General features: G+C 36.2%; 58 protein-coding genes and 1 tRNA gene (1 of these 59 running past the window's edge). 34 read left to right on the top strand and 25 right to left on the bottom strand.

Annotated elements, in window-relative coordinates; translation table 11 throughout:
- The 5 genes from BMW64_RS11895 to mce form a co-directional block, all read right to left on the bottom strand.
- A protein-coding gene (locus BMW64_RS11895) for a primase-helicase family protein (RefSeq protein ID WP_090000186.1) crosses the window boundary here: on the bottom strand, nt 1-409 show its 5' portion. It extends 830 nt beyond the left edge of the window; 409 of the gene's 1239 nt are visible here — the first part of the coding sequence; it begins with the start codon at nt 407-409; the stop codon falls past the left edge of the window.
- A 37-nt stretch (nt 410-446) separates the two neighbouring features.
- On the bottom strand, nt 447-776 hold the full coding sequence (locus tag BMW64_RS11890; protein WP_177175281.1) for a helix-turn-helix domain-containing protein: 330 nt from the start codon (nt 774-776) through the stop codon (nt 447-449).
- 203 nt (nt 777-979) lie between these two features.
- Nucleotides 980-1858 (bottom strand): hypothetical protein, encoded by an 879-nt coding sequence (locus tag BMW64_RS11885; RefSeq protein WP_090000184.1) that lies wholly within the window; start codon nt 1856-1858, stop codon nt 980-982.
- Between the two features lie 139 nt (nt 1859-1997).
- Nucleotides 1998-2071: transfer RNA gene (locus BMW64_RS11880), tRNA-Ile, on the bottom strand.
- 61 nt (nt 2072-2132) lie between these two features.
- Nucleotides 2133-2531 carry a methylmalonyl-CoA epimerase gene (gene mce, locus BMW64_RS11875; protein ID WP_090000183.1) on the bottom strand — a complete coding sequence of 133 codons (399 nt, stop codon included), beginning with the start codon at nt 2529-2531 and terminating at the stop codon, nt 2133-2135.
- A gap of 90 nt (nt 2532-2621) precedes the next feature.
- Between mce and rbfA the strand changes: the two genes are divergently transcribed.
- The 8 genes from rbfA to BMW64_RS11840 all read left to right on the top strand — a co-directional run bounded on the left by rbfA (nt 2622) and on the right by BMW64_RS11840 (nt 10848).
- The gene (rbfA, locus tag BMW64_RS11870) at nt 2622-2981 is read left to right on the top strand and encodes a 30S ribosome-binding factor RbfA (protein WP_090000182.1); all 360 of its coding nucleotides are present in this window, start codon (nt 2622-2624) and stop codon (nt 2979-2981) included.
- A gap of 3 nt (nt 2982-2984) precedes the next feature.
- On the top strand, nt 2985-4190 hold the full coding sequence (locus BMW64_RS11865) for an ABC transporter permease (protein WP_090000181.1): 1206 nt from the start codon (nt 2985-2987) through the stop codon (nt 4188-4190).
- Between the two features lie 50 nt (nt 4191-4240).
- Complete coding sequence (locus BMW64_RS11860; RefSeq protein WP_090000180.1) at nt 4241-6034, top strand: endonuclease; 1794 nt, start codon at nt 4241-4243, stop codon at nt 6032-6034.
- 61 nt (nt 6035-6095) lie between these two features.
- Nucleotides 6096-6833 carry a shikimate dehydrogenase family protein gene (locus tag BMW64_RS11855; protein WP_090000179.1) on the top strand — a complete coding sequence of 246 codons (738 nt, stop codon included), beginning with the start codon at nt 6096-6098 and terminating at the stop codon, nt 6831-6833.
- 75 nt (nt 6834-6908) lie between these two features.
- Nucleotides 6909-8714 (top strand): DUF349 domain-containing protein, encoded by a 1806-nt coding sequence (locus tag BMW64_RS11850; protein ID WP_090000178.1) that lies wholly within the window; start codon nt 6909-6911, stop codon nt 8712-8714.
- A gap of 60 nt (nt 8715-8774) precedes the next feature.
- The gene (gene ribD / locus BMW64_RS11845; RefSeq protein WP_090000177.1) at nt 8775-9797 is read left to right on the top strand and encodes a bifunctional diaminohydroxyphosphoribosylaminopyrimidine deaminase/5-amino-6-(5-phosphoribosylamino)uracil reductase RibD; all 1023 of its coding nucleotides are present in this window, start codon (nt 8775-8777) and stop codon (nt 9795-9797) included.
- A 106-nt stretch (nt 9798-9903) separates the two neighbouring features.
- Nucleotides 9904-10089, top strand: a complete 186-nt coding sequence (locus tag BMW64_RS21155) for a bacteriocin-like protein (RefSeq protein ID WP_449390423.1) — start codon at nt 9904-9906, stop codon at nt 10087-10089.
- A 156-nt stretch (nt 10090-10245) separates the two neighbouring features.
- The gene (locus BMW64_RS11840; RefSeq protein ID WP_090000176.1) at nt 10246-10848 is read left to right on the top strand and encodes an IMPACT family protein; all 603 of its coding nucleotides are present in this window, start codon (nt 10246-10248) and stop codon (nt 10846-10848) included.
- On the opposite strand, the gene BMW64_RS11835 is transcribed toward BMW64_RS11840, so the two are convergent.
- Nucleotides 10845-11555, bottom strand: coding sequence for a zinc metallopeptidase (locus tag BMW64_RS11835; protein WP_090000175.1), 711 nt, complete (start codon nt 11553-11555; stop codon nt 10845-10847). The two genes, BMW64_RS11840 and BMW64_RS11835, sit on opposite strands and share 4 nt — an antisense overlap.
- Before the next feature lie 105 nt (nt 11556-11660).
- Between BMW64_RS11835 and BMW64_RS11830 the strand changes: the two genes are divergently transcribed.
- From BMW64_RS11830 to BMW64_RS11750, 18 genes are all read left to right on the top strand, one after another.
- Entirely contained in the window at nt 11661-12788 is a 1128-nt protein-coding gene (locus BMW64_RS11830; RefSeq protein WP_090000174.1) for a GNAT family N-acetyltransferase, read from the top strand.
- Nucleotides 12789-12830: 42 nt separating this feature from the next.
- Nucleotides 12831-13007, top strand: coding sequence for a hypothetical protein (locus BMW64_RS20695; protein WP_177175280.1), 177 nt, complete (start codon nt 12831-12833; stop codon nt 13005-13007).
- Nucleotides 13008-13127: 120 nt separating this feature from the next.
- Nucleotides 13128-13499: an NADH-quinone oxidoreductase subunit A gene (locus BMW64_RS11825; RefSeq protein WP_027380112.1), complete on the top strand. Its 372-nt coding sequence runs from the start codon at nt 13128-13130 to the stop codon at nt 13497-13499.
- Nucleotides 13500-13605: 106 nt separating this feature from the next.
- Nucleotides 13606-14166: an NADH-quinone oxidoreductase subunit B gene (locus BMW64_RS11820; RefSeq protein ID WP_047397471.1), complete on the top strand. Its 561-nt coding sequence runs from the start codon at nt 13606-13608 to the stop codon at nt 14164-14166.
- 5 nt (nt 14167-14171) lie between these two features.
- Nucleotides 14172-14666 (top strand): NADH-quinone oxidoreductase subunit C, encoded by a 495-nt coding sequence (locus tag BMW64_RS11815; protein WP_090000436.1) that lies wholly within the window; start codon nt 14172-14174, stop codon nt 14664-14666.
- 67 nt (nt 14667-14733) lie between these two features.
- A complete protein-coding gene (gene nuoD / locus BMW64_RS11810) occupies nt 14734-15957 on the top strand; it encodes an NADH dehydrogenase (quinone) subunit D (protein ID WP_090000173.1) in 1224 nt (407 codons plus the stop codon).
- Nucleotides 15958-16064: 107 nt separating this feature from the next.
- Nucleotides 16065-16574 carry an NADH-quinone oxidoreductase subunit NuoE family protein gene (locus BMW64_RS11805; RefSeq protein ID WP_090000172.1) on the top strand — a complete coding sequence of 170 codons (510 nt, stop codon included), beginning with the start codon at nt 16065-16067 and terminating at the stop codon, nt 16572-16574.
- A 68-nt stretch (nt 16575-16642) separates the two neighbouring features.
- Nucleotides 16643-18001, top strand: coding sequence for an NADH-quinone oxidoreductase subunit NuoF (nuoF, locus tag BMW64_RS11800; protein WP_090000171.1), 1359 nt, complete (start codon nt 16643-16645; stop codon nt 17999-18001).
- Nucleotide 18002: 1 nt separating this feature from the next.
- Nucleotides 18003-18884 (top strand): hypothetical protein, encoded by an 882-nt coding sequence (locus BMW64_RS11795; protein WP_090000435.1) that lies wholly within the window; start codon nt 18003-18005, stop codon nt 18882-18884.
- A gap of 43 nt (nt 18885-18927) precedes the next feature.
- The gene (locus tag BMW64_RS11790; RefSeq protein WP_042723046.1) at nt 18928-19926 is read left to right on the top strand and encodes an NADH-quinone oxidoreductase subunit G; all 999 of its coding nucleotides are present in this window, start codon (nt 18928-18930) and stop codon (nt 19924-19926) included.
- A 168-nt stretch (nt 19927-20094) separates the two neighbouring features.
- Entirely contained in the window at nt 20095-21159 is a 1065-nt protein-coding gene (gene nuoH, locus BMW64_RS11785) for an NADH-quinone oxidoreductase subunit NuoH (protein WP_090000170.1), read from the top strand.
- A 91-nt stretch (nt 21160-21250) separates the two neighbouring features.
- Nucleotides 21251-21808, top strand: a complete 558-nt coding sequence (locus tag BMW64_RS11780; RefSeq protein ID WP_029298761.1) for a NuoI/complex I 23 kDa subunit family protein — start codon at nt 21251-21253, stop codon at nt 21806-21808.
- A complete protein-coding gene (locus BMW64_RS11775) occupies nt 21808-22305 on the top strand; it encodes an NADH-quinone oxidoreductase subunit J family protein (RefSeq protein ID WP_090000169.1) in 498 nt (165 codons plus the stop codon). Before BMW64_RS11780 ends, BMW64_RS11775 begins: the two co-directional genes overlap by 1 nt.
- 4 nt (nt 22306-22309) lie before the next feature.
- Nucleotides 22310-22639, top strand: coding sequence for an NADH-quinone oxidoreductase subunit NuoK (gene nuoK, locus BMW64_RS11770; protein ID WP_027380123.1), 330 nt, complete (start codon nt 22310-22312; stop codon nt 22637-22639).
- A gap of 2 nt (nt 22640-22641) precedes the next feature.
- The gene (gene nuoL, locus BMW64_RS11765) at nt 22642-24555 is read left to right on the top strand and encodes an NADH-quinone oxidoreductase subunit L (RefSeq protein ID WP_090000168.1); all 1914 of its coding nucleotides are present in this window, start codon (nt 22642-22644) and stop codon (nt 24553-24555) included.
- Nucleotides 24555-26048: a complex I subunit 4 family protein gene (locus tag BMW64_RS11760; RefSeq protein ID WP_090000167.1), complete on the top strand. Its 1494-nt coding sequence runs from the start codon at nt 24555-24557 to the stop codon at nt 26046-26048. The genes nuoL and BMW64_RS11760 overlap by 1 nt, the downstream gene beginning before the upstream one ends.
- Before the next feature lie 92 nt (nt 26049-26140).
- Nucleotides 26141-27526: an NADH-quinone oxidoreductase subunit N gene (locus BMW64_RS11755; RefSeq protein WP_090000166.1), complete on the top strand. Its 1386-nt coding sequence runs from the start codon at nt 26141-26143 to the stop codon at nt 27524-27526.
- Nucleotides 27527-27599: 73 nt separating this feature from the next.
- On the top strand, nt 27600-29903 hold the full coding sequence (locus BMW64_RS11750; RefSeq protein ID WP_090000165.1) for a GAF domain-containing protein: 2304 nt from the start codon (nt 27600-27602) through the stop codon (nt 29901-29903).
- 47 nt (nt 29904-29950) lie between these two features.
- Here BMW64_RS11750 and BMW64_RS11745 read toward each other — a convergent pair whose 3' ends face one another.
- Nucleotides 29951-31123 carry a Pycsar system effector family protein gene (locus BMW64_RS11745; RefSeq protein ID WP_090000164.1) on the bottom strand — a complete coding sequence of 391 codons (1173 nt, stop codon included), beginning with the start codon at nt 31121-31123 and terminating at the stop codon, nt 29951-29953.
- 38 nt (nt 31124-31161) lie between these two features.
- Between BMW64_RS11745 and BMW64_RS11740 the strand changes: the two genes are divergently transcribed.
- A complete protein-coding gene (locus BMW64_RS11740; RefSeq protein WP_228400917.1) occupies nt 31162-34866 on the top strand; it encodes a metallophosphoesterase in 3705 nt (1234 codons plus the stop codon).
- Between the two features lie 859 nt (nt 34867-35725).
- Here BMW64_RS11740 and BMW64_RS11735 read toward each other — a convergent pair.
- The 4 genes from BMW64_RS11735 to BMW64_RS11720 form a co-directional block, all read right to left on the bottom strand.
- Complete coding sequence (locus tag BMW64_RS11735; protein ID WP_090000162.1) at nt 35726-36598, bottom strand: SMP-30/gluconolactonase/LRE family protein; 873 nt, start codon at nt 36596-36598, stop codon at nt 35726-35728.
- Between the two features lie 2 nt (nt 36599-36600).
- Nucleotides 36601-37680: an FUSC family protein gene (locus BMW64_RS11730; RefSeq protein ID WP_177175279.1), complete on the bottom strand. Its 1080-nt coding sequence runs from the start codon at nt 37678-37680 to the stop codon at nt 36601-36603.
- Nucleotide 37681: 1 nt separating this feature from the next.
- On the bottom strand, nt 37682-38449 hold the full coding sequence (gene mazG, locus BMW64_RS11725) for a nucleoside triphosphate pyrophosphohydrolase (RefSeq protein WP_090000160.1): 768 nt from the start codon (nt 38447-38449) through the stop codon (nt 37682-37684).
- A gap of 575 nt (nt 38450-39024) precedes the next feature.
- On the bottom strand, nt 39025-39474 hold the full coding sequence (locus BMW64_RS11720; protein ID WP_143052689.1) for a hypothetical protein: 450 nt from the start codon (nt 39472-39474) through the stop codon (nt 39025-39027).
- A gap of 1020 nt (nt 39475-40494) precedes the next feature.
- Between BMW64_RS11720 and BMW64_RS11715 the strand changes: the two genes are divergently transcribed.
- Nucleotides 40495-40842 (top strand): helix-turn-helix domain-containing protein, encoded by a 348-nt coding sequence (locus BMW64_RS11715; protein WP_090000158.1) that lies wholly within the window; start codon nt 40495-40497, stop codon nt 40840-40842.
- A gap of 98 nt (nt 40843-40940) precedes the next feature.
- Here BMW64_RS11715 and BMW64_RS11710 read toward each other — a convergent pair whose 3' ends face one another.
- The 7 genes from BMW64_RS11710 to ruvX all read right to left on the bottom strand — a co-directional run bounded on the left by BMW64_RS11710 (nt 40941) and on the right by ruvX (nt 45789).
- Nucleotides 40941-41639 (bottom strand): hypothetical protein, encoded by a 699-nt coding sequence (locus tag BMW64_RS11710; protein ID WP_143052688.1) that lies wholly within the window; start codon nt 41637-41639, stop codon nt 40941-40943.
- Between the two features lie 46 nt (nt 41640-41685).
- Nucleotides 41686-42540 (bottom strand): putative phage abortive infection protein, encoded by an 855-nt coding sequence (locus BMW64_RS11705; RefSeq protein ID WP_090000156.1) that lies wholly within the window; start codon nt 42538-42540, stop codon nt 41686-41688.
- 148 nt (nt 42541-42688) lie between these two features.
- On the bottom strand, nt 42689-43570 hold the full coding sequence (locus tag BMW64_RS11700; protein WP_090000155.1) for a hypothetical protein: 882 nt from the start codon (nt 43568-43570) through the stop codon (nt 42689-42691).
- 8 nt (nt 43571-43578) lie between these two features.
- Nucleotides 43579-43854 carry a hypothetical protein gene (locus BMW64_RS11695; RefSeq protein WP_090000154.1) on the bottom strand — a complete coding sequence of 92 codons (276 nt, stop codon included), beginning with the start codon at nt 43852-43854 and terminating at the stop codon, nt 43579-43581.
- 290 nt (nt 43855-44144) lie between these two features.
- Nucleotides 44145-44708, bottom strand: a complete 564-nt coding sequence (locus BMW64_RS11690; protein ID WP_090000434.1) for a DUF5606 family protein — start codon at nt 44706-44708, stop codon at nt 44145-44147.
- A 95-nt stretch (nt 44709-44803) separates the two neighbouring features.
- Nucleotides 44804-45376: a peptide deformylase gene (def, locus tag BMW64_RS11685; protein WP_090000153.1), complete on the bottom strand. Its 573-nt coding sequence runs from the start codon at nt 45374-45376 to the stop codon at nt 44804-44806.
- A complete protein-coding gene (gene ruvX / locus BMW64_RS11680) occupies nt 45373-45789 on the bottom strand; it encodes a Holliday junction resolvase RuvX (RefSeq protein WP_090000152.1) in 417 nt (138 codons plus the stop codon). Before ruvX ends, def begins: the two co-directional genes overlap by 4 nt.
- Nucleotides 45790-45902: 113 nt before the next feature.
- Between ruvX and BMW64_RS11675 the strand changes: the two genes are divergently transcribed.
- The gene (locus BMW64_RS11675; RefSeq protein ID WP_090000151.1) at nt 45903-46382 is read left to right on the top strand and encodes a SixA phosphatase family protein; all 480 of its coding nucleotides are present in this window, start codon (nt 45903-45905) and stop codon (nt 46380-46382) included.
- Nucleotides 46383-46670: 288 nt separating this feature from the next.
- Here BMW64_RS11675 and BMW64_RS11670 read toward each other — a convergent pair whose 3' ends face one another.
- Entirely contained in the window at nt 46671-48215 is a 1545-nt protein-coding gene (locus tag BMW64_RS11670; protein WP_090000150.1) for a serine hydrolase, read from the bottom strand.
- Between the two features lie 87 nt (nt 48216-48302).
- Between BMW64_RS11670 and BMW64_RS11665 the strand changes: the two genes are divergently transcribed.
- From BMW64_RS11665 to BMW64_RS11650, 4 genes are all read left to right on the top strand, one after another.
- Nucleotides 48303-48800, top strand: a complete 498-nt coding sequence (locus BMW64_RS11665) for a metallophosphoesterase family protein (protein ID WP_090000149.1) — start codon at nt 48303-48305, stop codon at nt 48798-48800.
- A 94-nt stretch (nt 48801-48894) separates the two neighbouring features.
- Nucleotides 48895-49389 (top strand): Smr/MutS family protein, encoded by a 495-nt coding sequence (locus BMW64_RS11660; RefSeq protein ID WP_090000148.1) that lies wholly within the window; start codon nt 48895-48897, stop codon nt 49387-49389.
- An 18-nt stretch (nt 49390-49407) separates the two neighbouring features.
- Nucleotides 49408-50124 carry a DUF3822 family protein gene (locus BMW64_RS11655; protein ID WP_090000147.1) on the top strand — a complete coding sequence of 239 codons (717 nt, stop codon included), beginning with the start codon at nt 49408-49410 and terminating at the stop codon, nt 50122-50124.
- Between the two features lie 68 nt (nt 50125-50192).
- On the top strand, nt 50193-50780 hold the full coding sequence (locus tag BMW64_RS11650) for an RsmD family RNA methyltransferase (protein ID WP_090000146.1): 588 nt from the start codon (nt 50193-50195) through the stop codon (nt 50778-50780).
- Here the strand turns inward: BMW64_RS11650 and BMW64_RS11645 are convergent, their stop codons facing one another.
- Nucleotides 50781-51134, bottom strand: a complete 354-nt coding sequence (locus BMW64_RS11645; protein WP_090000145.1) for a winged helix-turn-helix transcriptional regulator — start codon at nt 51132-51134, stop codon at nt 50781-50783.
- Nucleotides 51135-51217: 83 nt separating this feature from the next.
- Here BMW64_RS11645 and BMW64_RS11640 point away from each other — a divergent pair, with 83 nt between their 5' ends.
- On the top strand, nt 51218-51820 hold the full coding sequence (locus BMW64_RS11640) for a nitroreductase family protein (protein ID WP_090000144.1): 603 nt from the start codon (nt 51218-51220) through the stop codon (nt 51818-51820).
- A gap of 98 nt (nt 51821-51918) precedes the next feature.
- Here the strand turns inward: BMW64_RS11640 and murI are convergent, their stop codons facing one another.
- The 5 genes from murI to BMW64_RS11615 all read right to left on the bottom strand — a co-directional run bounded on the left by murI (nt 51919) and on the right by BMW64_RS11615 (nt 57286).
- Nucleotides 51919-52749: a glutamate racemase gene (murI, locus tag BMW64_RS11635; RefSeq protein ID WP_090000143.1), complete on the bottom strand. Its 831-nt coding sequence runs from the start codon at nt 52747-52749 to the stop codon at nt 51919-51921.
- A gap of 110 nt (nt 52750-52859) precedes the next feature.
- Complete coding sequence (gene hemW / locus BMW64_RS11630) at nt 52860-53969, bottom strand: radical SAM family heme chaperone HemW (protein ID WP_228400920.1); 1110 nt, start codon at nt 53967-53969, stop codon at nt 52860-52862.
- Between the two features lie 65 nt (nt 53970-54034).
- On the bottom strand, nt 54035-54985 hold the full coding sequence (locus BMW64_RS11625) for a PorP/SprF family type IX secretion system membrane protein (protein WP_090000141.1): 951 nt from the start codon (nt 54983-54985) through the stop codon (nt 54035-54037).
- A 51-nt stretch (nt 54986-55036) separates the two neighbouring features.
- Entirely contained in the window at nt 55037-56110 is a 1074-nt protein-coding gene (locus BMW64_RS11620; protein WP_090000140.1) for an RluA family pseudouridine synthase, read from the bottom strand.
- Between the two features lie 72 nt (nt 56111-56182).
- Nucleotides 56183-57286 (bottom strand): PASTA domain-containing protein, encoded by a 1104-nt coding sequence (locus BMW64_RS11615; RefSeq protein WP_090000139.1) that lies wholly within the window; start codon nt 57284-57286, stop codon nt 56183-56185.
- Between the last annotated feature and the right edge of the window lie 385 nt (nt 57287-57671).

Here is a 57671-nt window from a genome sequence, read left to right as displayed (position 1 = left end):
CTAAACACAAAATTGGGAGCATTTGCGTAGGCTTTTCAAACAATATTTTGATATAATCCAATCCCAATTCTATTTGTTCACTGAAGATATGTTCCATAAAGTTCAGGGAGAATGGAATTTTTTCCTTCAAAGCTTCAGTATTTATATATTCCTCAATTGGTTGATAGGGAATTTCATTATACATATTGTAAAATCCGTCAATAATCTGCTCGTAGTTCAAATGGGAAGGAATGCAACAAAAACTGTCATATTTGGGAACTTTGGAGACGTAGATTTTACCGTGGTCGCTAATAATGGTTTCCCGATTCCAGCGAACCAATATGGAAATCTTGTCGCCAGAAATCAATGGTTTTTCTATGGTCTTATAATAGGTAGTACCTACTCGTAAATAAGGAATTTTTTCGGTCATTTCTTTAGAGATTTAATTTGACTGCAAAAAAGCTTTACTACTTTTTCCATTTACTAGTAATTTCTTCTTCAAAATCATCATATCCGGTTTCATCAGAATCGGACAAAACATAATTTTCTAAATCTTCTTTTTTGAAGTAGATTTTCTTTTGACCTTTCTTCTTATATGCCTTTATTTTGTTATGATGTTTAAGCTGATATAAATAATCAGGGTCAAGATTTAAAAAAAGTGCGGCTTCTTCTTTAGAGTAAATATTTTTAACTCCTAAGGAAAGAATCAATAAGGCTTTTGAAGTAAATTCAGTTTGTGTTTTAATTAGAGCTACAATCTGTTCCTCTAACGCATTAATTTTTTCTGTTGGTTCCATAAAATTTCTTTTTATAAAAGTATATGCTTCCAACATTGATTAACTCAGTACAATTTTGTAAAATAAACCTAAATAAGACAAACTAAGTATTGAACGAATTTTGGTATTAGTTTTCTTTATATATAAGAAAAATCATTGCAATAAAAATTGCAATGATTCAGTGATTAGTTAATTGAAAAGTCCTTGTATTACAAATAGGATAATTAAATTTTATCCTTATATCTTGACAAAATATCGGCTGTTAAACTGAAATTTCCTTTATTCAATTCCAAATAGTCGGTTTGAGCGGTTTCAAAACTGCTATACTTATTTATAAATTCAAGAATTGCATTTTGTCCTGTTTTCCAATCTTTCGTATCGTTATCAATTAATTCAAAATTATCTTGAAAGAATCTGAAAATAATCTTTTTGTTTATCTTTCCTGAATACACTTGTGTAAAAATAATTGGTTGTTTGGGAATCCTTCCTTTTATGAGTACTTCTACATCATTTATAGATATTGGATTTATTTTATACTTTTCAATAATTTTTTGGGTACTAACAGTAGATTTCTTAGGAGCGAAAGGAGTTTCAATTACTGAGTAATGTTGTATGAGATTTTCAATTTTTGTGTTTGAAGAAGTTACTGTTGTTTTGATTGTATCAAGTATTTCAAAAGTCTTATCGGCTACATTTATCTTTTTTTCCTGAATTCTTGATAATGGATAATAATCAAAACCTTGATTAAAGAAATTCTTGCAGGTTTGAATAATAGTATATGGCATTTTATTTTCGATGATGAGCATAAGCCCAATCTGTATAATTATGTTAAGAAATAAATTGACAAGGATATTAAACCAATCATTATACTTAATTACTGATACGCCATAAGTTAATGCAATAAATAATGACAATAAAGAATAAAATGTGATAATGATTGCGCTATTACGGTTTAATCCATCATACCATTCAAATTGTTCTTTGCAGGTGAAATGAATTACAACAGGAGTTAATGCAAAATAAGCTCTTGCTAAATTATAAAGTGAAATTCCAACTGTGGAGATAGCCCAAATCCAAACTATTAAATATGCTAACGATTCCATAACTTATGCTTTTTAGAATATAAAAATACAAATAAAATATAAAAAAGATAAAGTATTATAAAGTTTAGCTGTTCGTCAAATGTTCGTCAATAAAATAAAAAAGCTTTTACAAATTAATGTAAAAGCTTGACTATGAGCGTGGTCCCACCTGGGCTCGAACCAGGGACCACCTGATTATGAGTCAGGTGCTCTAACCAACTGAGCTATAGGACCGCAAAATTGGTTGAATTTTGTGACTGCAAAAATAACAAAATTTCTCGCACTACAAAATTTTTTATTGCTTTTCTTGACAAAGTTCTATAAGCACTCCGTTGGTAGATTTGGGGTGAAGAAAGACAATTAATTTATTATCAGCACCTTCTTTAGGCTCTTCAGAAATAAATTCAAATCCTTCTTTTTTTAATCTTTCAATTTCTTTTGTAATATTTTCTACTCCAAAAGCCAGATGATGAATCCCCTCCCCTTTTTTGTCAATAAATTTTGAAACCGGGCTTTCTTCTTTGTTCGCCTCTAAAAGCTCAATTTTACTCTCTCCCGCAGCATAGAACGAAGTCGTGACACCTTCTCTTTCAACTGATTCTTTTTTATATGATTCTTTTCCTAAAAGTTTTGTGAAAAGTTCGTCAGAAATTCCTAAAGATTTCACGGCGATACCGATATGTTCTAATTTCATAAATATTTTATCTAATTAAATTGTAAATTTGATAAAGCTTCAAATTTTCAAAGGATCAATTCAAACAAAAGTACTAAATTTGCACCACTTATGGAGAGTAACAGACAACGAAAAGTAGCACAGATTATACAGGAAGATTTCGCAGAACTTTTCCGCAAGCAGGCTGCAGAAAGCAGACAAAGCATTTTAGTATCGGTTTCCGATGTGAAAGTTACCGCAGATCTTGGTATTGCTAAAATTTATTTAAGCATATTTCCGCAAGAGTTCCGCGCAGCTGTGATGAAAGAGATTGAGGAAAACAAAGCGCAGTACAGAAATTTTATCGGTCAGAAAATGGCAAAGCAAGTACGTGTAATTCCTAACCTTAATTTTTATCTGGATACTACTCTCGATGACGTTGAAAAATTAGACCGCGAGCTAAGAGGTGAAGGTGATAATCCTATTCTGTAAAAATTGAAAAACATTGCATTTTACATAGCTTCGAGATACCTTTTAGCAAAAAAAGGCAGCACTGCCGTTACGTTCATTACATGGCTGGCCGTGGGAGCCATGACGGTTGCCGTCACTGCAATGTTTGTAATCATTTCTGTTTTTTCGGGTTTGGAAGATCTTAATAAAGAACTGATTTCCAACCTCCATGCTGATCTTACTATTAAAAGTTCTTCAGGAAAGACCCTGAAAGATTTTGATAAAATCAATTCGATTCTGAAAAACAATAAAGAAATCAGTAATTTCTCAAGACTCATTGAAGAAAAAGTCTACATTAGTTACAATGGCAAAGGCGACATCGCTTACCTGCGAGGTGTTGATTCTGCCTACACCAAAGTAAACCCCATTGACAAAGATATTTTCTACGGATCTTACCCGGGCTTCAAATATTCTAATGAGGTTTTGATGGAAAATTCGCTGGATAACAGACTTTCTATTCCGGTATCTTCGGATTCTGGCTATGCCACTATTTTCATGCCCAAACCAGGAACAGGAATCATTAATAAAGAAGAAGATATTTATAACAAAAAAGATATTCTGGTAACAGGAATTTTTCCGGGAAAAGATCAGTTGGATAATTACATAATTTCACCCATTGAGCTTACCGAAGAATTATTAAACCTTCCTAAACATTCGGCTTATCAGATTGTTATCAAGCTCAAAAATCCTGACAATTCAAACACAGTAAAGCAACAGCTTCTCTCTTCACTAGGAAAAAATGTTGAAATCAAAACTAAAGAAGAGGAAAATGCCGCTTTCTGGAAAATGATTAATACTGAAAAGCTGTTTATTTATCTAATTTTTGCTCTGGTTATTTTTATAACAACTTTTAATCTGGCAGGTGCAATCATTATCTTACAGATTGATAAAAAGCAACAGGCAAAATCTTTAATATCGCTAGGACTTCCTTTAAGCCATCTGCGACAAATTTATTTTTATACAGGAATTCTCATTGTCGTTCTGGGAATTATTTCAGGATTGATCATCGGGACTGCTCTCTGCTATTTTCAGCAATATACAGAGTTCTTTAAGGCAAATGACGTGTTACCTTTCCCTATTAAAATTGTGGGTAAAAATTACCTGATTGTTTCCTTTACTGCAGCTATTTTCGGCATTGGTATTTCATGGGTATTTTCTAAAATCGGCAAGGACTACATTACCAAAAATTAATATTTTACAAGTACAATTTTTTTTTACTTTTACCGACCAAATTTAAAAAAATGAAACGTACATTATTCTCATTATTAATGAGTTTTGCATTTATTAATGCATTTGCTCAAATCCCTACCGGGTATTACGATGGCACAACCGGTCTTTCAGGAGCCGAATTAAAAACTAAACTCAGTCAAATTATCACAAACGGGCATGTAGATCACGGTTATGGAGGGCTGTGGACAGGCTATGAAACAACGGACCGCGATAATATTGCAGGAATTCCCGGCTATGAAAACGACGGAACAATCCTGGATATGTATTCTGAAAACCCCAACGGATCCGATCCTTATACATTCACTTATTTTACAAATCAGTGCGGAACTTACGGTGTAGAGGGCGACTGCTACAACAGGGAACACATTGTTCCACAAAGTCTTTTCAACAGTACGCCACCCATGGTTTCAGATATTCACTTCATCAGACCGACCGACGGAAAAGTAAATGGGATGAGATCAAACTACCCATTCGGAGTTGTGGGAAATTCAACGTTCACGTCTCAGAATGGGTCAAAAGTAGGAAATTCTGTTTCGCCAGGATATTCAGGAATTGTTTTCGAGCCTATTGATGCTTTTAAAGGAGATGTGGCAAGAATGATTTTTTATTTTATAACAAGATATGAATCGCAGCTTTCAGGATTTTCCACTGGGAATATGCTGGGTGGCTCTGCTTTCCCCGGATTACAGACATGGGAGCTTAATCAACTCCTGATCTGGAACACTTTAGATCCGGTTTCACAGACAGAAACTGCCAGAAACAATGCATCTTACGCCTACCAGGGAAACAGGAATCCATATATTGATCACCCCGAATATGCTAATGAAATCTGGGGAAGTCCCGTTATAGACACGGAAGCACCAACAGCACCCACCAATTTGGCAGCAAATAACCCTACAGCAAATTCAATTTCTCTAAGCTGGACAGCTTCTACAGACAATCTGGGTGTTGCTGCTTATGATGTTTATAAGGATGGTGTTTTAAACACAACAGTGACAGGAACTACCACCACAGTGTATGGGTTGATGCCTTCAACAACTTACAGTTTTTATGTAATTGCTAAAGATACAAGTGGGAACCCTTCAGCACAAAGTAACGCAGTTACAGAAACAACCCTTTCAAGTGGTCAGACAGGAACGGTTTGTGGAACAGAAAATTTCACCAACATTCCTGCAAGCGCAAATAATTACACAACCAGAACATGGACTAGCAACGGTATTACCTGGAATGCGACTGATGCAAGAACAGACCAGACTATTAACGGAAAAGCCATTACCATCAGAGAAGGATATTTATTGAGTTCAGTAATTTCCACTGGAGTTCAAAGTCTGACGGTTACCACTCAGCTAAAATTCTCAGGATCTGCAAGCTCATTAAATGTAGAAGTAAACGGAATTCAGGTGGGAACCATCCCTTACAGTTCAACGGTAGGAACATTCACCATCAATAATATTAATGTAGCAGGAAATGCAACCATTAAACTCATCAATCCTGTTTCTTCAAACAGAGTAGCCATTGATGATGTAAGCTGGACTTGCGCCGGAGTACTTGGAACTGCTGAAAATTCTAAAAATACAGACACCTTTTCCATCTATCCTAATCCCGTAAAAAACAATGAGCTATTTGTAAAAGGTGAAAATCTTAATAAAATTTCAAAAGCACAGATTTATGATTTTTCAGGAAAAGTAGTCGAAACCATTGAAAATCCTTTTAAAAATTCAAATAAAATAAATCTTAAAGGACTTTCGAAAGGAAATTATATCCTTACAGCAGATTCATATTCAGCTAAATTCATTATCGATTAAAACTTAAAATATTTTTTGATTAAGACCGGTTTTTGTCCGGTCTTTTTTTTACTTTTATAGTATGGATTCCAACAAAAAATTAGGCCTGATCGGAAGAAACATATCGTATTCTTTCTCTAAGAAATTCTTTGAGGATAAATTTCAGAAACTGATGCTGAAAGGCTATTCATATAATATTTTTGATTTAAATGAAATTGAGGAAGTGAATAACCTATTTTCCGTTCCGGAGCTTTTAGGATTTAATGTGACTATTCCCTATAAAGAAAAAATTATTGATTATCTGGATGACCTCAGTGATGAAGCCAAGATAATTGGTGCAGTAAACTGCGTTTTAATTGAAAACGGAAAGAAAACAGGTTACAACACAGACGCTTTCGGGTTTGAAAAAACTTTACTTCTTCATAAAAAGCCTTATCAGAATTCAGCAATAATTTTAGGAAATGGCGGAGCTGCAAAAGCTATAAAATATATTCTGGATAAAAATAATATTCCTTCAATTACTGTTTCCAGAAAAACAGAAATCAGTTATGAAAATCTGGATGAGAAAACTGTTGAAGATCACAAAATAATCATTCAGTGTACTCCTGTAGGAACATTTCCTAATGTGGATGATTGCCTTGAGTTTCCTTTCGAGGGTATTACGAAAGAGCATTTGATCATTGATTTAATTTATAATCCGAATTATACCCAATTTATCATCAAAGCTTCAGCAAAAGGAGCCAAAACTGTGAACGGATATTATATGCTGGAACAGCAGGCAGAAAAAGCCTGGGAAATTTGGAACTTTCAAAAAAAATAACATAAATTAGTGCTATATTAGCTTTTTGCTATATATTTAGAGGATATTAATGCCACTCACAATAAACGATTTGCTATGATTACAGAAAACAATCTTTCTGAAAACGAGGAAAACAAAAATTCTAATCCTAAATCTTTGGAGGAAACTTCAGAAAACGTTGTACCTCAGGATGATCACGTTCAAAATGAAGAAAATGAACATGATGAAGAACACGAAGAAGTAGACATCTCTCTGGCTGATGCTTTGAAGGAAATGGAAAAAATCATCAACGCTCCCAATGCTGGTGAAGATTTCAAAAAATTCAATCAGCTCAAAGAAAAAGCAAGTCATTATATCCACGATGAAGTAGAAGATAAAAAGCACGAATATACAGATGCTGGAAATGCCCCTGAAAATTTCAGTTATGAGCATCCGTCTCAGGCAAAACTTTCGGCTTTGGTAAACATTTTCAGAGAAAAGCATGATGCTTACCAGAAAAGCCAGGAAGAAGAACAGAAAAAGAATCTTGAGCATCGTCAAAATATTATTGAAAGACTTAAAAATCTTTACACGAACTCCGAACCGGGAACCAATCTTTTCAAATCAATCAGAGAAATTAAAGAAGACTGGTCCAATGCCGGTCAGGTTGCAAAATCTGAGTTTAAAATTCTCAACAATAATTATTTCCATCATCTGAACCAATTTTACCAGATGCTGGATCTCAACAAAGAATTTCTAGAACAGGAATACAGCCACAATCTTGAAAAAAGACAACATATCATAGAACGTGCCAAGCAGCTTGAACATGAGCCTGTTATTCAGAAAGCGCTTAACGAGCTGCAGTATCTTCACAAACTCTGGAAAGAGGAAGCAGAGCCGGTAGCAGAAGAATTCCGTGAAAAGACATGGGAGGAATTCAAGGAAATTTCCAATAAGATTCATGAAAGAAAATCTGAGCTTTCCGCAGCAATCGAAACAGAGCAAAATGAAAATCTTGAGAAGAAAAATCAGATTATCGCTGAAATAAAAAAGCTTTCCGAACCATCCGAAAATCCCAACCACAATTATTGGCAGAATGCCATCAAAAGGGTTGAAGAGCTTCGATCAGAATTCCTGAAAACAGGTAGCGTTCCAAGAAAACTATCTAATCAGAACTGGAATGATTTTAAAACTACATTAAGAGCTTTCAACACAACAAAGAATTCTTATTATAAATCCTTAAAAGGATCTCAACAGGCTAATCTTGAGGAAAAATTAAAACTGATCCAGACGGCTAAAGACAATCAGAACAATGAAGAATGGGATATTGCTGTTCCTTTATTTAAAAAGCTACAGGAAGACTGGAAGAAGATCGGGCACGTTCCGAAAAGTATGACCAATAAAATCTGGGACGAATTCCGTGATGCCTGCAACGCATTCTTTAATAATTACAGAGAAAAAAGCAACGCTTCTACCGATAACTGGAAAGAAAATTATAAGAATAAAAAAGTTCTGCTTGACGAGTTGAAAACGGTTACCAATGAAGAAGGAAGCATCGAAAAAATTGAAGCTATAAAAACAGCCTGGAATAATATCGGAAAGGTTCCGAGAGATAAGATTTCAATTAATACGGAATTCAACAAAACATTAAGAGAAAAGCTTAAATTAAACAAAATCAATGAGCTGGAGCTTAAAGAAGAAGGCTTGTCTGAAAATCAACTAACAGATAAAGCAAGAAAGATGAAAAGCCAGATCTCTGATCTTGAAGCGGAAATCGTAAAATTAGAAAATAACCTTTCTTTCTTTAAAAATCCGTCCAGAGAAAATCCTTTACTGAAGGAAACATTTGACTCAATTGATGAGAAAAAGGCTCATTTAGAAACTTTAAGACAAAATCTTCACAGCATTATTGCCGGAGAATAATATAAATTAAAAATTAATAAAGCGGAGCAAAGCAATTTGTCTTCGCTTTTTTCATTCAATATGCAAGACGAATTTTATATTAAAAGATGTATTGAGCTTGCCAGTAAGGCGATAGGGAAAACATATCCAAATCCACTGGTAGGAAGTGTAATTGTACATCATGATAAAATTATCGGTGAAGGCTATCATCATAAAGCCGGTGAAAATCATGCGGAGATTAATGCTATTAATTCCGTTGAAGACAAATCTCTCATTCCGGAATCCACAATCTACGTTTCTTTGGAACCCTGCGCGCATTATGGAAAAACCCCACCGTGCGCTTTGAAAATAAAAGAACTGGGATTCAAAAGAGTCGTTATCGGAGCGATGGATTCTCATGACAAAGTAAACGGAAAGGGCAAAAAAATCATTCAGGACGCAGGAATAGAAGTGATTTCAGGAGTTCTTGAAAAAGAATGTATAACGCTTAACAAAAGATTTTTTACCTTCCATGAAAAGAAAAGACCTTATATTATTCTGAAGTGGGCGCAGTCTGGTGATGGCTTTATAGATAAGGATTTCAAACCGTTTTCAATTTCAAATTCTTTGGTTAATCAGTTTGTTCATCAGTTGAGAGCCGATGAACAAGCCATTCTTGTAGGAACACAAACAGCACTGAATGACAATCCCAGCCTTACGGTAAGAAATGTAGAAGGGACAAATCCGGTAAGAATATTACTCGATTTCGATCTAAAAGTCCCTGCGGACTTTAATATTTATAATAATGAGGCAAAGACAATTGTCATTAATGCTACAAAAGAAGAGATCCAGGATCATATTCATTTCATTAAAATTAATAAAGAAAATTTTGTTCAGGAGCTGATGAATGTTTTGTATAAAGAGCAGATTCAATCGTTGATCATTGAGGGAGGCAAATTTACCCTGCAACAGTTCATTAATGCCAATTTATGGGATGAGGCCATTATTATTAAAAATGAAAATTTTAAGCTTATTAACGGTACGGAAGCCCCATTCTTTACAGATCGAAAGTCGTTCAAGAAAGAAGAATTAAGAGACAACATTATTGAATTTTACAAAAATTAAAAGATAATATTTTAACAATCAACATGTAACATAGTAATTTTCCTGAAAATATCACTATACTTTGAAATTAATTACGTAACTTCATGATCAACTTAAAACCTATATCATGAAAAATTTAAGAAAACTTTCAAAGAGAGAATTGAAATCAGTAAACGGAGGCATTCCAAGCTGTTACTTTGACATCGTACTCAATCAAATGGTTTGTCCATGCAACCCACATCTTTATTACGACTGCTTTGGAACATGTATTCCGCTTGATCAAGCATGTGCACGTCCCGGAATTGAACTATAATGTTTGCTGAAATTAAACAGCAGAATAAAATTAATTATGAAACAAATTACAGAGAACTGAAACGGTTCTCTTTTTTTATCCTTATATATTTCTCCTAAAAAATTTTATCTTTGAGGAATAATTCAATAATACCACGTAGAATCATTCCCTAGATTAATGTTCAATTTTAAAACAATAGAATCTCCGGTCGAAAATACTTTATTAAAAGAAAAAGGAAGCAAGTTCATTGGTTTTGCTTTTCCGGTGAAGAATGAAGACGAACTGAAGAATGCATTGGAAAAAATACGTGCTGAACATCCGAAAGCCACCCATCATTGTTATGCCTTCAGAATGGGACTGAATGGAGAAAACTACCGTGCTAATGACGATGGCGAACCTTCAGGAAGTGCGGGATTACCCATTTACAATCAGTTACTTGCTCATGAAATCACAAATGTTCTTGTAATTTCCGTACGATATTATGGCGGAACAAAACTCGGCGTTTCAGGATTGGTAAAAGCTTACAAAGAATCTGCAAAGATCACCCTCGAGGAAGCCAATATTATTACTAAGGAACTGGAAACTGTCGTTGAAATCCAGTTTAACTTTAATCAGCAGAACCTCATTTTTACACTCCTCTCAAAATATGAAGCAAAAGTTATTAATTTTGATGCTAATGAACAATGTGTTGTCACAGCATCTTTAAAACTGTCACAAAAAGAAAACATCTCAGACAAATTGTCCGAGATGCAGTATATTACTTTTAATTTTAAAAATTAATCTCTTCTGCCTCCCATGAGCAGTGATAACCAGTACAAAAGCTGAGCAAGAGAGCCTATTGCAGCGACTACATATGTTCTGGCCGCCCACTTCAAGCTATCTTTTACGCCTACATATTCTTCAGTTGTTACAGTTCCTGTATCTCTAAGCCATTTCATTGCCCTGTTGCTGGCATCGTACTCTACCGGAAGTGTTATAAATGCAAACAATGTTGTAAACGCAAACATGATCACTCCTATTGCCAAAACCAAACGATTTCCTGTTGGATTTTCAATAGACTGGGTAGCAGCCATAATCATAATTCCTGCAATAAGCACAAACTGCATAAGGTTTGAGCTGATCTGTACCACAGGAACCAGTTTTGAGCGAAGTTGCAGCATGGAATAACCCACTTTATGTTGTACAGCATGCCCGCACTCATGGGCTGCGACCGCTGCCGCTGCTGCATTTCTCTGCATATAAACGGCTTCCGAAAGATTTACTGTTTTATTTTCAGGGTTGTAATGGTCTGTCAATTGTCCCGGAACTGAAATAACCTGAACGTCGTTTATTCCATTATCTCTTAGCATTTTTTCCGCTACTTCCTTTCCGGAAAGTCCGTTTCTGAGGTGGACTTTGGAATAAAATTCAAATTTTGATTTCAATTTCCATGAGACATACCAGCTCACAGCCATTGAAACAATAATAATCAGATAATACCCATTCATCTTAAATAACTTTACAATATATTTTCATGCAATAAGATGTAAAAACTGTGCCAAAGTATAACATTTAATTGGCTATATTTGCTTATTAATTTGCCCTTTAAAACTATGTCTAAAGTTTCAGTAATTGAAGTAAAAACAACGGAGGAGTTGAAGCTATTCGTAAGATTTCCAATGGATCTATACAAAGACAATCCGTACTATGTGCCATCATTTATCAATGATGAGTTCAACATTTGGAATCCGAAGGAAAATCCGGCATTGCAATACTCTGAAGCGAAACAATTTCTGGCATATAAAGATCATAAAATTGTCGGCCGAATTGCGGTAATGATCAATCATAAAGAGGAGCGAGAACTTGGAATAAAAAAAGTACGTTTTGGATGGATTGATTTCATCGACGATCACGAAGTATCAAAAGCATTGATCGATACGGCAGTAGCATATGCGAAAGAAAAGCACATCGACAAAATAGAAGGGCCAATGGGCTTCACCAATCTGGACAAAGCAGGAATGTTGACACTAGGTTTTGACAAACTTGCAACGATGATCGGAATTTACAACCATGAATACTACCCGAAACATCTTGAAAATTTAGGTCTGACAAAGGAAAAAGAGTGGGTAGAATTTGAGCTTCAATTCCCTGAAATACTTCCCGATAAAATTCACAAATTCAACGAATTAATATCGCAAAAATACAAGCTTAAAGTTTTAAAATTCAAATCAAAAGAAGAAATTATTGAATATGTTGATCCCATGTTTGACCTTTTGGATGAAACCTATAAGCATCTATCTACATACACTCCTATTTCCGATGAACAGCGCAAAACGTATAAGGAAAAATATTTTAAGTTAATTGATAAGGATTATATTGTGTGTGTGGCAGATGACGCAGATCAGCTCGTGGCTTTTGCTATTACGATGCCTTCTTATTCAATAGCTTTACAAAAATCAGGAGGAAAACTTTTACCTTTCGGATGGTGGCATTTTTTGAAAGCGGGAAAGAAAAACGACCGGGCTAATTTTTATTTAATAGGAATCCATCCTGATTATCAGCGAAGAGGGGTTACATCCATTATTTTTAAGGAAATCTGGAAGCTTTTCAGAAAAAAAGGAGTAAAATACCTGGAAACCAATCCGGAATTAGAAGAAAATAAAAGTGTTCAGCTTTTGTGGCAGGATTACAATCCGGTCAACCATAAAAGAAGGCGCACTTACTCTTTAAATATCAAATAATTTCTTCAAATCAAAAAAAGTAGACTTATCAGTATTTAATTTATGAAAATCCATCTTATTATTTTTGGAGTTTTAATCGCAGGATTTATCATTTTTAATATTTTTCTGCAGTCAGGTGATGACAGAACGGATACTGCCATCAATATTATTTATGCAAGTGTATTGTTTGCCTATATTTCGTTTATGGCTTTTTCTCTTCTTAAAAAAATGAAGAAATAACACTATTTTTATTCATTCTAAATTATCGGTTTTCTTCATTTTGAAGCGACTTTTAACCCGATAAATTTCATGCTTTCTTGTTTATTCGCTAAATTTGCAAATTGAGATAATAATGCAAAAATGAATTTACCTGAAAGTTATATTCCAATCCTTATACAAGCAGGTGTTGCGATAGGGTTCGTAGCCATTTCTTTGCTTGGAGCGCATTTTTTAGGTCCGAAACAGAAAAAAGGAAATTCTGTAAAAAACCAAAGCTGGGAGTGTGGAGTCCCGGTAGAAGGAAATGCAAGAACACCGTTTTCCATTAAATATTTTTTGACTGCGGTATTATTTGTACTATTCGATATTGAAATCGTATTTTTTTATCCTTATGCAGTAAACTTCAGAGAATTCGGAATGGAAGGATTCCTGGCAGTACTCACATTCGTGGCGATTTTCTTCATGGCATTTTTTTATGTCTGGAAACGTGGCGCTCTGGACTGGGATAAATAAAGGAAATTATAAATTTTAAATTACAAATTTTAGATGGTGATTTTTAATTAAAGTTAACATTAACAATAATTTAGAATCTAAAATTTAAAATCTAAAATCTACAAAAATGTCAGATAACAAACCAGTAATAAGAACAGATGCACCTGCTCCCGAAGGATTTGAAGGAGAAGGGTTTTTCGCAACGAAACTGAGCAGTGTAATCGGGATGGCAAGAAAGTTTTCTCTTTGGCCGTTACCTTTTGCAACCTCTTGTTGTGGTATCGAGTTTATGGCGACCTTAAACCCAACGTATGATGCTTCAAGATTTGGTATGGAAAGAAACTCTTTCTCACCAAGACAGGCAGATATGCTAATGGTTTGCGGAACTATATCTAAAAAATTAGGACCTGTCCTAAAAGAAGTTTACACTCAGATGGCAGAGCCGAAATGGGTGGTAGCAGTTGGAGCCTGTGCTTCCAGCGGTGGTATTTTTGATACCTATTCTGTATTGCAGGGCATCGATAAAATTATCCCTGTAGACGTTTATGTCCCTGGTTGCCCTCCGAGACCAGAACAAATCATAGAAGGTGTAATGCAGGTTCAGGCCTTGGCTGAAAGCGAAAGCATCAGAAGGAGAGACATGCCTGAATACCAGAAATTATTAGATTCTTACAACATTAGTAATTAATGGAAATGACAAACGAATTTGTATTAGAAGCAATCACAAGAGAATTTCCGGAATCTGTAATCTCTAGTTCAGAGCCTTACGGAATGTTGACAATCGAAGTAAAGAAGGAAGATCTGAAGAAAATCGTTCATTACCTCAAAGATTCATCATTAGAAATCAATTTCCTTACTGATGTCTGTGGGATCCATTATCCTGAGTTTCCTGAAAAAGAAATCGGAGTAGTTTATCATCTTCACAATATGATGACCAATTTCAGATTGCGTCTGAAAATCTTTATGTCCAGAGAAAATATCGAAGTTGATTCTTTAGTAGAATTATACGCCGGAGCCAACTGGATGGAAAGAGAAACCTATGATTTCTTCGGAATTAAATTTAAGGGACATCCTGATCTGAGACCTATCTTAAATATGGAAGACCTTGGATACCATCCCATGTTGAAGGAATATCGTCTGGAAGACGGAACCAGAACCGATAAGGACGATGCAATGTTCGGAAGATAAAAATATAAATGATTAATGATGATTGATTAATGATCAATTATCGCTTATCAATTATCAATTATATATTATGAAAGATAACTCATTATCTAATATACTAAACCAGTACGACAGTAAGGAGCAAATTGACGGACAGTTATACACCCTCAATTTAGGGCCTACTCACCCTGCAACGCACGGGATTTTCCAGAATATCTTAACGATGGACGGAGAAAGAATCCTTCACGCCGAGCAAACCGTGGGATACATCCACAGAGCATTTGAGAAAATTTCCGAGAGAAGAAACTACGCTCAGATCACGACCCTTACCGACCGTATGAATTATTGTTCTGCACCCATCAACAATTTAGGTTGGCACATGACTGTGGAGAAGCTAATCGGCGTTGAAGTTCCAAAGCGTGTAGATTATATGCGTGTCATTTTAATGGAATTAGCAAGAATCGGTGACCACCTGATCTGCAACGGGGTAACGGGAATGGACTCGGGAGCAATTACTGGTCTTACTTATATGTTCATCGAAAGAGAACGTATTTATGATATGTACGAGCAGATCTGTGGTGCAAGAATGACAACCAATATGGGAAGAATCGGAGGTTTTGAAAGAGATTTCACACCAAAATTCCATGAGTTGATTAAGGATTTCCTTAAAACGTTCCCGCCAAGATTTAAAGAATTCTGTACTTTATTGGAAAGGAACAGAATTTTCATGGACAGAACTATCGGAGCAGGAGCTATTTCTGCAGAAAGAGCATTAAGCTATGGTTTTACAGGTCCGAACCTACGTGCAACAGGTGTAGATTATGATGTGAGAGTTGCACAGCCTTATTCTTCTTACCAAGATTTCGACTTCATTATTCCTGTGGGAACATCAGGAGATACTTACGACCGTTTCATGGTTCGTCAACAGGAAATTTGGGAATCAATTAAAATCATCAAACAAGCATACGAAAATCTTCCTGAAGGGCCATTCCATGCAGATGTTCCTGATTTTTATCTTCCTGAAAAGGCTGATGTATATCAAAAAATGGAAGCCTTGATTTACCATTTTAAGATCGTAATGGGAGAAACGGATGTGCCGAAAGGTGAAGTTTACCATGCTGTAGAAGGTGGAAACGGAGAATTAGGATTCTATCTGGTGAGCGATGGTGGAAGAAGCCCTTACAGGCTTCACTTCAGAAGACCATGTTTTATCTACTATCAGGCATATCCTGAAATGATTACAGGTTCTGTAATTTCTGATGCGATCGTGACCATGTGTAGTATGAATATTATTGCGGGAGAATTAGACGCATAAAATAATTATAAATTTTGGATTATGAATTTTAGATTAATCCAAACTACATAAAAATTGAAATTTTTTAGAATTTAAAGTCTAAAATTCAAAATTTAAAATTTAAAAAAGTGAGCGAAACAATAGCTTTTAAACCGGAAAGTTTAGCACAGGTGCACAAAATGATCGCAAGATATCCTGAAGGCAGACAAAAATCTGCTCTTATTCCTGTACTGCATTTGGCACAAAAAGAATTCGGAGGATGGTTAGACGTTCCTGTGATGGATTATGTCGCAGAATTATTGAGTATTAAGCCAATTGAAGTATATGAAGTGGCAACTTTCTATACAATGTTCAATATGAAGCCGGTAGGTAAATATGTTTTGGAAGTATGCAGAACGGGACCTTGCATGGTTTCAGGAAGTGAAAAAATCCTTAACCATATCAGAACCAAACTGAACATTAAGGACGGAGAAACCACAGAAGACGGAATGTTCACCTTAAAGCCTGCTGAATGTTTAGGCGCTTGTGGATATGCTCCGATGATGCAGTTAGGAAAGTTCTTTCATGAAAATTTAACGATAGAAAAAGTAGATGAAATCCTTGATCTTTGCAGAGAGGGGCAGGTTGCTTTGGACTAAATTGAGTTAATTTTTAAAATAATTATAAAGCTAAAAGCCATAAGCCAATAGCTAAAAGCATAATAAAAATGAGTAAAAAACTTTTACTTAAAGACGCACATATAGAAGGAATCCGCTACTTTGAGACCTACCGTAAACAGGGAGGTTACACAGCAGCTGAAAAAGCCTTGAAAATGACACCTGACGAAATTCTTGAAGAAGTAAAAGCTTCTGGGCTTCGTGGACGTGGTGGAGCAGGATTCCCAACCGGAATGAAATGGAGCTTCCTGGCAAAACCGGAAGGCGTTCCGAGACACTTGGTTGTAAATGCCGATGAATCTGAACCTGGAACTTTCAAAGACAGATATCTGATGGAATTTCTTCCTCATTTACTGATTGAAGGAATGCTGATTTCATCTTATTGTTTAGGTTCAAATACTTCTTACATCTACATTCGTGGAGAATATTCATGGATTCCAGACATTCTGGAGGAAGCCATCGAGGAAGCCAAAGCAGCAGGATTTTTAGGTAAAAATATTTTAGGAACCGGCTTTGATTTAGAAATCTATGTTCAGAGAGGTGCTGGAGCCTATATCTGTGGTGAAGAAACTGCTTTACTTGAGTCTCTTGAAGGAAAAAGAGGAAACCCAAGATTAAAACCACCATTCCCGGCTGTAAAAGGACTTTGGGAGAGACCAACGGTAGTTAATAACGTTGAATCTATCGCAGCAATTGTTCCGATCATTGATATTACCGGAGCAGAATATGCTAAAATTGGTGTGGGAAGATCTACAGGTACAAAATTGATTTCGGCTTGTGGAAACATCAACAAACCAGGCGTTTACGAAATCGATATGACAATCACAGTTGAAGAATTCATTTACTCTGACGAATATTGCGGTGGTATCAAGGACGGAAAAAGATTAAAAGCTTGTATCCCTGGAGGAAGCTCTGTTCCGATCGTTCCAGCCAATTTATTACTTAAAACTGTAAACGGAGAACCAAGATACATGAACTACGAATCGTTGGCAGACGGTGGTTTCGCTACCGGTACCATGATGGGTTCAGGAGGCTTCATCGTACTGGATGAAGACCAGTGTGTCGTAGAGCATACCATGACATTAGCGAGATTTTATAATCACGAAAGTTGTGGACAATGTACCCCTTGCCGTGAAGGAACGGGATGGATGTACAAGATTTTAAAGAAAATCGAGAAAGGAGAAGGAAAAATGGAAGATATCGATCTGCTTTGGGATATTCAGAGAAAGATCGAAGGAAATACAATTTGCCCATTGGGTGATGCAGCAGCTTGGCCGGTTGCAGCAGCGATCCGCCATTTCAGGGATGAGTTCGAATGGCACGTTAAAAACCCAGAATTGTGTTTAACACAAAACTACGGATTGGCTCATTACGCAGATCCAATCCCTGCTGTTGAGAATAATGCTTAAAATGAAACAGATATTAGCAATCGGTCTAATAGTGTCTGGTTTTGCTTTTGGACAAGTCAAAAAAGACACAATAGAAAAAGAATACAAATTGGAGGTTACTCCATTTAAAGCTGAAAAGAAAGAAAAACCATTACCACTAAGCAGAAAGGGGCAAGTTTTTGTTTTTTACGGTTGGAACCGCGGGGCTTACAGTAATTCGGATATTCACTTTAGTGGAAACGGTTATGATTTTCAGTTGAATAATGTATCCGCAAGAGATAAGCCTACGAAATTCGGAATCGTTTATTTTGATCCGAGCTGGTTTACGGTAACGCAGTACAATTTCAGACTGGGTTATTTTATTAAAGATAATTTGGCTCTTGTATTAGGCATTGACCATATGAAATATGTTATGAAACAGGAACAGACTGTTGATTTCTCAGGACATATTTCAGATCCGAAATATGCAGCAATGGTACAGAACGGACAAGTAGATTTATCTGATGGGCAGTTCCTTACCTTTGAACATACAGACGGACTTAATTATGAAAATTTAGGTCTTGAAAAATATAAGAATCTTGTTCATAAAAAGAATATAGATCTTGTATGGTCTTACGGAGCCGGACTCGGGTTTATGTTTCCGAAAAGTAATGTGAAACTTTTTGGTAATGACAGAAGCGACCGTTTTCATGTGGCAGGGATGGGAACAGATCTCAGATCAAGCATTAATATGGTTTTCTGGAAAAACTGGATGCTAAGAGCAGAAGCAAAAGCCGGGTATATCAATATGTGGGATATAAAAACAACACTCAATAACAAACCGGATAAAGCCCGTCAGGATTTTGTTTTCGGAGAAGTACTGGCCGGAATAGGATATACATTTAATACAAAGAAGTATAATTAAATATAGCTTAAAGCTTTAACAGCATAAGCGAAAAGCATAGAATATGAGCGAAGAGGTAAAAAAATTCAAAATAACTATAGACGGACAGACTACCGAAGTATTGCCTGGAACTTCTATTTTGGAAGCAGCAAGACAAATCGGTGGAAAATCTGTACCTCCTGCAATGTGCTACTACAGCAAATTGGAAACCAGTGGAGGAAGATGCAGAACTTGCCTGGTAGAAGTATCTAAAGGATCTGAAGCAGATCCGCGTCCTATGCCAAAGTTGGTTGCAAGCTGCAGAACCAATGTAATGGATGGTATGGAAGTAAAAAATCTTACTTCCGAAAAAGCTCAGGAAGGAAGAAAAGCTGTTACTGAGTTTTTATTGGTTAATCACCCATTAGACTGCCCTATTTGTGATCAGGCTGGTGAATGTCACCTCCAGGATTTAGGATATGAGCATGGTGTGGAAAATACAAGAACGGAATTCGAAAGAAATACTTATGATGCTGATGATCTTGGTCCGCACATTAAATTGAACATGAACCGTTGTATTCTGTGTGCAAGATGCGTATTAGCAGCAAATCAGTTAACAGGAGAAAGAGAGCACGGAATCCTTTTCAGAGGAGATCATGCTGAAATTTCTACCTATTTAAATAAAGCTTTGGATAATGATTTCATAGGAAATGTAATTGACGTTTGTCCGGTTGGAGCATTAACCGACAGAACAGCACGTTTTGCCAGCAGAGTTTGGTTTACAAAACCAATGAACGCTTCTTGCAACTGCGATAAATGTTCAGGAAAAGCTGTTGTGTGGATGAAAGGTGACGAAATTGTAAGAGTTACTGCTAGAAAAGACCAATGGGGAGAAGTTGAAGAATTCATCTGCGACACTTGTCGTTTCGAGAGAAAAGAACTTTCTGACTGGAACATCGAAGGTCCAAGACATATCGACAGACATTCTGTTATTTCATTGAACCATTATGAAAAGCCAAAAGATGAGCTAAGAGTTTTAGACAATCCGATGGCTAAGGAAATCAGTGAAAAAGACGAAAAATAAAACAGTCGGATGTGGGAAGCTGAAAGTTTAATTTTAAAACTCAATTAATGCTTTCAACATCAGCCGTTTAAAAATTATAAAAAATTGGTAATGTGATGATGAGTTGATGCAACGATGTACTGAACATCCGGCTTCCAGCTCCCATCTTCAAAACATTTAAATTAAAAAATGGATTTACTTACATTTAAACTTATACTTGTACTGGCACTTTTCCTGCTTTCGTTAACGATTGCAGCCTACTCTACCTGGGCAGAGAGAAAAGTTGCTGCCATTATGCAGGATAGAATCGGACCAAACAGATCAGGGCCTTTCGGATTGCTGCAACCTCTTGCTGACGGTGGAAAGTTTTTCTTTAAAGAAGATTTTACCCCCGCTAATGCAGAAAAGTTCCTTTTCGTATTAGGGCCGGCTTTGGTAATGTTTATTTCATTAATCACAGGAGCAGTTATTCCTTGGGGTAAAAGTTTAAATATTGCAGGTACTTCTTATGATCTACAGGTGGCTAACATTGATGTTGGTGTACTTTTCATCATCGGAATGGCTTCCATCGGCGTTTACGGAATCATGATCGGAGGATGGGCTTCAAACAACAAATATTCATTATTAGGCGCTATCCGTGCTTCTTCTCAGATGATTTCTTACGAATTGGCAATGGGATTGGCTTTACTTTCAATTATTATGATGACAGGAAGCTTAGATTTAAAAGAAATCACCGCAAGCCAGACGAATGGAAAACTTTGGGGAGTTATTCCTTGGGTTTCCGGTCTTAACTGGAATATTTTTTACCAACCGGTTGCTTTCCTGGTATTCATCGTGGCGGCTTTAGCGGAAACCAACAGACACCCTTTCGATTTACCGGAGTGTGAGTCCGAATTGGTAACCGGATATTCAACTGAATATTCTTCCATGAAATTAGGATTGTACATGTTCGGTGAATATGTGAATATGTTTATTTCTAATGCTTTCATGGTAGTTCTTTTCTTCGGAGGTTATAACTATCCGGGAATTGAGTGGGTAACTCAGAACTGGGGTGAAAACACTGCCGGAATTTTGAGTATCGTAGCATTTTTAGCTAAAACGGTAATCGGAATTTTGATCTTTATGTGGATCAGATGGACACTTCCGAGATTCAGATATGACCAGTTAATGCATTTGGGGTGGAAAACTTTGATCCCAATGGCATTGGTAAACTTGCTGATTACAGGAGCTGTAATTTTAGCATTTGGAAATTAATTAATTTGAAAATGAGCTGATGTGAAAATGTGACGATGTTTAAACTTCCATCTTCCAGCTTCCATCTTCTAACATTTAATAATAAAAATAAATGAAACTTACGAACAGATCAAAAGTTGTTTCTAATAAAGAAATGACCCTTGCTGAAAAAATCTACTTGCCTGCAATTTTTACAGGAATGGGGATTACATTTAAGCATGCTGTAAGAACCGTACTGAAAGGTGCTCCTGCCGTATATTCGTATCCGGAAGTACAGAAGCCCAGAGCGGATATCTGGAGAGGTCAGCACGTTTTGAAAAGAGACGAAGAAGGCAGGGAAAGATGTACAGCGTGCGGACTTTGTGCGGTGGCATGTCCTGCAGAAGCAATTACAATGACTGCTGCTGAAAGAACAAAAGAGGAAAAGCATTTATACAGAGAAGAAAAATATGCTTCAGTATATGAAATCAATATGCTGAGATGTATTTTCTGCGGCATGTGTGAAGAGGCTTGTCCGAAATCTGCGATTTACCTTACTGACAGGTTGGTAGACGTAGAAACCAACAGAGGTTCTTTCATTTACGGAAAAGATAAATTGGTTGAAAAAATAAATGAAAGGATTGATATTACAGAAAGACAATCCGAGAAACAAAAAAATGCGGTAAAATAATGGATCAGTTTTTATTTTTCTTGGTGGCGTTTTTAGCAGTGGCAAGTGCGGTGTATTTCGTATTTGCTAGAAATCCTTTATATGCTATTTTGTCATTAATTGTTACGATGTTTTCTATTGCGGGCATGTACATTCTGCTGAATGCACAATTCCTTGCGATTATCCAGATTATTGTATACGCCGGGGCCATCATGGTATTATTCCTTTATATCCTGATGATGCTTAACCTTAATAAACAAGACGAAAGTAAGAAGAACAATACTTTAAAATTTGTTGGAGTTTTTACAGCAGGTCTTTTATTAATTGGGGTTTTAGGCGTATTCAGAGGCGTTCAGCAGAATCAGATTGTAGTTGAAAATGTAGACGGAAGTGTTGGGCTAACCAAAAATCTTGGGAGACTTTTGTTTAATGAATATGTTTTACCGTTTGAGCTTGCGTCCATCCTTATTTTGGCAGGTATTGTAGGTGCGGTATTAATCGGTAAAAAAGATTTATAAAATTATGGGAGAAGTAAATACATTTATACAAAGCATTCCTCTGAATTATTTCATCATTCTTTCGTCAGTATTATTCTGTCTGGGAGTGTTGGGCGTATTGCTGAGAAAAAATGCGATTGTTATTTTGGGTTGTGTAGAGCTTATGCTGAATTCTGTAAACCTTTTATTGGCAGCATTTTCAGCGTATAAAGGAAACGGCGACGGACAACTTTTAGTTTTCTTCATTATGGTGGTGGCTGCTGCGGAAGTAGCGGTAGGTTTGGCAATTATTGCTATGCTGTATAGAAATACCCGTTCTGTTGATGTAAGTATATTTAATAAATTAAGAGGATAAGAATGGAAAATTTAGTGTATGCAATAATACTTTTACCACTTTTAGGTTTTCTTATTAACGGTCTGTTCGGAAAAAATCTTCCAAAAATTGTTGTGGGTAGTTTGGCTACGGCAATGGTTTTTGCATCTTTCTGCATTGCAGTAAGTATTTTTATAAATTTTGATTCTGAAAGCCAGCCTGTCATTGTAAAAGCTTTTGAATGGTTTAGAGTAAATGGAGTTCAGATCAATTTTGGATTCCAGATCGATCAGTTGTCATTAATGATGATCATGATTATCACAGGAATCGGTTCTTTAATTCACCTCTACTCTATCGGATATATGAGCCACGATAAAGGCTTCTATAAGTTTTTCACTTATTTAAATCTATTTATCTTCTCCATGTTGTTATTGGTAATGGGAAGCAACTACCTGATCTTATTCATCGGATGGGAAGGGGTTGGATTGTGTTCTTATTTACTGATCGGATTCTGGTACACCAACGAAGAATATGGTAAAGCGGCAAGAAAAGCTTTCATTATGAATAGAATCGGTGACCTTGCGTTATTAATCGGGATCTTCATGCTGGCTTCTCAAACCAATGCTGTTGATTATCTAACAATCAGAGAAAACGCTGGAAAATTTGAATTAGACGGAAGCGTAATTATCTTTATTACGGCAAGTTTATTTATCGGTGCCACCGGTAAATCAGCTCAGGTTCCATTATATACATGGTTACCAGATGCGATGGCTGGGCCGACTCCTGTTTCTGCGTTAATTCACGCGGCAACGATGGTAACAGCGGGTATCTATTTGGTCGTAAGATCAAACTTCTTATTTACTTTAGCACCAACCGTTCAGGGAGGAATTTTATTCATCGGATTCTTGACAGCTGCTTTAGCTGGCTTCTATGCACTACGTCAGAACGATATCAAAAAAGTATTGGCTTACTCTACTGTTTCACAGCTTGGATTTATGTTCATTGCTTTAGGTCTCGGAGCGTATACAACGGCTATGTTCCACGTAATGACACACGCTTTCTTCAAAGCATTATTGTTCTTAGGGGCAGGTTCTGTGATTCATGCGATGAGCAATGAGCAGGATATGCGTTTCATGGGTGGTCTGAAAAAATATATTCCGCTTACCCACGCTACTTTCCTTATCGGAACACTGGCGATCTCAGGATTTCCTTTACTGTCAGGGATGATTTCTAAAGACGAAATTTTAGTAGCTGCTTTTGCTAAAAATCCGGTATACTGGGTGATCTTATTTATTTTAGCGGCAATTACAGCAACTTATATGTTCAGATTGTATTATCTAACTTTCCATGGAGAGTTCAGGGGTACTGAAGAACAAAAACACCACTTACACGAAAGCCCGACAAATATGACATTACCATTGATCGTATTGGCAATTCTTTCTGTAGTTGGTGGTTTAATCAACCTTCCTCACTTTATCGATCACGGTCATTATGCAAAATTAATGGAATGGCTGAAACCGGTTCTTACTGAGGAGAGCTTTAACCAAATGGAAGCGACTCTTTCCGGAGTTCCGTTTGGTACTGAAATGATACTTTTAGGCGCGACAGTTCTTATGTTCTTTACTGTTTGGTTTATGGTTAAAAACACTTATGTAAATAAGAAAAAACAAGCATTGCCGGAAGAACAGTACACAGGATGGGAAAAACTGTCTGCCAGAAAATTATATGTTGACGAACTTTACAATGCATTGATTGTAAAAACTGTTGAAGGATTAGGACGCGGAGGAAAGATGTTTGATAAAGGTATTCTTGATCGTTTTGTAGACTTCGTAGGCGAAGGTGCTGAAGACAGCGGAAAAGCCATGAAGCGCATCCAGAACGGAAATGTCGAGAACTACATTCTGATCATGTCTTTAGCGGTGGGAATTATACTGATTGTTAACTTTATATTACAATAATGTCTGGTTTATTATTAACATTATTACTATTACCTCTAGTAGGTTCGGGATTAGTTTTTGCATGGAAAAATAAATCCAGCAAATATTTGGCATTGGGAATTGCATTAATACAAATGCTGATTACCTTCTACATTACGGCGGATTTTGATTTTAATCCGACAGTAGACAGCGTATTACAGCACGAGATCAATTACCCATGGTCGCAATTTATTAAGAGCACGCTTCACTTCGGTATCGATGGGATGAGCCTTCTTCTTTTATTGCTGACGAATATTTTAACGCCAATCATTATTTTATCTTCTTTTAATGAAAATGTAAGCTACAGAAACACCTTCTACGGTTTGATTCTGCTAATGCAGTTCGGATTGGTTGGAGTTTTCACTTCGCTTGACGGATTATTGTTCTACATCTTCTGGGAAGTAACGTTGATTCCGATCTGGTTCATTGCCGGACTTTGGGGTCAGGAAAATAAGAGATTTGAATTTACTACGAAATTCTTCGTTTATACCTTTGTTGGATCATTATTCATGTTAGCAGGATTGATTTATGTTTACAATCATTCTGCATCTTTTGCACTGACAGATCTTTATAATGCTCAATTAAACGAAACGCAACAAACGGTGATATTCTGGTTTATTTTCTTTGCTTTTGCAGTGAAATTACCTGTATTCCCTTTCCATACCTGGCAACCGGATACGTATACTTATTCGCCAACTCAAGGATCAATGCTTTTGTCAGGGATCATGCTTAAAATGGCGATTTATGGAGTTATGCGTTATTTATTACCGATCACTCCGCTTCCGATAGCAGGAATTTCAGGACAGATTGTAATTATCTTAGCCATCGTAGGAATTGTTCACGGAGCTTTAATCGCGATCATACAAACGGATATGAAGAGAATTATTGCATATTCTTCTTTTTCTCACGTTGGATTAATGGTTGCAGGGATCTTCGCTTCTGCGGTGATTACTTTAAGAGGGACATTCAATATCGAGGGTGCCGAAGGGGCTTTGGTGCAAACATTTGCGCACGGTATCAACGTGGTGGGTTTATTTTACTGCTGTGATATTTTATACAAAAGATTCAAATCAAGAGACATCAGACAAATGGGAGGTCTTGCAAAAGTAGCTCCTAAATTTGCCGTATTGTTTCTGATCATTATATTAGGTTCTATGGGTGTTCCATTGACCAATGGTTTTATCGGGGAATTTATCCTGTTGAAGTCTGTCTATGATTTTAACGGATTGGCAGCAGTAATTGCGGGTCTTACTGTAATTCTTGCCGCTGTTTATTTACTGAGATTCTATGGAAAAGCAATGTTCGGACAAGGTGATGAGGCAGTTTTAAGTACAGCAAAAGATTTATCTACAGTAGAATTCTCTGTGTTGGCAAGTTTAGCGGTTTTTGTGATTGTATTTGGTATTTTCCCACAGCCGATCATCGAAATGGTGAATAGTTCGTTGAAGTTTATCTACACGGCAATGGCCAGTTAAAAATTAAAAGATTTAAAAATTAAAAAATTAGGAGATCGGAGAAGATTAGAGAAAAGCTAAAGACTTTAAACTTCAAATCTCAACTATAAATTATGAGTGTTTTAATTATTGTTTTCCTAACGGCAGTTGTTGCGTTATTTTCAGGAGTTTTTGAACAAGGAAAATTCGCAAGATACATTGGGATTTTGGGATTGATCATCGCATTATGGGTAAGTTTCATGCCGGAATGTGCATTCTTCGCACAATACCGACACATGTACGATTATACCGAAAATACCGCGTTGTTCACAAAAATATCAATTGTAACCACACTATTATTATTCTTTTTGGGAGGTTTTGCATTCAGTAACCACAGAAGCCACCAGTCAGAATTATATGCATTAATGCTTTTCGCACTATGTGGCGGAATTATCCTTTTCGGATACCAGAATCTAGTAACGCTATTCTTAGGTGTAGAAATCCTTTCTATTCCTTTATATGTAATGGCGGGAGCCAACAAAACGGATTTAAGATCAAATGAAGCTTCCATAAAATATTTCTTAATGGGTGCATTTGCGACAGGATTCCTGTTGTTTGGTATTGCATTTATCTACGGAAGTACCGGAAGTTTTGATTTATATAAGATCCAGGATTTTGGAGTTTCAAATCCTAAAGATGTAATGTTCATCCTGGGTGTATTACTGATTCTTTGTGCATTGGCATTCAAGGTAGCATTGGCACCTTTCCACATGTGGAGTCCTGATGTTTATTATGGTGCACCTTCATTGATTACAGCTTTTATGGCAAGTGTTGTGAAGATCTCCGGGTTTTATGCATTATTCAGATTAATGACCATTGGTTTCGGAGGAGTTACAGAAGAATGGATTAACGTTTTCGGCGTATTCCTGATCATCACTTTATTATTGGCAAACGTTATGGGTCTTGCGCAGACAAATGCAAAGAGAATGCTGGCATATTCTTCAGTTTCCCATGCAGGTTACATCGGTTTGGTATTCTTCGGAATGACAAGTCTTTCAACTTATAATCTGGCATTTTATTTATTTGCATATTCTTTAGCAACAGTGGGGGTTTTCATGTGTCTGATTTATGTTGAGAAACTAAAAAGAGAAACTTCTTTCGGAGCTTTCAGAGGCTTGGCAAAAACAGAACCATTGTTGGCTGTAGTAGCATCAATCTCTATGCTTTCAATGGCAGGAATTCCGTTGACAGCCGGCTTTATGGGGAAATTTGCATTATTCTCTCAGGCAATGAACTCTGACCACGGCGTTTTCCTGGTTTTGGTAGCCGTTTTAGGATCTGCCCTTTCCATTGCTTATTATTTAAGATTAATTATTTCAATGTTTTTCTTTAAAGAAAGTACATTCAAATCTTCAGAGAAAGTAACCTTAACTTATAATATCGTTGCGGTAGTTATAATTGCTTCAATTATTGTTTTGGGAGTTTTCCCTGACCTGTTTGCAAAACAGTTCGGATTATAAAAAAATCGTTTAAAATAACAAACCACAACCGCTAAGTTGTGGTTTTTTTATACCTTTACTTTAAATTTCAGTTTTGGCAAATCTTTACAAAAAAGACGCTCCATTTCAGGTTTATATTTCTTTCAAAAAATATTTGGATGTTCTGGAACATATCCGATACAACGACCGTCTGGATTATCGTGTCAACTATGCCAAATCGTTGATTGATAAGACCAAAAATTTCCGGGAACTGAGAGATGGTTTTCAGGATATTTCCCTGCTGGAAAAACATGATGAGCTTATTAAGCTTTTGCTTTCCGATCTTTTCCCAACAGGACTTACCTATAACGAAATAAAAGCGGCCAGCAGTCCTCTTTCTAATATTACCTTCAACTACACGGAAAGATTTAAAAATATTCTTAAAGATGCCGGAAAAGATTTCGAAATCGAACTTCGGAATATTGATGATGATGAATTTTATGTATTTTGTTGTTGCCTAATTCTACAAACCTACTACAAAAGGGATATCAAAAGCTCGCTTCCATTTTATTATGACATCCCGAACAGGCTGGGAGTCATAAAGCATTACAAAATCACGGTAAATTCTGATTTTACAGAAGTATATCCTAAAGAAGGCACAAAACTTCCTTCGGAAGAAGTGGTGGATGCGCTGCTGGAAAATCTTGACGATTATAAGATGTGGAAAAAATATTTCCCGTCAGAATCTTGGATATTAAAAGGCTTTACGATCATTTCCCTGGTAGACTGCACCTCTGAAGTGGCATTATCTGATCTTAAATCCAGCATGATCAGTATTGATCCCGAAAACCTTTCGCCGGATGAAAATCTTGTTGAAATTTTCAAATCTTATTTTGATGTTGCTGAGCTTAATTTTGGATTAATGCTTTTTAACAAAAAAGACCAGCATCTGGAGAAACTTCCGATTTACGAAAATGTTTTTACCAACCATATTCTTGATTTCTGGATCAATGCTTCTGATGAAGAAACGAGACGAAGTACTTTCACGAATTTAAATCACAATTCCAAGCCTATCGTAGTTTCCAACATCACGAATTTGGATTACGATATACAATCTCTGCCTTCATTTAAAATTTTAAGTGATAACAACATCAACAGCTTCATGGTCATCCCGATCATGAAAGAGAACGAGTTAGTCGCCATCATGGAGTTCACCTCCCCTATTGTCAACAGCTTCAATGGCCTGAAACTAAAAAAACTGGAATTTTTTTCGGATATGATCCTGTTTTCAATAAACAGATTCAGTTTTGAAAAAAACTATCAGATCGAAGCAATTATTCAGCGTGAATATACCTCGATCCATGATAGTGTTGTCTGGAAATTCAGGAATGAAGCTGAAAAATATTTTAATGCTTCTCTTTCTAAAAAAATATATACTTTAAAGCAAATCACCTTTAAAAACCTTACGCCTCTTTTTGGTTTTTCAGATATCCATTCATCTTCTGAAAAACGATATAATTTTATGCTTGAAGACCTCAACCAGCAAATTGAATGCTTACATGAAATTTTCTCTATGCTGGAGTCTGATACTGAGAAATATGTTCTGGCTATTGATATTTTTGAGAATGAGCTGAACAATGAAATAAAAGCGGACAGTGAGCAACGTTTTCAGCGGCTGCTTAGAGATGAGATTCATCCTTTTTTACAGGCTAAGTTGGAGATAAAGTCTTCCAGTGAAGTTAAGGCAAAAATAAAAGATTATTTCAGTCAGGTTTTTACGCAAAATGATTTATTTTACAGTAAACGTAAAAATCTGGATGATTCAATCACATTGGTAAACAGAAAACTTGCGGACGTATTGGATGAAAGCCAAACAAAGGCGCAGCAGATTTTCCCACATTATTACGAAAGGTTTAAATCAGATGGAATTGAACATAATCTGTATATCGGACAAAATATCGCTCCGGAACTTCATTATCATTCAAAAGTTGTTCATAAACTGAGATACTGGCAGCTTAAGACGATATGCAATATGGAACGGGAATTTCAGAATTTTAAGAAAGATCTACCAATTCCACTAGATATTGCCTCATTAATTTTTGTATACAATGAAAAAATTGATATCCGTTTCAGAATGGACGAAAAGCGTTTTGATGTTGACGGAGCATTCAACTCTTATTACGAAATCATTAAAAAGCGTCTTGATAAAGCTCATGTAAAAGATTCTTCCGAGAGAATTACCTGTCCCGGGAAAATAACCATCGTTTACTTCGGCATGGAAAATCAAAGGGAATATCTGGATTATATCAACAAGCTGCAAAAAAAGGAAATCCTTCAGAATGACATAGAGTTTCTCCGTGTGGAAGATCTTCAGGGAATTACAGGACTTTTGGCATTAAGAGTCTCATTTGCAAAATAAAAAACGCATCCCGACAGATGAGTTTTTAATATGGAGTTGGTATTCATTTAAAGACTTAAAAAAGCATATCCGAAAGATAATACAGAGATAACAATTCCCGCCATGAAAATCTGGTATGTGATTGATAAAAGCCTGTATTTCCTATCTAAAACTTTTCCGAGATAATATAAATCTTTTACCATTGAGTCATAAATATAATCGCGGTCTTTGATGAGAATATTCATCGCATCCTGATAATCCTCAAAAATCATACGGTTGAAATTCCCGAAAAATAACAGATTTACCTTTCTATCGGCAACATCTTTTGCTGTAAATCTTGCCTTGGTAACATTTGGCTTTGTAGAAAGAATGGCAAAGATGATCGTTAAAACAGCAGATAATAACAATATAAAACTCGGAATGATAAGGTGAGAATTCTTTGGGGTATCAAGCTTTGGAACCAATACCGAAAGACAGACAGAAATGATAATCGCATTGACCGACAACAGAATATTGGCTTTGCTGTCTGCAATATCACTTAATCTGGTATGGTTGCTCAATGTCACTCTGAACAATGTGTCAACACTGCGGTCTGATTTAGGCTCTTTTTCTTTAGATTTTTTACTTTCAGAGCTGTCTTTTTTATCTTCTTCCTTTTCCAGTTTTTTCTCAATTTTTTTAATATTCTTATCTTTTAAAGGCTGCCAGTTTTGTTTTGCATAATCGGTGTAAAAACGATGCTTGTGTTTTAGCATATCGAGATTTCCGGCGTTCCATTCATCATTGGAAAAACACCGTACGTTGGTAAGTTCCCACTCTTTCCGTAAAGAATCAGAAATATCATTATAGTCGTGGCTGGCAAAATGGCTGCAGTCTGCATCCTTTACAATTTTTTCCAGAAGATTTTGTGGCTCATAAGTGATTTTCGTTGCAAGAATAAGCTTTGCGATATCATCAATGTCATTTTCAGCATAACCTTCTTTCTGGAGAAAATTTTTCATAATTACCGCACCTTTCTCTTCATGGTCTTTGGCACATTCTATGTATCCTGTATCGTGAAACCAAAGAGCAAGCAATACCTTTTCCTGGTCTTTTGTAGATACAGGAGTATTTTTTAAGATTTCCTCAGCTTTGTTTACCGTAAATGTAGTATGAATAAAATTATGATAAAAATATACCGAAGATAGCTTATCTTTGAATAAGGTTTCAACATAATCTTTGGCTTTTTGTAAAATGTCCATCACCGAAATTTTGTTAATGTAAATTTATGAATTTATACTTGAAAACTCATCTAAAAAATACTTCTGTTGCTCTTAGATTCGTATTGTCGGCCGGAGTTCTTTATTCCTGCGCAACATATAACGTAAAAAAAGGCAAAAACTTATCTGAAGTAAACAATTCTGATATAAAATCAAATACCGATTTTAAAATTTTCCTTGTAGGAGATGCAGGAAATGCGGATGAGCCTCAGTCTCAGCATACATTAAATTTACTCAAAAGCCAGCTGGACGCTGCAGACAGCAATTCTATGCTGATTTTCTTAGGGGATAATATTTACCCAAATGGAATGCCTAACAAGTCTGATAAAAATTATGATGTGGCAAAGAAAAAACTGGAAGACCAGCTTTCCATCGTAAAAAACTTTAAAGGAAAGACATTGGTTATTCCCGGAAATCACGATTGGTACAACGGTTTGGATGGAATGAAATCCCAGGAGGATTTTGTGAAAAGCTATTTAAATGATAAAAAAGCTTTTCTCCCTAAAAACTCATGTCCAATTGATGATATCAGTTTAACAAAAGATATAAAATTGATTGTAATTGATTCGGAATGGGCACTGCTAAACTGGGACAAAAATCCGGGAATCAACAAAAACTGTGATATAAAAACCCGTGATGATTTTTTCACTGAATTTAAAGATCTTGTTAATAAAAATCAGGACAAACAAATCATTGTTGCCCTCCATCATCCGGTGATCAGCAGCGGTACCCATGCGGGATTCAGCTCGGCAAAATCTAATCTTTTTCCATTCAAGAGTAAAATTCCGGTACCTGGAGTGGCAAGTCTCATCAATGTGGTGAGAAGTTCATCAGGAGCAAATCCGGAAGATATTAACAATCAACATTATGCTGATCTTGCTAATAGATTAAAAAGCATCGTTCAGGAAAAGGACAATGTTATTTTTGTTTCCGGGCACGATCACAACTTGCAATATCATGAAGCAAGAAACATCCGGCAGATCATCAGTGGTGCCGGCTCTAAGGTAGATCCGGCGTCGATCAAAGAAAAAACAGACTTTTCCTACGGAGGAAGCGGATTTGCCGTATTAAACATTAGAAAAGATAAAAGTGCTGACGTTGAATATTTTTCGACAAAAGATAATTCTTTAGAAAAACTTTCACATATCCAGGTAACAAAAAAACCGACCGATTTTATCAATAATTATCCCGATTCTTTTCCCTCTACCGTAACATCTACAATTTATCCTAAAAAACTAACGGAAAAAGGAAAATTTTACAGATGGCTCTGGGGTGAGCATTACAGAAAATATTATGGAATGCCAATCGAAGCTCCTACCGCTAATATTTCTACGCTTGACGGAGGATATACTCCGTTCAGAGAAGGTGGAGGAAACCAATCAAATAGTCTTCGTCTGAAAGCACAGGACGGACAGGAATTTGTGATGAGAGGTGTTAAAAAAAGTGCCGTACGTTTCCTTAACAACATGGCATTCAGAAAAAGTACTTTTGGAAATGAACTGAACAATACGTTTCCGGATAAATTCCTGCTGGATTTTTATACTGCCAACCATCCTTTTACTCCGTTTGCTGTAGGAAATATGGCTGACAAAATTGATCTTTATCACAGCAATCCAAGATTATATTATATTCCTAAACAAAAAGCGTTGGGAGAATATAATCTGAATTATGGAGATGAAATGTATATGATAGAAGAACGTTTTTCTTCAGATCCTAAAACCCTTGCTTCATTAGATAACGCAAAAGATATTGTTTCAACGGATGATGTGCTTAAAAATTTTAACAAAAATTACAAATATTCGGTAGACCAGGAATTGTATATCAGAGCACGACTTTTTGATATGCTGATCGGCGATTGGGATCGCCATTCAGATCAATGGAAATGGGCAGAATATCAGGAAGGCGATAAAGTAGTTTATAAACCAATACCCCGTGACCGGGATCAGGCGTTCAGCAAATATGATGGCAATGCCTTTAAGATTATCATGAATATTCCGGCAATCCGCCACATGAAAACTTTTAAAGATGATATCAGAAGCGTAAAATGGCTTTCCATGGAACCTTATCCTCTTGATCTTGTTTTCCTTAAGGGTGCAACTCAGGAAGAATGGATCGCACAGGCACAATACATTCAGGAGCATCTCACGGATGAGGATATTGATAATGCTTTTAAAAATTTACCAAAAGAGGTACAGGACGAAACCATTGCAGAAATTCAGAGAAAGCTTAAATCAAGAAAAACAAAATTAGAGACCTACGCGTCTCAATACTATGATGTTTTACAGAAAAAAGTTCCATTAGCGGGAACTGTAAATCCTGATAAATTTGTCATTACAAAAAACGGAAACTCAGTAAATGTTAAACAATATAAACTAGACAAAAAGAAAGAAAATCCTGAATTGGTTTTTGAGAAAACCTATGACGATTCCAAAACAAAGGAACTCTGGATTTACGGACTTGAAGACGATGATATCTATGAAGTTTCAGGCGATGGAAGACCGAAGATTAATATCCGTTTGATCGGAGGTTATAACCATGATACTTATAATGTTGCTGACGGCAGTAAGGTAAAAATTTATGATTTTAAATCCCAAAAAAATACGTACAATACGAAAGGGACGACAAAACATATTTCAGATGATTATGCCATTAACACTTATAATTACAAGCATCCCAGATATAATTTTTTTGCAGGCTATCCGAATGCCAATTTCAATCCGGATGACGGAGTTATTCTGGGCGTTGTAGCCAACTATACGGTAAATAATTTCATCAGGGATCCCTATACTCAAAGACACAGTCTCAGAGCCAATGTATACACTGCTACAGGAGGATTTAATCTTGGCTACAAAGGAATTTTTAAAAAAGTAATCGGAAGCTGGGATGCCGGAATTGATGCATCTTATACTACGCCGTTTTTTGCTAGAACGTTCTTTGGTCTTGGTAATGAAACTGAATATGATAAAGAGACCGTTGAAAGAGATTACAATCGTGTACGGATTTCACAGTTTAAATTTGCGCCGTCATTATCCACAACAAGCTGGCATAATCTTAAACATCAGTTCCAGCTGACCTTTGAGCATGCTAAAGTACAGAGAAATGATGACCGTTTTGTGGCCGTTTCCCCGGATGTCAGTCCCGAAGTTTTCAACGGACAGCAGTTTGCAGGCGCTAATTATACATTTAGTTTTAAAAATTTAGATAATAACGCATTTCCTACTTTAGGAATGGAATTTGCGCTAAACGCCGGCTGGAAAGCCAATATCTCAACCTTCGATCAAAATTTCGCAACCTTTCAGGGAATGTTGAATGTGTTTCACAGAATTGATAAAAGAGGCAGATTTGTATTTGCCAATTCTACCAATGCCATGATTATCAACAATAATAATTTTGAATTTTATCAGGCGGCTGCAATAGGTGGAAATAATGCGATGCGTGCTTACAGGAATGAAAGATTTGCAGGAAAATCTTATTTTGTCAATAATGCCGAAATACGATGGGATTTTGGAAGAATTAAAAACAACATCGCCCCCGCCAATATGGGAGTCCTAATTGGTTATGACCTGGGAAGAGTTTGGATGGACCGGGAATCCTCTGACAAATGGCATCAGGGTGTTGGTGCAGGATTCTGGCTGAATATTCTTGAAATGTTTTCTGCAAGGATAGATTATTTCACCGGTGAAGATGGCGGAAGAATTTCAGGGGGTGTGGGACTTGCGTTTTAGGTTACCGGTAAATTAAGCTAGCTAACACATGAGTCATCAAATTTCGATTAAAAATTTGCACATATTTTAGATCACACAAAAAGAGAATCAAAGATTTTCATGAATATTTTAGAATATGCATATCGTTTGTCATTCCCGCAGGGAATCCAGATCCGAATCGTCCTATGCCAATCTCTAATACGATGTTGAGATTCCCTGCGGGAATGACAACGTTGTGGTGAATTTCTATAGATGCTATTTTATACTCCATTGGTCATAAAGAAGACCATTGGGTAGTTGATTAAGTGACAAAAACTTTTTCTGACACATTAAGAATATAAGATTTTAAGGTAAAAATTGCGCATTTTTAGAGCACAGAAGAAGAGTCCGTCTCACAACTAGTGAAAACGGACTTTTTTTATGATTTTTCTCGACCTCCTATCGGAGAATGATTTTCGTACGTTCGACTCTCAACCCGTATCATTGAGTTGTGAGACTGATATATTTGGGTAATAGAATATGTATCTCACTTTTCATTCCGCAGGGAATCCAGATCCGAATCGTCCTATGCCAATCTCTAATACGATGTTGAGATTCCCTGCGGGAATGACAAACCGGGTGTTGTGTTTCTGTAGATGTTATTTTATACTTCATGTCTGTAAGAAGTGACTATTCAATAGCTGATTAATTGTCTCAAAGCCAAACTTAGTGGTCTCTTATAAGTAGAACGCCTCTGTGAAACTTTTAGCAGCAGATAGGAATATTTTCTCCGTGAATTCTGCGTTCCAAATGGCTAATCCGAGCCGAAGCCACACCATCATCTGTAAAAATCTACTCAAATCTGTGGTTTAACTTTAACACATAAGTCACACTGTACACTTTATTTCAAATTAAACATGTAGACGTTGCCTCCGGTTTTTTTATCCTTTTCATCGGCGATCAGCAATGTTTTATCATCAGCAAAAGCTATGGCTTCTTTCTGAGAATTATGACCCAAGGATATTTTCTGAATCTTGGCGGAATTAAAATCGTTCTCCGTAAAACCGGTGACAATCTGAACATTTTTATGGTTCAGCAAAACAATTTTATCCCCGGTACGGTTGATTGCTGCTGAAGTAATGGCCGCATCACTATATCCTCCATCAAGCTTTAATGTACCAATTAATTTTGCCTCAAAATCTCCTTCTCTGTTAGGCACTTTAAAAACGAGAAAAGTTCCGTCAAAACCCTTGCTTCTGTTTTTGGTAAACAGATAAAAATTTCCTTTTGTCTCTACAAAAGCTTCACAGTCGTAGAGCCATTTTGATTTTTTCGGTGGAAATTCTGCCTGTCCTTCATAATGAAATTTTGTCGTCTGGACTACCTCTGCTGACTTTTGTGAAGCATCTTTAAGATCAACTTTTAAAATAGAAAGATTTTGGCGGTCATTATCGTTATTTCCAAAATCCCCGATATAAAAATTCCCTTCAGAATCTGTTGTGATATCTTCCCAGTCGTTGTTTTCAGCATTATTCACCAGCACGTCAGCAATTTGCTTTCCTTGCCTGTCAAGACCATAAATAACGTTCTTGTTTCCCTGATCTTCGATGGCCCAGATCGTCTGCTTATCTTTAGACAAAGCAATTCCTGAAACTTCTTTAAGCTTTTTAGGCAAAGAAAATTCTACGTCCAGACCTCCGTTATTTGGAGAATCCTGAGCTTTAGGATTGCAGCTCACCAATAAGAATGCTGATAAAACAATAACTCGCAACATATTTATTTTTTTAATTTTTTAAACTGAAAATAGGAAAACCTGATATTCTTCTCTAAGTTATTAATAATCTGCTGATGATGAAGAAAAAATCCTGCTGCCAGACCAATCAGACTTCCGATAATGGTATCGAGCAATCTTGCATGCATCAGATTTTCAACATTATGGTGAACCGTACTTCCTGTTTCTGCCAGAAGAATAGTAAGAGGGGTGATGAACACAACGGCAAGGCCATAATTCCGTACTACCAGTAATTCAATAATGAATTGAAGAACCGTGATAATCACAATCATGACAATCTTTTCAGGATTGAACAAAAGAATAATCCATGCCAAGCCGATTCCGATAAAAGTTCCCAGGATCCTGTGCATATTTCTCTGCCGTACATGCTCAAAATTCCGTCCCTGAACAATGGCAACCGCAGCGATAGAGATCCAATAGGTATTATTAAATTGTAAAAGATGTCCGACGATCAGGGTTAATGCCATAAAAAAGCCAATGATCGTACTTTCCACAAACTTGGTATATCGTCTTTTGTTAAATGTTCTTCTCGGAAGCGCAACGACTTCGCTTTTCTCAATAAAAACAGAGTATAAAAAAGCAAATGAGCACGATAAAATAGCTCCCATTGCCACAAGGCCAACTCTGGTAGGAATCATTTCCAGATCAAATTTATAGGTGCTTGCCATAGCCGCCACCATGATAAAGAAAAAATTTCCGGGCGGTGGAATTTTGTAGTAAGAAGAGATAAAATGAGCCAGAAAGGCAATAATACCCAATGATAACGCTCCCGCATAGGCATTAAATCCGAAAAAAGAACTTACCGAAAATGAGAAAACAATTCCAAATGCACAAACTGCCAGATGAATCATTCGCTGTGTGATCGGGGCAGAAGTAAAATATAATATCGTTAATGCTCCCAAACTGGAAAGCGCTCCATAATTAGGTTTTCCTGAATAATAACCAATAAACAGGCAGCTCCCGATACAAAGTGCCGCAAGAAAAGGGAAATGCCATTTGCGCTCGGTCTGCTTAAATTCCAGCAGATACTGAAAACGGTGATGTATCGGATTCTTTACCTTCATTTTACTGTAACTGTTTAGCCTTTTCCCACAAAACATCCATTTCCTCCAGTGACATTTCTGCTAATTTTAAATTCTGTTCAGCAGCTAAATGTTCCATTTTCTGGAATCTTGAAATAAATTTTAAGTTGGTTCTTTCAAGCGCAGAATCCGGGTTGATCCCTGAAATTCTTGCATAATTGATCAGGGAAAAAAATACATCTCCGAGTTCCTGTTCCTTTTTATCCGGATCTGTTTCAGCATGAAACTCCTGGATTTCTTCATCTACTTTTTTCCATGCATCTTCCGCATCGTGAAATTCAAACCCGATTCCCTTTACCTTATCCTGAATACGATAAGCTTTTACCATGCTCGGCAAACTTTTCGGAACGCCTCCTAAAATGGACTTATTACCTTCTTTAAGCTTTAATTTTTCCCAGTTCTGCTTTACCTCTTCTTCATCTTTTACCTCGGTATCACCATAAATATGAGGATGACGGAAAATCAGCTTTTCATTGAGTGAATTAATGACATCCGCAATGTCGAAGCTTTCTTTCTCGGAACCGATCTTTGCATAAAAAACAAGATGCAGCAGTACATCGCCCAATTCTTTTTTGATTTCCTGTAAATCATTCTGAAGGATCGCATCTGATAGCTCGTAAGTTTCTTCCAGTGTTAAATGGCGAAGTGATTCCAGCGTCTGTTTCTGATCCCAAGGGCATTGTTCACGCAGATCATCCATAATATCCAATAATCTTCCGAAAGCTTCCAGTTTTTCCTGTTTGGTATTCATAATTGAGAATTCAAGTCTTACAAATTTACGGGAAATCTTTTTGATGTGCTTTCGTCTTGAAACAAAAGAATGAAAATTCAAGACTTGGAACCTTCTGCTAAAAATTAAAATTTACCTAAACTCACTTATAAAAACCGTCAAGTTTCAACACCCAGTTTGTCATCCCGTAGGGATCTCGACATAGTATGAGAGATTCGCATGGAAAAATTCGCATCTGGATTCCCTGCGGGAATGACAAACGGATGCCTATTTTGGTACTCCAATGAAAATCTTTGATTTTCTTTCTTCCATGCTCTGAAATGTTTTCAAAGCATTCATCTTAAATCTCATGCTTCTAATGTGTTTAAAAAGCTTTTGCCTCTTTTGTGGTTAAATTCAAACTGCGAATTTTCACAGATAATAATGTGGCTTCGGCTCCGCTCAGCCACCGGACCGGTCAATTACATTTATACAAGACAAATCAAAGATTTTTAAAAACTTATGTGTTCTAAAATACACGCAAAGCTTTATCCTTTAACCTAATATGACTCATGTGTTTAAAGCTTTTGCCACTTTTGTGGTTAAAAATCTACAGTTTATTTTGAATTCCTTTCCACGATCAGCCAAGCGGCATCAAGCATTTTCACGAGCTGGATATACGGAATAACGATCCTATTTTCCTGATCACATCTGGAATTTCCCAGCGAGAAATAAACCATCGTCGACAGAAACTCATCGTATTCTTTCAGGCTGCAGACCTTGAAAGCATTCCGGAAGACCCGCACCGGATTCTGGTATTCTTCCTTTGAAAGGGAATTCGGGATTATAAGAGGAATGTTTTCTGAAGCGCTGAACATTTCTTTCTTAGCTTTTCCCCCGATCAGGCGACCGGCCCGGACCAATGACCGCAATGACTGGTACAGGTGGAAAATTTCCGCAGGCTCTTTTCTGATCCGGACTTTCGGCTGTACTGAACACTGCAACATCATGCTGAGCGTTTCTTTCACTTCGCCCAGATCATTGAATTGGAAGAACGCCTCCAGCAAGCCTATCGCTGAATGCTTACGGGTGCCGGACCAGAACCGGGTTTCGAAATCGGTTTTTTTATTTTTCATCATTTTTAATTATCCGTTATGGAGCATAATACTTTTAACACAATGAGTCGCTAAGATTTTTTTATAGCCACTGTTTTTAAGTTCACAAAGGCGTTTCACTAAGCAAACGATACATGCGCTTCAAGAGATCAACAATTGAATAAGCATTGCTATTATTCGCTGAACATACACTGAAGGTTTACGAATGTAGTTCAGTCTCGGCGACGGTAAACTAACAAATAATAAAACATTGCTTTGCGATCGTAGCGTTAGATATTCAATAGCAATCAGTTATTTAATTAACATCCCACTGATTACGCTGATTAGATGCGATTTATCAAATTAACTTATTTATCGCAACGCAAAACAGTGAAATGTTAACTTTTTGAAATGCTTTTAAGACATACAGGCCACTTTGTCTATTAAGGTTATACAAAAAATTTTCAATCCTTAAGCATACCGGAGCCGGCCTGCCTTTGGCAGACCATTACCGGATGTTCACAACAATCACTACGCTGCTGTATGCAGACCGTTTACTTTTTTTAAATTCCTTTCGGGATGAAAATAATTTGGAAAATTGACAGAAAGCCAGTACTTTTAAGGGTGAGTTTAAGCGTACTTCGGCTTTCCTTTAGGCATAAAGGAATTTCGGAGGGTAGCGGTTTTTGGGTGAGGCTATACCCGCCTTCCTGCACTTGCGGGCAGTTTTGTATAGCGCTGTCATGGGCTAAGTTGCAAGGCCGCAATTATTACGGCGGACCTGTAAGCGACGGGATTAAAATTTTCTTTCTCATCATTTGTGTAGTATGAAATTTTCACCTGAAACCTGCGTAAAGAACACATTGTTGCCGGCGTTGTTGACTCGAAATGCGTCTTTTTAATTGGTCTTCCAGGCTGATTGTTAATTCGCTAATACAAATATAATAATAAATTTCAATACACCAATATATAGGTGTAATATTTTTTAAAAATATGATCAAAACTTTTGTTTTTGAAACAACTCAATTTGATTATGACCTCATCAATCATATCAAAAAGTTAAGAATTGAAAAAGGATTATCTCAAGAAAAATTAAGCTTAGAAATGGGCTTAGCGAGAAGTTTTGTTGGTAATGTTGAAAATATAAAAGAAAATCATAAATATTCCACCCGCCATATTTCATTATTAGCAAAAGCTTTCGGCTACAAAAATATTTCCGAACTGATGGACTTTCCTACTCCGCAATATGACCGAATTAAAGTCACCGTGAAGCAAGTTTATAATGAGAGCGGAACGAAGGTGATGGGAAGTGAGGTGGTGGGGATTGAGGGGATTGAGTGAGAAACTCTTGACGTGATTAGGATTAATAAATGATGTTTAATGCAAATATTAAACTTATCGTTTCAGTTATAGAATTTCTATCGTTTTTTGAGATAAGATTACTTAATGTACTTTTTATAATGTTTTTCAATGTAGATTTCTATTTCTCTTAAAATAAGATGAAACTCATACATAGCATCTGCCATATTTTCAAAGTCCGTATTTTTAAAGATTATTGGGTTAGCTAAAACATCAGCCATTAAATAAAAATTAGATTCATTTAATTTATTCAATAATTTTATAAAATCACTTTCGAGAAAGGGCATATAAACAAAAATATTTTCTATCAATGCCTTCGCATTAATATATGAATTATTGTAAATTAATTGAGAATATGTTGCAGATATTGGACTAGTAACTGTGCCTAACACAATAGTTGGGTGAATTGTTTTTGGATTTGTATTTTTACAAAGTTTTATGTACTCTTCTTTTGTGATTTTCTTTGTTAAATCTTCTGTTAAACAATTATTTGCAGAAGCTAACGTTGTTACTACACTATTCCCTCTTCCTATTAGCTGGCAACTCAAATTATATACTGTTGAAAAAATATTTCTTTTGTCTTTGTTTTCCTGATATTTTACAACAACCAAGTAAAAGATATAACTCGCAATGTACGCCAAACTAAGGTTCGAAAGAATGTTTCCGATTTCATTACTTTTAGGCATTAACTCAGAAATATCGTTAAAAAAAACATTATTACATAATACAATTATTATAGAAATAATTAGAAAAATTATTAAAATTCGTTTTTGGCTCATAGGTTATTATCGTTTTTTTGAGATTGAGATTCTACTTTATTATAACTTAATTTTCTTTTGGATGTATAAAAGCTGTTTCAGCGTAAGCATTTTTGGCCTCTATATTAATTAACAATTCATCATCTAAATTATCAAATAGAGTGTATGTTTCAATTAATGGTTTAAATTTTTCTTTTCCATTTTCATGTAACCCATTATATAAGAACAATATCATATCATGACTTGAAAGTTGTGCTCTAGCATAAGCAATGTATGTCCTTTTTTCTATACCATTTGTATTATGAATAAGTTTTATTATATGATAAAACGTTCTAAAATAGTGAGCCAGAAATTCTTTATATAATTTATAAGAAGAAATATAAAATGAAAGAACTTCGTCTACAGTATAATCTTCCATTATTTTTTTGTAATTTTTACGAAGACCTTCTTTACTTACAGCATTATTTTGAGCATCTAAAGCAATTACCTCAGAGATTTTATTAAATGCTTTTCGTCCGTGATAAGTGTCATTGTCAATTTGAATAGATGTATTATTTACAATTGTGTTAAATAAAGAAATCATTTCAAAAAATGTGTTCTCAAATCTTTGAATTCTTAAATTTTCATTTTGAGTAACAAATTCTTTCCTAGTGTCTGCCATTTCACCTCTGGTTAATTCAAGTTCTTCACGTTGAAGTTTTAATTCCTGACGCTGTAAGAGAATAGCAATAATAACACCAGTAAAAGATAATCCCGTAAACAAAGCATTAGACGCTCCAAACATGTCACCAAAGGTTCCTTGACCCTCCTCTCCAAGGCCTGTTGCATGGTTGTAATTAAACCATAAAGTAACAACCATAAAAATAATTGAAACACCTCCAATTATCCACATTGCCCAATTACTTTTTTTATTATTTTTCATCGCTATTAATTTTATTTTAATTTACAAATGTTGAATTATTGTACTCTTTTGTTAAATTTTCAGGAACTAATTTGTAAATAAAATTGGCTAACATATACTACTTTATAATAATTTTTTGAAATCTTAATCGTTTTTTGGGATTCAGTTTTTATTTTATTTCTTCATCAATCAATTTATTAGCCATATTTAATGCTGATTCTGATCTATTTTTATGAACTTCTTTAAAATTGAAATTATGTGACACTCTAAAAATTTCATCCTTAGTCTCCGAAAGAAAATTTAGAGAACTTTTTAAATGAACGACCCCTTGAGCATTGGTGGCATTCCACGAAAATTTTGGGCTAAGTCTAATTATATTAGCAAGTTTTAGTCTGCTATTTGTATGCTTTGCTTTCTGAGAATGGTTAATATATTGAATCGAAAAATCTTTTTCCATGAATGGTGCAAAATACCATTTAAATTCATCGTAAGTTTCAAAGTCAAGTGGATTTATGAATGGTTGAAATAAAGTGGAAATATTATTGCTAAATTCTTTATCACAAGAATTTAAATCGTGTGGAAACTCCTGATTAATCATTATTCTACAACCTTTTGCAATTCCTTCTAACTTTACGGCATTTGTTACCGCATCTCCTAGTATAAATCGCCCTAACGTGTGATTTTGACTAGTTTCAATTATTTCTCCGTAGGATAATCCTCCCCGACATAATATACCATTTGAAATACACTCAGACATTATATTATTTGCCGAAATAACTACTTCTTTAACGTTTTTAGACCATATGAAAGCACAATCAGATAATTGTGAAATGGTAGTATCTCCAAATTTTTTATTAATTTTTAATAAAATTTCTCTAAACTTTGCCAGGACACTGGCTGCTAGGTTTTGATTTTCATAAGGCAATGAGTATTGGTCTAACCATACCGCAAAATCTTCGTCTTTGAGATTTATTTTTTTTTGTGTCAAAGCACCAAATCCTAGAATATCGACAAAGAATACAGCACCTTGAATTTTATTAATCAATTCCATTTATTATATTATACAGTTGTATTATTGGTATTTGGTTCTGGATTATCATTTTTAAAATTAGCGGCGACAATTTTTATACGATTCTCGTTAATGCTTGACGGCAGAGCTTCTTGATTTTGAGCCATACTTATTGGCACATAAATTCTCCCATTAGATACCTTAACAGTATAATTAAAATTTTCGTTTATAAAATGTTCTTCATAGTATCCTATTTCAGAATTATATTGTTTTGCACGTTCGATGATAGCGATTATACCATACTTATTGTCTGTAGATCTTGTCATATAATAAATTTTCTATAGTTATTTTATCGGCTTTAGTGTAAATATGTGTTGTGTCAAAATTCTTGTTCTTAAAAATATAAATTAAAAGACTTTCTAATATCATAGTTCGATAAGGAAATAATTTTCCTCTATGGATCGATCAATTCATAAATGTAATAATAAGAAATATTTTGTGTTTACGGCAATCCGTATTTATACTGAATTTATAATAGAATATTCTTTACTATTAAAAACAACAAAAAACCCCACCAAATCTGATGAGGTCCATATCTTAAATTAAAATCAAGGATTTATCCCTGTTTTCTGTGCGTGCTTTTCGGAGCGGCTTTGGCTGCGGAAGTGGCTTTTACTTTTGGAGCGGCCTGCTTTTCAGCTTTTGGGGCTGCTTTCTTAGGCGCTTCTTTTTCTACGTTTACTTCTTCAGTCGCCGGTTCGCCATCCAGTGTTTCAGGCTCTGCTTTTACAAAGCTTTCCGGCGTGATGTATCCAGCTTTGTGAAGGATGTTGTACCATTGTGCCAGTTTTTTGATATCGGAAGCGTACACTCTTTCGGTATCGTAGTTCGGAAGAGAAGCGGTCATGAATTCTTTCAGCTCAGCTTCAGTAGCTTTGTGGTGGATGGCTTCTTTGTAATCGTAGTTTTTCGCAATATTTTCAAACACTTCGAACAAAGGAACTTCCTTATCAAAGGTAAACATGGCGATGTTATCCAGCAAGCTTACCTGGCTGGAATTCCCGATGCTCACTTTCTTCTTGGTCGTAACATCTTCAATGATAAAACCGTTTCTTAATTGAGAAACTAATTTGTAAAGTCCTGGTTTTCCAGAGATTGAAATTATTTTTTCTAACAGCATAATTTTATTTTTTATCAATTCTGCAATCGCTTCCGGCACCTCGGCAAGCTCCGTGCGTGGGCTTTTGCGTTATATTTCTTCTTTTTATTATTTACTTATTTGGGGAATCTCATTTTATAACTGATGCTTACGTCACCCTGGGTAATTTTGGTCAGCTTTCCTTTCACGAGCTTCTTTTTCAGGGCGCTCAAATGGTCGGTGAACAGAATTCCTTCGATGTGGTCATACTCATGCTGGATTACGCGGGCTCTAATATCGGAAAAAGTTTCGGTATGTTTTACGAAATTTTCGTCATAGTATTCAATGACGATGGTTTCTTTCCGCTTCACGTCTTCCCGTACATCCGGAATCGAAAGGCATCCTTCATTGAATTTCCACTCTTCACCGGATTCTTCAAGAATTTGCGCATTGATGAACACTTTCTTAAATTCTGCCAGCTCATCCTTGATGTCTTCATAATCTTCATCTTCCGCCAGCGGGCTCACATCGATCACAAACAGACGGATATCCAGTCCGATCTGCGGGGCCGCCAGGCCAATTCCGTTGGCACTGTACATGGTCTCGAACATGTTTTCTATCAGTTCCTGCAGGTCGGGATAATCCTGGTCTATGTCCTTTGCCACTTTTCTTAAAACCGGGTCCCCAAAAGCTCTTATCGGTAAAATCATCTTGTTCTTTGTTCTAAAAAATTCTGCAATATGATGGTTGCACTTACTTTATCTATTAATCCTTTCTCCTGCCGCTGCTTTTTACTTTTTCCGCTTTGGGAAATAAAAAAAGAAGCCATCTTGGATGTAAATCTCTCATCGAAGCGGTTGACTTTAACCGTTGGAAATTCGTTTTTAAAAATATCTATAAATTTCAAAATGTCGGTTTCCACTTCGGAAATATTTCCTTTCAGATCTACAGGAAGGCCTATTACCACTTCATCTACTTTGTTTTCGCTGAAATATTTCTTTAAAAATTCAGTTAAAATCTGCGTAGACACGGTGTCCAGACCGCTTGCAATGATCTGCATATCGTCGGTTACAGCGATGCCGCACCGAGCCTTTCCGTAGTCTATTGCAAGGATTTGTCCCATAGGTTTGCAAATTTAGTAAATTTTAATGATTTTATTCCAAACACATTTTTTTTATAAATCATGTTTTTATTCCGCTATTTTTTTTATAATTTTAATTTTCTAAAAACGAAAATATGAAGAAACTCATTCTCGTAAGACATGCGAAAAGTGACTGGCCCGAAGAAACAGAGGACTTCGACAGACCTTTGGCAGACAAGGGGTTAGAAGAAGCCATGCAGATGTCCAGGTTTATGAAAAATAACAATGTGGCAATCGACTATTTTGTGTCGAGCCCGGCTGTACGTGCATTGAATACATGCAAAATCTTCAATCAGTCTTATGACATCAATATGGTCACGAATGAGAAACTTTATAATCCTTCGGAAAGCAATTTTGAGTCTGTGATCTATGATTTAGATGACAATGTAAATTCCGTAGCATTTTTCTCCCACAATAACGGAATTTCCAATTTTGCCAATTCTATTTCTGAAGACATCTTCCACTTCCCGACCTGCGGCGTGGCGGGTTTTGAGATCGACTGCAATTCGTGGTCTGAATTTGACGGAGCCAAAAAGAGACTGCTGTTCTTCTATGATCCGGGAAAAATAAGATGAAACGATCCAATGGCTTCGAGAGCCTCAGCCACCGGATCTTTTCATCTTACCATGTAAAAAATCAAAGATTTTTTAGAACTTTTGTGTTCTAAAATATGCGCAACGCTTTATCCTTTAATCTAATATGACTTATGTGTTAAAAGCTTTTGTCACTTTTGTGGTTACATAAAAAGTTCAAACAAACTTAACCCATAATTTTCGGCTAAAGCCTTTTTCTCCATTCAAAAACCAAAAGACGGGCTAAGCCCGTCCCTATTGATAAGCATTCCCTGAATGATTTTTTATAAATTATTTCCGTCTCAAATCCAGATCATCAAAATCAAAGCTGAAATCCGTAACATCGGAAATCGGTTTCAATCTGGCAGACTGCGCTTTTCCTGTCTCGTCATAGTCGAAAATAATGTAAGCATCGGCATCGTAGCTTCTGTCATCCCATTTGATAATAAAAGAATTATTGGAAAAAGGCAGTAATTCACCTTTCAATCTTGGAGAATTTTTACAGAAAATCCTGTAAGCATTTCCCTGCTGTGAGATTTCTACATCGCCAAACCATTTGTCGCCATAGGTTCCGACGAATTGTTCTGCTTTTGGCTGAAGATTTTTGTCTTTCCTGAAGGTTTCTAATTTGGCAAAGGCTTCTTTTTTCTGCTTGTCGAACTCCGCTTCCATTTTCTTCATTCGGTCGTCATAGGTTTTCAGCCAGTTGCGGTCTGCGATTCCGAGGTAAGAATCTTTTACGGTATTGGTAACCGTACTGAAAGCCGCTCCGGATTGCTGGTTCGTTAAAACCACAATGCCCAGTTTCATATCGGGGATCAGCGTAAACTGTGTAACCGTTCCGATCAATCCGCCGGTGTGCTGAATTTGTTTATGACCTTTCACATCACTTAAAAACCAGCCCATTCCATATCCGTAGAAACTGGTGTCATAAGGATTTTTCGCCGCCACTGCATCTGGAATCTGTAAGCTCCAAAGCTGATGAACATTTTTATCTGAAACTAATTTTTTACCGTCTTTCGTGGTGAAATTATTCAACAGGAATTCTGCCCATGTTGTCATGTCTTTAATATTGCTCAAGATTCCTCCCGCAGCATTGCCTGTTTCGTTCCAGTCGTGGGGAACTGCGATGGCTTTTCCGTCAACCGGCGCATGCGCATCGATTTTATTGGCAACAGCTTTTGCCCTGTTGTAGCTTCCGAAACTTGAAGTCATTCCTACAGGTTTCATAATCCGCTGTTCGATAAATTCTGCCCAGCTTAATCCTGAAACTCTGTGAATGACTTCACCGGCAACGATGAACATAATATTATTGTAATCTAATGTCGTTCTGAAAGGATTTTCAGGCTTTAGGTACCTTACGTTGTGAACAATGTCATTTACCGTTAGATTTCCACCTTCCGGAAAGAACATCAAATCTCCTTGTCCCAGTCCTAATCCGGCCCTGTGCGTCACCAAATCTTTAATGGTAACATTTTGAGAAACATACGGATCATACATCTGAAATTCAGGAATATATTTGGAAACTTTATCGTCCCAATCCAGCTTTCCCTCATCGGCTAAAATAGCCAAAGCCGTACACGTAAAACCTTTTGAATTGGAGGCGATTCCAACAAGTGTATTTTCATCCATCGGTTGTTTGGTCGTCAGAGAGCGTACGCCAAATCCTTTTGAATAAATTACTTTGCCATCTTTGATAATTCCCACCGACATTCCCGGCACATCGAATGTTTTCAGGGTATTTTGTACAAGTTCATCAAGTTTTTTCTCTTCCACCTGTGCGTTCGCAATACCGACAGCAAGTAAAAGAAAGAAAAAAGAAAGTTTCTGCTTCATTTTTTAATTTTTTCAAATTTAATTAAATATTAGATGATGCTGATATAAAAAGTAAAACTTCATAACTTTGCAGGATAAAACCAGTCAATGACCAAAATCCTGCTCCTTTCCGATTCCCATTCATACATTGATGACCGTATTTTAGAATATGCCGGGCAGGCAGATGAAATATGGCATGGTGGTGATTTCGGGAGCATGGAAGTGATTGAGCAGCTGGAAAAAATCAAACCGCTAAAAGGCGTTTACGGAAATATCGACAATGCAAAAATCCGTTCGGAATTCCCTGAAGTGAATCGTTTCTTTTGCGAAGGTGTGGAAGTTCTGATGATCCACATCGGCGGTTATCCGGGAAAATATACGCCACTGGCAAAACAGGAAATTGCGGGAAAAGCTCCAAAGCTATTTATTTCAGGCCATTCGCATATTTTGAAAGTGATGTTTGATAAGAAAAACAACCTGCTTCATCTCAATCCGGGAGCATGTGGAAAGCAGGGATGGCACAAAATGAGGACGATGATGCGTTTTGTAATCGACGGAGCGGAAATCAAGGATCTGGAAGTGATTGAATTGGGACCTAAATTTTAAACACGGATCTCACTAATGTTTCACGAATATCACTAATTTAATTTGTGGAAATTTGTGAAATTATTTGTGCTTTTTGTGGTTTACAAAAACAGTTATGAAAATAGGAGATAAAGTTTCGGTGGTAGATGAAGATTTGAGCGGGGTTGTCACTTCGGTCAACGGAAATATTGTTGTTTTTAAAGATGAATATGGTTTTACGCATCAGTATCCGAAAGAAAAACTGGTTCCGAAAAATTCAGATCTGTACGAAAATATTAAAGTTGTAAAAAAAGCAGAGCCTAAAAAAAACATTTCTAAAAAACATCAGAAAAATGCTTTGGTTCTTGACCTTCATTTTCATAATCTTGTTAAAAACCCTAATGATTATGACAGTTTTGAAAGACTTTTCATTCAGAAGGAAAGATTACTCGAAACGTTGAATTTCTGCAGGAAAAACCATCTTAAAAGATTAGAGATCGTACACGGAATCGGTGACGGCACTCTTCAGAGAATGGTTTGGGATGTCCTGGAAAGCCAGACTGGGCTCGATTTTTACAACAAGGAAATACTTCATCATCAATCGGGTGCTGTAATGGTAGAATTTCACTAAATTTGCAGGAATTGAAATATGAATATACTTAATTTACTTTTCACCAAAGACGGATTGACTTACCAGATTGCCCGGAATAAAAGCATTGTGGAAGAAAAATCGTATTTCGTAAATGAAGAATCTCCGGAAAATCTTATTTCAGATAAACTGGACGAAGTACTGATCAAACAAAGGTTTGATGAAATTCATGTTATTTCGGCACTGAATCATTTTACGCTGATGCCGGAAGGATTTTCGCAGCATGAAACAGGATTTGATCTGATCGCATTCAACGCCCCTGTTGATAAGGAAAAAGAAGAGCTGATGCTGTCGATCAATGAGAAGTTCAAAGTTCAGTTTTATTACACATTCCCGAAGGATTTTTACAGAAAAATCAAAGATTTGGCTTTACCTGTGAATTTTAATTTTTCGGGCGAGAAATTTCTGAATTCCATCCATAATAAAAATAATAAGGAAATTCACATTAATCTTTATCACAATCAATGTGAATTTTTTGCCATAGACAACAAGAAAATTATTTTATATAATAATCTGGATGTTAATTCTGAGGTTGATTTTCTTTATTTCATCATGTTTACCTTAAGCAAGATCGGTTTTGGGATTAATGAAACGAATTTCTTTGCTTACGGAGAAACTACTGAAAATGAGACCTTTATTTCCGAACTTCAGAAATTTGTGAAAAATTTAAAAATCATATTCGATAATATTCCGAATAAAAATTTTATACTAAATTAGGTTACAGGAAGCAGTGACCAGGTTTAAGTCATCCGCATGCTTTATCTACAATCTAAAACTTAACAATTATGTACAGAATCATTTCAGGCAAATGGAAAGCCAAAAAAATAGCTGCTCCAAAGAATTTTGATGTAAGACCAACAACAGATTTTGCTAAGGAAGCGCTTTTCAGTATTTTGGAAAATACATATGATATGCAGTCGGTTTCCGTGCTTGATCTTTTTGCAGGCATTGGCTCCATCACGCTGGAATTTGCTTCCAGAGGATGTCAGGATATAACTTCTGTAGAAATGAACCCGAAACACACGGCTTTCATTAATTCTACCGCTGCTGATTTGGATATGGCTTTGCAGGTGAATGTGCAGCGTGGTGATGTTTTCGACTGGCTTAAAAAATTCAGAAACAAAAAATCTTTTGAAATTGTTTTTTCTGATGCTCCATTTGAAATGGAAGAGAAAAAGTACCAGGAAATCATTTCCCTGGTCTTAAACAATAAATATTTAAAGGAAAACGGAATTTTAGTCGTTGAACATCAAAGCAGAATGAAACTGAATCATCCGAATTTAATAGATACCAGAAAATACGGAAATGTGAGCTTCAGTTTTTTTGAGCCGAATAAAGATGAAGAGACAACAGCTATAGATACAGCACAATAATCAGGAAGTTTTCCTGATTATTTTTTTTGAGTTTTCCACAGCTTCAATTCCCCATTTTCTAATCGCCTGAATCACCGGAAAAAGGGTGTTTCCGAAATCCGTTAAGGCATATTCTACCATGAGTGGCGGCTTTTGGGTATAGACTTTTCTCTCAATCACACCGTCTTCTTCCAGCTGCTTTAACTGCAGGCTTAAAGTTCTTTCTGTGATGGTAGGAATAAGTTTCCTGATTTCATTATATCGTTTTGGGCCGCTAGTAAGGTGAACGAGTATGACCGCCTTCCATTTTCCTCCTATAAATTTCATCGTCACACTGGTACAGCAGGGATACATCTTATCGTCTATGGTGTACATTTTATACTATCATTTTTTACCGTTATTGCAAATGTATAAAACTTACAATAGTTTTGCAACTATAAAAAATATAGTATAAAATTATGAGCTTTTTAGAAAAAATGAAATCAAGATATACCGTAAAAAAGTATAACTCAAATGGAACGATCAATGAAGAAACTGTTCAGCAGTTGAAAGATATTTTACATCTTAGTCCATCGTCGATCAACAGCCAGCCCTGGAATTTCGTTTTCGTTAATGATTCTTCTGAATACAAACAGCAACTGGCCGAAGCTTCTTACTGGAATAAGGATAAAGTGGTTAACAGTAATTTATTGGTTGTATTTCAGGTACTTCGTAATCCAGAGGATTTTGAAAAGCAGATCGAAGGGCATCTGCCGGAAGGATCTATCAATTATTACAGAACTTTTGTGAAGCCGAAAGGAGAAGCTGCTGTGAAATCATGGATGGCCCACCAGGTGTACCTTTCATTAGGTGTTTTGCTTTCAGCCTGTGCAGAAATGGGACTTGATTCTACGCCCATGGAAGGTATCGAAAACGATAAATATGACGCCATAATTAACAATGGAAAATACGAAACACTTTTTGCAGTGACCATTGGTACAAAATCGGAAGAAGACACTAACCAGCCGATTCACACCCCGAAAAAGAGACTGGACAAAAAAGAGGTAATTTTAGAAATTTAATTGATTTAAATGCAAAAGATTAAATGCTACATTTTGCAAATGCATCTTTGCTTTAAATATTAATACAAAAAGCTGTTCAACGAGGAACAGCTTTTATTTTATAATACTTTTAATTCTAAATCGATGGATCTTCCGAAGAATTTCTTGGAGATTTTTTCAAAATTTTTCGTTAAATCCGATAGATAAAAATGGTAGCTCGGATTAGGATTCTGATCATTGAGCAAATTGTATTTATCTAAAATAATCTTCAAATGATTGGCCACAATATTAGGAGAATCGATCACCCGGACACGGTTACCATAATATTGTTTGATTTCATCGATTAATAAAGGATAATGCGTACAGCCTAAAATCAGGGTTTCAATATTCTTCAGCTTACTGTTGCTCAGGTAATTATAAATAATTGCATGGGTAATCGGATGATTTTTAAAGCCTTCTTCAATAGCCGGAACCAATAAAGGCGTCGCCAGTTCATCAACCTTGATCCATTTATTATGTTTTCTGATGCTTTTTTTATACAAGCCGGAATTTACCGTAGCTTTAGTCGCAATAACCCCAACATTATTATGAATTTCATAAGAAACTTTTTCTGCAACAGGATTAATAACGTCAATCACAGGAACTTTTCCGGCCACAGAAAGCATCACTTCATTTAGTGCATTCGCCGTCGCCGTATTGCAGGCAATAACAATAGCTTTACAGTTTTGCTCCAGCAAAAAGTTGGTGATTTTCGTAGAATATTCAATGATGGCTTCTCTCGATTTTTCACCGTAAGGAAGGTGTTTGGTGTCTCCGAAATAAATAAGGTCTTCATGAGGAAGCAGCCGCTTAATTTCTTTAGCTACCGTTAATCCACCTACACCACTATCGAAAATCCCGATAGGCTGTTTCGGTGAAAGATGCGAGTAATCTTGCTTTTTAGTTTTCAAAATGAGTCTGAAATTTTATACAAAAATAGTGAAATTGTTGGATGCCCGAAGCTGGATGCCGCAAGTTTTTCGCAAACGATTCTTGTAGCTTCCGGCTTTAAACTTCCAACTTAAATTATAAATAAATCAGAAGCAATTCCATCTGCCATAAACCAATGCTTTTCCGGAATTTTCAGATGGTTGTTTTCAATAATTAATATTTCTCCATTAATTTTTGACTGAATCTCTTTCTGGAAATGTTCTATTATTTCACCATTGAATTTTTCTTTTAAACGATTTAAATCAACTCCCCAAATTGTCCTTAAACCAATCATAATCATTTCATTAAACTGATCTTTAAGTGAAAGAATCTCTTCTTCTTTAGCCAGTATATTTGAATTGAGCTTTTTGATATATTGCTGATTATTGGCAATATTCCAGCTTCTGACATCAAATCCATTATAAGAATGTGCAGACGGCCCAATGCCCAGATATTCTTTGTATTTCCAATATGAAGAATTGTGCTTTGAATAAAAGCCGGGTTTTGCAAAATTGGAAACTTCATAATGTTCAAATCCGTTATCCTTCAGTAAATCTGATAAATAACAGAATTCTCTGTTCTGCTCTTCTTCTTTTGGACTTTTTATTTTTCCTTTTGAAATCCAGTTTTCCAAGGCAGTTTTTGGTTCAACTGTCAACGCATATGAAGAAATATGCGGAACCTGAAGTGCAATGGTTTTATTTAAATTTTCCTTCCAGATTTCAAGATTGGAAGTGGGCGAACCGTAAATGAGATCAATGCTGAGATTTTCAAATCCGAAATCCTGAGCCCTTTTGATGGAGTCTTCAGCTTCTGACGCAGTATGAGCGCGATTCATTAATTTTAAATCTGCTTCAAAAAAACTTTGAGTTCCGATAGATAAACGATTTATCGGAGAATCGGCTAAACCTTTAAGGAAGGTTTTGTCCAGATCATCCGGATTGGCCTCTAAAGTAATTTCAATATCATGATCAAAAGTGAAATATTTCAAAACCTCATCAATCAGAGATTTTATTTCATCTGATGAAAGGATGGACGGTGTGCCACCGCCAAAGTAAAGGGACTGTAAATTTTTGTTTTGCAATTCATCTTTTCGCAGAAAAATCTCCTTTTTCATGGCAGCCAGCATTTCATCTTTAAAATTTAAAAATGTTGAAAAATGAAAGTTGCAGTAGCTGCATTTCTGTTTGCAAAAAGGAATGTGAATATAGATCATAAAAAAAGCCCTGAAAAATTCAGAGCTCAAATTTATTTAAATTAAATCAATTAATATCTATAACCTCTGTGGTTAATGAAGTTGTCGAAGTTATATCCTACTCCTAACATGAAGCTGTTCCCTCCATATTCCTGAATATCAGACAATCCGATGTTGTAAGTAGCACCCACCATAAATTTGTTGAATCTTACTTTTACAACCGGTGCAATCTGTAACTGCTGACTGTCGAATCTATTCTGAACAGTTCTGTAGTTTACTCCGAAAGAGAATGAGTTGATATCGTTAAAGAATGTAGCCATAAGGTTACCGTCAATCGTTCTTGTAGAGTTGGTATTTAAGTTAATCAATACAGATGGTGTTAAATACATATTATCTGCAAAATGCCAGTCCCATCCTAAATTCAAGAAGAATTTGATTGGAGAAGGCTCACGTCCGTTTACAATTGCTTCATCATTGGTAAGAGCAATATCGTTCACGGAAACTGAAGCAAAGATATTTCTGTAAGTAGCCGCTGCTCCAAAGTTGGCATAAGCCATGAAGATGTTACTTTCACTTCCCTGCAATAAAGGGTCTGAAGCATCTTGGGTATTAATTTTTGAATAATCAAAATTCATGTTGTATAAGCTAATGCTTGTACCGAAAGAGAACTGGTCTTTTCTGTCTCCTTCACTGCTAAGAGGAATAAAATATGAAGCACCAGCCGTAATACCTCCTGCGGAAATAGGACCATTACTGTCTCTGAATACTGATAAACCCGCACCTACTCTATCAAAGATGTTCGCATTGATCCCCACTGACTGTACGTTTGGAGACTCACTGAACTTCGAAAATTGCTGCTGATAGTTAAGATTAAGCTGCACATAGTCGGTCTTTCCGTATTGTGCCGGGTTGAACAGAAAATCACCATCTAAAAGGTATTGTTGATAGTATGGTAATGTTTCTTGTGCTTTGTATGCATTTGACAAAAGAGCTAAACATACGATAGCATATAGTTTTCTCATAACAAATCTTGATTTCAATTCAACAAATATAAAAAAATTCTCAATATATTTTTAGTTTTCTAAATAATTTCTCCATTTTTTTACAGCATCCGCCATATCTTTCGGCATTGGGCTTTCAAAATATAATTCTTTCTTTGTGGTGGGGTGTATAAATCCTAAGGTATGGGCGTGAAGTGCATGTCTAGGCAAAATTTCAAATACATTTTTTATAAACTGCTTGTACTTAGGAAGATTCACTCCCCGGAGAGGTGTATGTCCTTCATACCGTTCATCATTAAACAAAGTGTGACCGATGTGTTTGAAGTGCGCCCTGATCTGATGCGTTCTTCCTGTTTCGAGTTTACATTCTACCCAGGTCATATATTTGAATCTTTCCAGAACCTTGTAATGGGTTACTGCGTGCTTTCCCTGGCTGCCGTCTTCATAAGTGTGCATCTGCATCCTGTTTTTAGGATGACGTCCTATATGGCCTCTTATGGTCCCTTCATCATCCTGTACATTGCCCCAGACAAAAGCCCAGTACAATCTCTTTGTTTTTCTGTCGAAAAATTGTTTGGCCAAAAAGCTTAAAGCATATTCATTTTTTGCGATCACCAGAAGCCCGGAAGTATCCTTATCAATTCTGTGAACTAATCCTACCCTGTCGAGATCAGATTTTTCCCCATTTTGTTCAAAGTGATAGGCCAGTGCGTTTACCAAAGTTCCGTCCCAATTCCCAAATCCCGGATGTACCACCATTCCCGGATCTTTATCGACAACAATCAAATCGTCATCTTCGTATACAATATTGATGGGAATATTCTGAGGGATAATGACATTTTCTCTCGGAGGATGAGCGAGCAATACAGAAATCTGATCTCCCGGTTTTACACGATAATTTTGTTTAACAGGAGTTCCGTTAACGACTACATTTCCGGCTCTGCACGTCTGCGAAATTTTATTTCTTGAAGAATTCTGACGAAAAATCAAAAGGAACTTATCAATCCGCAAAGGCTCCTGGCTTTTATCCACAGTAATATTGAGATGTTCGTATAATCCCTTATTTTCCTCATCAATATCAATATTATCAATACTGTTTTGGTCTAATAATTCTTCATCTAAAAAATCTTCGTTGTCTTCTGCCATTGTTTTATCTTTTTATACAAAAAGCTTCAACGTAATAAAAGTTGAAGCCTGTATTTTTATGAGAATTAATTATTATTCTACTACTACTTTTTTAGCTTTCGGTTTTTCTGCCGTTTTTTGATTTGAAGTGGCAGGCTTATTATTAGAGCCTGTATTTCTGTTAGCTAAATTGGAAGTTGTCGTTTTCGGTTTTGTACCTTCGCTGGCCGAAACCGTTGTTTTTCCGGCAGATTTCTGAGCATCTGTTTTCTGAGGTTCCGAAGAAGAAGGTTTCGGGCTTTCTCTTTTTGGTGGAGCAGGAACCTGAGGTTCTTCATATGCCGGCTCATGATAAGCAGGAACTTCCTGATATTGTATTGGCGGTAATCCTGTATCTACTTTCATTCGGTATACAGAATTCAGTTCTTCAATTTTTGCTCTCAATTCCGCAGGAGTTCTTTTACTTGCCCAAAGATCCATCTGCATTCCCTGATCTCTCACATCTCCGGCAGCAGGATCCTGATAATAAATAATATCAGATTCATCTTTGCTTCCGTCTTCATGCTCTACAAGACCCACTTCGAACATACTTCTGGCGATCACTGCTCTTGCTTCTTTTACGGTAAGTCCCACAACATTAGGAATAGAAATATTTCTCATCGGTCCTGAACCTATCACAACGTCTACAACAGAAAATCTAGGAACTTTAGTCATTGGTTTTACAGGATTTCCTTTAAATAGAATCCTTAATATTGCATCTTTCTGGATGCTTGGTTCATAAATGGTATCACCAACTTTTAATCCTACCTGTTCCAGCCTCTGAAAAGCCAATACTGAATATTTGTTAATAACATCTGGTACAGCAACAGGAGCCCAAGTCTTCGGATTCACCATTACCTGTATCAATGCTTCTGGTTTTACACGAGAATACGGTAAAGGATATACTTTTAAAACTTGATATGGTTTATACTTAGGATCATAATTAAAACTATCAATTTTATATTTCAAACCGGCATCCTCTAAAACTTTTACTGCATCTTGTGCCGTCATATTCATTATATTTGGAACAGGAATTTCCTGGCCATGATTGGTATAATATTCCAACCAGCGGAATGTAAGCCATATTAATCCCACGAAAAGTGCTATTGATAGTAATAAATTAATTAAAACTTTCCAGTGGAAAAGTGATTTAAGCATGTTTCAAAAAACTTTAATTATATCAGCAAATATAATTAAAGTTTTTAAAATTCGATTTTATTTGGCTTAAATCTTATTTTCAACATTTAATAGTGAAATGTGTATTTTTAAATCTTTAATTGATCATATTAAAATAAAAAAGTTGGGAAATACCCTAGTCATGGTCGGAAGATTTTTTTCTTCCGATTTTTTGTTTCTCATGCGTTGAAAAGTAGATATAAGTGATTGATTTTTAATTATTTATATTGTTTTATTGATTGTGATTTTGTATCTTTGCATCTGATAATCAATTATTTATGTCAGTTTTTAAAGATCACAGAATTTCACTTAAGCAAGTTTTAGAATTTATTCCCGAAGCACTTTTAAGCCATCTTTCTGCAACCAC

This window comes from Chryseobacterium taichungense, assembly GCF_900109935.1.
Classification (GTDB): Bacteria; Bacteroidota; Bacteroidia; order Flavobacteriales; family Weeksellaceae; genus Chryseobacterium; species Chryseobacterium taichungense.
The sequence above is the reverse complement of the archived record's forward strand: the minus strand, read 5'-3'. Positions and strand labels throughout refer to the sequence as shown.

Bases quoted from the DNA above. Each gene is read 5' to 3' on its own strand.
- BMW64_RS11890 (WP_177175281.1), bottom strand. From the start codon at position 776: ATGGAACCAACAGAAAAAATTAATGCGTTAGAGGAACAGATTGTAGCT.
- BMW64_RS11885 (WP_090000184.1), bottom strand. From the start codon at position 1,858: ATGGAATCGTTAGCATATTTAATAGTTTGGATTTGGGCTATCTCCACA.
- mce (WP_090000183.1), bottom strand. From the start codon at position 2,531: ATGAAATTAGAACATATCGGTATCGCCGTGAAATCTTTAGGAATTTCT.
- rbfA (WP_090000182.1), top strand. From the start codon at position 2,622: ATGGAGAGTAACAGACAACGAAAAGTAGCACAGATTATACAGGAAGAT.
- BMW64_RS11860 (WP_090000180.1), top strand. From the start codon at position 4,241: ATGAAACGTACATTATTCTCATTATTAATGAGTTTTGCATTTATTAAT.
- BMW64_RS11855 (WP_090000179.1), top strand. From the start codon at position 6,096: ATGGATTCCAACAAAAAATTAGGCCTGATCGGAAGAAACATATCGTAT.
- BMW64_RS11850 (WP_090000178.1), top strand. From the start codon at position 6,909: ATGATTACAGAAAACAATCTTTCTGAAAACGAGGAAAACAAAAATTCT.
- ribD (WP_090000177.1), top strand. From the start codon at position 8,775: ATGCAAGACGAATTTTATATTAAAAGATGTATTGAGCTTGCCAGTAAG.
- BMW64_RS21155 (WP_449390423.1), top strand. From the start codon at position 9,904: ATGAAAAATTTAAGAAAACTTTCAAAGAGAGAATTGAAATCAGTAAAC.
- BMW64_RS11840 (WP_090000176.1), top strand. From the start codon at position 10,246: ATGTTCAATTTTAAAACAATAGAATCTCCGGTCGAAAATACTTTATTA.
- BMW64_RS11835 (WP_090000175.1), bottom strand. From the start codon at position 11,555: ATGAATGGGTATTATCTGATTATTATTGTTTCAATGGCTGTGAGCTGG.
- BMW64_RS11830 (WP_090000174.1), top strand. From the start codon at position 11,661: ATGTCTAAAGTTTCAGTAATTGAAGTAAAAACAACGGAGGAGTTGAAG.
- BMW64_RS20695 (WP_177175280.1), top strand. From the start codon at position 12,831: ATGAAAATCCATCTTATTATTTTTGGAGTTTTAATCGCAGGATTTATC.
- BMW64_RS11825 (WP_027380112.1), top strand. From the start codon at position 13,128: ATGAATTTACCTGAAAGTTATATTCCAATCCTTATACAAGCAGGTGTT.
- BMW64_RS11820 (WP_047397471.1), top strand. From the start codon at position 13,606: ATGTCAGATAACAAACCAGTAATAAGAACAGATGCACCTGCTCCCGAA.
- BMW64_RS11815 (WP_090000436.1), top strand. From the start codon at position 14,172: ATGACAAACGAATTTGTATTAGAAGCAATCACAAGAGAATTTCCGGAA.
- nuoD (WP_090000173.1), top strand. From the start codon at position 14,734: ATGAAAGATAACTCATTATCTAATATACTAAACCAGTACGACAGTAAG.
- nuoF (WP_090000171.1), top strand. From the start codon at position 16,643: ATGAGTAAAAAACTTTTACTTAAAGACGCACATATAGAAGGAATCCGC.
- BMW64_RS11795 (WP_090000435.1), top strand. From the start codon at position 18,003: ATGAAACAGATATTAGCAATCGGTCTAATAGTGTCTGGTTTTGCTTTT.
- BMW64_RS11790 (WP_042723046.1), top strand. From the start codon at position 18,928: ATGAGCGAAGAGGTAAAAAAATTCAAAATAACTATAGACGGACAGACT.
- nuoH (WP_090000170.1), top strand. From the start codon at position 20,095: ATGGATTTACTTACATTTAAACTTATACTTGTACTGGCACTTTTCCTG.
- BMW64_RS11780 (WP_029298761.1), top strand. From the start codon at position 21,251: ATGAAACTTACGAACAGATCAAAAGTTGTTTCTAATAAAGAAATGACC.
- BMW64_RS11775 (WP_090000169.1), top strand. From the start codon at position 21,808: ATGGATCAGTTTTTATTTTTCTTGGTGGCGTTTTTAGCAGTGGCAAGT.
- nuoK (WP_027380123.1), top strand. From the start codon at position 22,310: ATGGGAGAAGTAAATACATTTATACAAAGCATTCCTCTGAATTATTTC.
- nuoL (WP_090000168.1), top strand. From the start codon at position 22,642: ATGGAAAATTTAGTGTATGCAATAATACTTTTACCACTTTTAGGTTTT.
- BMW64_RS11760 (WP_090000167.1), top strand. From the start codon at position 24,555: ATGTCTGGTTTATTATTAACATTATTACTATTACCTCTAGTAGGTTCG.
- BMW64_RS11755 (WP_090000166.1), top strand. From the start codon at position 26,141: ATGAGTGTTTTAATTATTGTTTTCCTAACGGCAGTTGTTGCGTTATTT.
- BMW64_RS11745 (WP_090000164.1), bottom strand. From the start codon at position 31,123: ATGGACATTTTACAAAAAGCCAAAGATTATGTTGAAACCTTATTCAAA.
- BMW64_RS11735 (WP_090000162.1), bottom strand. From the start codon at position 36,598: ATGTTGCGAGTTATTGTTTTATCAGCATTCTTATTGGTGAGCTGCAAT.
- BMW64_RS11730 (WP_177175279.1), bottom strand. From the start codon at position 37,680: ATGAAGGTAAAGAATCCGATACATCACCGTTTTCAGTATCTGCTGGAA.
- mazG (WP_090000160.1), bottom strand. From the start codon at position 38,449: ATGAATACCAAACAGGAAAAACTGGAAGCTTTCGGAAGATTATTGGAT.
- BMW64_RS11715 (WP_090000158.1), top strand. From the start codon at position 40,495: ATGATCAAAACTTTTGTTTTTGAAACAACTCAATTTGATTATGACCTC.
- BMW64_RS11710 (WP_143052688.1), bottom strand. From the start codon at position 41,639: ATGAGCCAAAAACGAATTTTAATAATTTTTCTAATTATTTCTATAATA.
- BMW64_RS11705 (WP_090000156.1), bottom strand. From the start codon at position 42,540: ATGAAAAATAATAAAAAAAGTAATTGGGCAATGTGGATAATTGGAGGT.
- BMW64_RS11700 (WP_090000155.1), bottom strand. From the start codon at position 43,570: ATGGAATTGATTAATAAAATTCAAGGTGCTGTATTCTTTGTCGATATT.
- BMW64_RS11695 (WP_090000154.1), bottom strand. From the start codon at position 43,854: ATGACAAGATCTACAGACAATAAGTATGGTATAATCGCTATCATCGAA.
- BMW64_RS11690 (WP_090000434.1), bottom strand. From the start codon at position 44,708: ATGCTGTTAGAAAAAATAATTTCAATCTCTGGAAAACCAGGACTTTAC.
- def (WP_090000153.1), bottom strand. From the start codon at position 45,376: ATGATTTTACCGATAAGAGCTTTTGGGGACCCGGTTTTAAGAAAAGTG.
- ruvX (WP_090000152.1), bottom strand. From the start codon at position 45,789: ATGGGACAAATCCTTGCAATAGACTACGGAAAGGCTCGGTGCGGCATC.
- BMW64_RS11675 (WP_090000151.1), top strand. From the start codon at position 45,903: ATGAAGAAACTCATTCTCGTAAGACATGCGAAAAGTGACTGGCCCGAA.
- BMW64_RS11670 (WP_090000150.1), bottom strand. From the start codon at position 48,215: ATGAAGCAGAAACTTTCTTTTTTCTTTCTTTTACTTGCTGTCGGTATT.
- BMW64_RS11665 (WP_090000149.1), top strand. From the start codon at position 48,303: ATGACCAAAATCCTGCTCCTTTCCGATTCCCATTCATACATTGATGAC.
- BMW64_RS11660 (WP_090000148.1), top strand. From the start codon at position 48,895: ATGAAAATAGGAGATAAAGTTTCGGTGGTAGATGAAGATTTGAGCGGG.
- BMW64_RS11655 (WP_090000147.1), top strand. From the start codon at position 49,408: ATGAATATACTTAATTTACTTTTCACCAAAGACGGATTGACTTACCAG.
- BMW64_RS11650 (WP_090000146.1), top strand. From the start codon at position 50,193: ATGTACAGAATCATTTCAGGCAAATGGAAAGCCAAAAAAATAGCTGCT.
- BMW64_RS11645 (WP_090000145.1), bottom strand. From the start codon at position 51,134: ATGTACACCATAGACGATAAGATGTATCCCTGCTGTACCAGTGTGACG.
- BMW64_RS11640 (WP_090000144.1), top strand. From the start codon at position 51,218: ATGAGCTTTTTAGAAAAAATGAAATCAAGATATACCGTAAAAAAGTAT.
- BMW64_RS11625 (WP_090000141.1), bottom strand. From the start codon at position 54,985: ATGAGAAAACTATATGCTATCGTATGTTTAGCTCTTTTGTCAAATGCA.
- BMW64_RS11620 (WP_090000140.1), bottom strand. From the start codon at position 56,110: ATGGCAGAAGACAACGAAGATTTTTTAGATGAAGAATTATTAGACCAA.
- BMW64_RS11615 (WP_090000139.1), bottom strand. From the start codon at position 57,286: ATGCTTAAATCACTTTTCCACTGGAAAGTTTTAATTAATTTATTACTA.